The 57,671-nt window shown below is 44.8% G+C and carries 57 protein-coding genes and 1 riboswitch (1 of these 58 running past the window's edge); of the genes, 36 read left to right on the top strand and 21 right to left on the bottom strand.

Features of this window, described 5'->3' with window-relative positions; genetic code table 11:
- Window positions 1-51: 51 nt before the first annotated feature.
- Window positions 52-1,416 carry a lysine-sensitive aspartokinase 3 gene (lysC, locus tag ACKLNH_RS12460; RefSeq protein ID WP_413112587.1) on the bottom strand — a complete coding sequence of 455 codons (1,365 nt, stop codon included), beginning with the start codon at window positions 1,414-1,416 and terminating at the stop codon, window positions 52-54.
- A gap of 68 nt (window positions 1,417-1,484) precedes the next feature.
- Window positions 1,485-1,658, bottom strand: a riboswitch (Lysine riboswitch).
- 202 nt (window positions 1,659-1,860) lie between these two features.
- On the opposite strand from lysC, the gene ACKLNH_RS12465 reads away from it, so the two are divergent.
- Window positions 1,861-2,979 (top strand): pyridoxal-phosphate-dependent aminotransferase family protein, encoded by a 1,119-nt coding sequence (locus tag ACKLNH_RS12465; protein ID WP_413112588.1) that lies wholly within the window; start codon window positions 1,861-1,863, stop codon window positions 2,977-2,979.
- A gap of 59 nt (window positions 2,980-3,038) precedes the next feature.
- Here the strand turns inward: ACKLNH_RS12465 and ACKLNH_RS12470 are convergent, their stop codons facing one another.
- Both ACKLNH_RS12470 and uvrA read right to left on the bottom strand, forming a co-directional pair.
- Window positions 3,039-4,808 carry a PglL family O-oligosaccharyltransferase gene (locus tag ACKLNH_RS12470; RefSeq protein ID WP_413112589.1) on the bottom strand — a complete coding sequence of 590 codons (1,770 nt, stop codon included), beginning with the start codon at window positions 4,806-4,808 and terminating at the stop codon, window positions 3,039-3,041.
- 40 nt (window positions 4,809-4,848) lie between these two features.
- A complete protein-coding gene (gene uvrA, locus ACKLNH_RS12475) occupies window positions 4,849-7,677 on the bottom strand; it encodes an excinuclease ABC subunit UvrA (RefSeq protein WP_413112590.1) in 2,829 nt (942 codons plus the stop codon).
- 238 nt (window positions 7,678-7,915) lie between these two features.
- Between uvrA and ACKLNH_RS12480 the strand changes: the two genes are divergently transcribed.
- From ACKLNH_RS12480 to ACKLNH_RS12525, 10 genes are all read left to right on the top strand, one after another.
- Window positions 7,916-8,488, top strand: a complete 573-nt coding sequence (locus ACKLNH_RS12480; protein WP_413112591.1) for a single-stranded DNA-binding protein — start codon at window positions 7,916-7,918, stop codon at window positions 8,486-8,488.
- A gap of 161 nt (window positions 8,489-8,649) precedes the next feature.
- Window positions 8,650-9,855 carry a tyrosine-type recombinase/integrase gene (locus ACKLNH_RS12485; protein ID WP_413112592.1) on the top strand — a complete coding sequence of 402 codons (1,206 nt, stop codon included), beginning with the start codon at window positions 8,650-8,652 and terminating at the stop codon, window positions 9,853-9,855.
- An 18-nt stretch (window positions 9,856-9,873) separates the two neighbouring features.
- On the top strand, window positions 9,874-11,340 hold the full coding sequence (locus ACKLNH_RS12490) for a tyrosine-type recombinase/integrase (protein WP_413112593.1): 1,467 nt from the start codon (window positions 9,874-9,876) through the stop codon (window positions 11,338-11,340).
- On the top strand, window positions 11,333-13,396 hold the full coding sequence (locus tag ACKLNH_RS12495) for a hypothetical protein (RefSeq protein WP_413112594.1): 2,064 nt from the start codon (window positions 11,333-11,335) through the stop codon (window positions 13,394-13,396). Before ACKLNH_RS12490 ends, ACKLNH_RS12495 begins: the two co-directional genes overlap by 8 nt.
- Window positions 13,389-13,796 (top strand): hypothetical protein, encoded by a 408-nt coding sequence (locus tag ACKLNH_RS12500; protein ID WP_413112595.1) that lies wholly within the window; start codon window positions 13,389-13,391, stop codon window positions 13,794-13,796. The genes ACKLNH_RS12495 and ACKLNH_RS12500 overlap by 8 nt, the downstream gene beginning before the upstream one ends.
- A gap of 15 nt (window positions 13,797-13,811) precedes the next feature.
- Window positions 13,812-14,246 carry a hypothetical protein gene (locus ACKLNH_RS12505; protein WP_413112596.1) on the top strand — a complete coding sequence of 145 codons (435 nt, stop codon included), beginning with the start codon at window positions 13,812-13,814 and terminating at the stop codon, window positions 14,244-14,246.
- A complete protein-coding gene (locus ACKLNH_RS12510; RefSeq protein WP_413112597.1) occupies window positions 14,243-16,549 on the top strand; it encodes an AAA family ATPase in 2,307 nt (768 codons plus the stop codon). Before ACKLNH_RS12505 ends, ACKLNH_RS12510 begins: the two co-directional genes overlap by 4 nt.
- Before the next feature lie 77 nt (window positions 16,550-16,626).
- Complete coding sequence (locus tag ACKLNH_RS12515; protein ID WP_413112598.1) at window positions 16,627-17,559, top strand: IS1595 family transposase; 933 nt, start codon at window positions 16,627-16,629, stop codon at window positions 17,557-17,559.
- Between the two features lie 23 nt (window positions 17,560-17,582).
- Complete coding sequence (locus ACKLNH_RS12520; protein ID WP_413112599.1) at window positions 17,583-17,930, top strand: SH3 domain-containing protein; 348 nt, start codon at window positions 17,583-17,585, stop codon at window positions 17,928-17,930.
- A gap of 213 nt (window positions 17,931-18,143) precedes the next feature.
- On the top strand, window positions 18,144-18,371 hold the full coding sequence (locus ACKLNH_RS12525; protein ID WP_148636178.1) for a DUF2188 domain-containing protein: 228 nt from the start codon (window positions 18,144-18,146) through the stop codon (window positions 18,369-18,371).
- A 121-nt stretch (window positions 18,372-18,492) separates the two neighbouring features.
- Here ACKLNH_RS12525 and ACKLNH_RS12530 read toward each other — a convergent pair whose 3' ends face one another.
- The 5 genes from ACKLNH_RS12530 to ACKLNH_RS12550 form a co-directional block, all read right to left on the bottom strand.
- Window positions 18,493-18,963 carry a hypothetical protein gene (locus ACKLNH_RS12530; RefSeq protein ID WP_413112600.1) on the bottom strand — a complete coding sequence of 157 codons (471 nt, stop codon included), beginning with the start codon at window positions 18,961-18,963 and terminating at the stop codon, window positions 18,493-18,495.
- Between the two features lie 5 nt (window positions 18,964-18,968).
- Window positions 18,969-19,634 carry a hypothetical protein gene (locus ACKLNH_RS12535; RefSeq protein ID WP_413112601.1) on the bottom strand — a complete coding sequence of 222 codons (666 nt, stop codon included), beginning with the start codon at window positions 19,632-19,634 and terminating at the stop codon, window positions 18,969-18,971.
- Between the two features lies 1 nt (window position 19,635).
- Window positions 19,636-20,760: a hypothetical protein gene (locus ACKLNH_RS12540; RefSeq protein WP_413112602.1), complete on the bottom strand. Its 1,125-nt coding sequence runs from the start codon at window positions 20,758-20,760 to the stop codon at window positions 19,636-19,638.
- Complete coding sequence (locus ACKLNH_RS12545) at window positions 20,760-21,758, bottom strand: PD-(D/E)XK nuclease domain-containing protein (RefSeq protein WP_413112603.1); 999 nt, start codon at window positions 21,756-21,758, stop codon at window positions 20,760-20,762. The genes ACKLNH_RS12540 and ACKLNH_RS12545 overlap by 1 nt, the downstream gene beginning before the upstream one ends.
- A 398-nt stretch (window positions 21,759-22,156) precedes the next feature.
- The gene (locus ACKLNH_RS12550; protein ID WP_413112604.1) at window positions 22,157-22,360 is read right to left on the bottom strand and encodes an antitoxin Xre/MbcA/ParS toxin-binding domain-containing protein; all 204 of its coding nucleotides are present in this window, start codon (window positions 22,358-22,360) and stop codon (window positions 22,157-22,159) included.
- Window positions 22,361-22,584: 224 nt separating this feature from the next.
- Between ACKLNH_RS12550 and ACKLNH_RS12555 the strand changes: the two genes are divergently transcribed.
- From ACKLNH_RS12555 to kwaB, 6 genes are all read left to right on the top strand, one after another.
- The gene (locus tag ACKLNH_RS12555; RefSeq protein ID WP_372234181.1) at window positions 22,585-23,166 is read left to right on the top strand and encodes a recombinase family protein; all 582 of its coding nucleotides are present in this window, start codon (window positions 22,585-22,587) and stop codon (window positions 23,164-23,166) included.
- Between the two features lie 80 nt (window positions 23,167-23,246).
- A complete protein-coding gene (locus ACKLNH_RS12560; RefSeq protein WP_413112605.1) occupies window positions 23,247-24,695 on the top strand; it encodes a class I SAM-dependent DNA methyltransferase in 1,449 nt (482 codons plus the stop codon).
- Window positions 24,695-25,915, top strand: coding sequence for a restriction endonuclease subunit S (locus tag ACKLNH_RS12565; RefSeq protein WP_413112606.1), 1,221 nt, complete (start codon window positions 24,695-24,697; stop codon window positions 25,913-25,915). The genes ACKLNH_RS12560 and ACKLNH_RS12565 overlap by 1 nt, the downstream gene beginning before the upstream one ends.
- Window positions 25,916-25,940: 25 nt before the next feature.
- Window positions 25,941-28,343: an EcoAI/FtnUII family type I restriction enzme subunit R gene (gene hsdR / locus ACKLNH_RS12570; protein WP_413112607.1), complete on the top strand. Its 2,403-nt coding sequence runs from the start codon at window positions 25,941-25,943 to the stop codon at window positions 28,341-28,343.
- 58 nt (window positions 28,344-28,401) lie between these two features.
- Window positions 28,402-28,998 (top strand): anti-phage protein KwaA, encoded by a 597-nt coding sequence (gene kwaA, locus ACKLNH_RS12575; RefSeq protein WP_148636169.1) that lies wholly within the window; start codon window positions 28,402-28,404, stop codon window positions 28,996-28,998.
- Window positions 28,995-29,954 carry an anti-phage protein KwaB gene (kwaB, locus tag ACKLNH_RS12580; protein ID WP_413112608.1) on the top strand — a complete coding sequence of 320 codons (960 nt, stop codon included), beginning with the start codon at window positions 28,995-28,997 and terminating at the stop codon, window positions 29,952-29,954. The genes kwaA and kwaB overlap by 4 nt, the downstream gene beginning before the upstream one ends.
- Window positions 29,955-30,026: 72 nt before the next feature.
- Here kwaB and ACKLNH_RS12585 read toward each other — a convergent pair whose 3' ends face one another.
- Window positions 30,027-30,569, bottom strand: coding sequence for a hypothetical protein (locus tag ACKLNH_RS12585; protein WP_413112609.1), 543 nt, complete (start codon window positions 30,567-30,569; stop codon window positions 30,027-30,029).
- A gap of 163 nt (window positions 30,570-30,732) precedes the next feature.
- On the opposite strand from ACKLNH_RS12585, the gene ACKLNH_RS12590 reads away from it, so the two are divergent.
- The gene (locus ACKLNH_RS12590) at window positions 30,733-30,963 is read left to right on the top strand and encodes a helix-turn-helix domain-containing protein (RefSeq protein ID WP_148636166.1); all 231 of its coding nucleotides are present in this window, start codon (window positions 30,733-30,735) and stop codon (window positions 30,961-30,963) included.
- 371 nt (window positions 30,964-31,334) lie between these two features.
- Here ACKLNH_RS12590 and ACKLNH_RS12595 read toward each other — a convergent pair whose 3' ends face one another.
- From ACKLNH_RS12595 to ACKLNH_RS12635, 9 genes are all read right to left on the bottom strand, one after another.
- Window positions 31,335-32,366: a TRM11 family SAM-dependent methyltransferase gene (locus ACKLNH_RS12595; protein WP_413112610.1), complete on the bottom strand. Its 1,032-nt coding sequence runs from the start codon at window positions 32,364-32,366 to the stop codon at window positions 31,335-31,337.
- A 149-nt stretch (window positions 32,367-32,515) separates the two neighbouring features.
- Window positions 32,516-34,609, bottom strand: coding sequence for a flagellar biosynthesis protein FlhA (flhA, locus tag ACKLNH_RS12600; protein WP_413112611.1), 2,094 nt, complete (start codon window positions 34,607-34,609; stop codon window positions 32,516-32,518).
- An 8-nt stretch (window positions 34,610-34,617) separates the two neighbouring features.
- Window positions 34,618-35,091 (bottom strand): hypothetical protein, encoded by a 474-nt coding sequence (locus tag ACKLNH_RS12605; protein ID WP_413112612.1) that lies wholly within the window; start codon window positions 35,089-35,091, stop codon window positions 34,618-34,620.
- A 10-nt stretch (window positions 35,092-35,101) separates the two neighbouring features.
- The gene (gene flhB, locus ACKLNH_RS12610; RefSeq protein ID WP_413112613.1) at window positions 35,102-36,238 is read right to left on the bottom strand and encodes a flagellar biosynthesis protein FlhB; all 1,137 of its coding nucleotides are present in this window, start codon (window positions 36,236-36,238) and stop codon (window positions 35,102-35,104) included.
- A complete protein-coding gene (gene fliR, locus ACKLNH_RS12615; protein ID WP_413112614.1) occupies window positions 36,238-37,011 on the bottom strand; it encodes a flagellar biosynthetic protein FliR in 774 nt (257 codons plus the stop codon). The genes flhB and fliR overlap by 1 nt, the downstream gene beginning before the upstream one ends.
- Before the next feature lie 2 nt (window positions 37,012-37,013).
- Complete coding sequence (locus ACKLNH_RS12620; protein WP_413112615.1) at window positions 37,014-37,283, bottom strand: flagellar biosynthetic protein FliQ; 270 nt, start codon at window positions 37,281-37,283, stop codon at window positions 37,014-37,016.
- On the bottom strand, window positions 37,283-38,050 hold the full coding sequence (gene fliP, locus ACKLNH_RS12625) for a flagellar type III secretion system pore protein FliP (protein ID WP_413112616.1): 768 nt from the start codon (window positions 38,048-38,050) through the stop codon (window positions 37,283-37,285). The genes ACKLNH_RS12620 and fliP overlap by 1 nt, the downstream gene beginning before the upstream one ends.
- Complete coding sequence (gene fliN / locus ACKLNH_RS12630; RefSeq protein WP_413112617.1) at window positions 38,034-38,408, bottom strand: flagellar motor switch protein FliN; 375 nt, start codon at window positions 38,406-38,408, stop codon at window positions 38,034-38,036. Before fliN ends, fliP begins: the two co-directional genes overlap by 17 nt.
- A 4-nt stretch (window positions 38,409-38,412) precedes the next feature.
- Window positions 38,413-39,300 (bottom strand): FliM/FliN family flagellar motor switch protein, encoded by an 888-nt coding sequence (locus ACKLNH_RS12635; RefSeq protein WP_413112618.1) that lies wholly within the window; start codon window positions 39,298-39,300, stop codon window positions 38,413-38,415.
- A gap of 623 nt (window positions 39,301-39,923) precedes the next feature.
- On the opposite strand from ACKLNH_RS12635, the gene ACKLNH_RS12640 reads away from it, so the two are divergent.
- Genes ACKLNH_RS12640 through ACKLNH_RS12675 form a run of 8 tightly spaced genes read left to right on the top strand, consistent with a single transcriptional unit; the run spans window position 39,924 to window position 48,068 of the window.
- Window positions 39,924-40,793: an OmpA family protein gene (locus ACKLNH_RS12640; protein WP_413112619.1), complete on the top strand. Its 870-nt coding sequence runs from the start codon at window positions 39,924-39,926 to the stop codon at window positions 40,791-40,793.
- Complete coding sequence (locus ACKLNH_RS12645) at window positions 40,790-42,127, top strand: sigma 54-interacting transcriptional regulator (protein WP_413112620.1); 1,338 nt, start codon at window positions 40,790-40,792, stop codon at window positions 42,125-42,127. Before ACKLNH_RS12640 ends, ACKLNH_RS12645 begins: the two co-directional genes overlap by 4 nt.
- 10 nt (window positions 42,128-42,137) lie before the next feature.
- Window positions 42,138-42,476 carry a flagellar hook-basal body complex protein FliE gene (gene fliE, locus ACKLNH_RS12650; protein ID WP_413112621.1) on the top strand — a complete coding sequence of 113 codons (339 nt, stop codon included), beginning with the start codon at window positions 42,138-42,140 and terminating at the stop codon, window positions 42,474-42,476.
- A 10-nt stretch (window positions 42,477-42,486) separates the two neighbouring features.
- Window positions 42,487-44,277 (top strand): flagellar basal-body MS-ring/collar protein FliF, encoded by a 1,791-nt coding sequence (gene fliF / locus ACKLNH_RS12655; RefSeq protein ID WP_413112622.1) that lies wholly within the window; start codon window positions 42,487-42,489, stop codon window positions 44,275-44,277.
- Window positions 44,270-45,295, top strand: coding sequence for a FliG C-terminal domain-containing protein (locus ACKLNH_RS12660; protein WP_413112623.1), 1,026 nt, complete (start codon window positions 44,270-44,272; stop codon window positions 45,293-45,295). Before fliF ends, ACKLNH_RS12660 begins: the two co-directional genes overlap by 8 nt.
- A gap of 5 nt (window positions 45,296-45,300) precedes the next feature.
- Window positions 45,301-46,272 carry a flagellar assembly protein FliH gene (fliH, locus tag ACKLNH_RS12665; RefSeq protein ID WP_413112624.1) on the top strand — a complete coding sequence of 324 codons (972 nt, stop codon included), beginning with the start codon at window positions 45,301-45,303 and terminating at the stop codon, window positions 46,270-46,272.
- The gene (gene fliI, locus ACKLNH_RS12670; RefSeq protein ID WP_413112625.1) at window positions 46,232-47,602 is read left to right on the top strand and encodes a flagellar protein export ATPase FliI; all 1,371 of its coding nucleotides are present in this window, start codon (window positions 46,232-46,234) and stop codon (window positions 47,600-47,602) included. The genes fliH and fliI overlap by 41 nt, the downstream gene beginning before the upstream one ends.
- Window positions 47,603-47,624: 22 nt before the next feature.
- Window positions 47,625-48,068: a flagellar export protein FliJ gene (locus ACKLNH_RS12675; RefSeq protein ID WP_413112626.1), complete on the top strand. Its 444-nt coding sequence runs from the start codon at window positions 47,625-47,627 to the stop codon at window positions 48,066-48,068.
- A gap of 74 nt (window positions 48,069-48,142) precedes the next feature.
- Here the strand turns inward: ACKLNH_RS12675 and flgN are convergent, their stop codons facing one another.
- The 3 genes from flgN to flgA all read right to left on the bottom strand — a co-directional run bounded on the left by flgN (window position 48,143) and on the right by flgA (window position 49,823).
- Window positions 48,143-48,577 (bottom strand): flagellar export chaperone FlgN, encoded by a 435-nt coding sequence (flgN, locus tag ACKLNH_RS12680; protein WP_413112627.1) that lies wholly within the window; start codon window positions 48,575-48,577, stop codon window positions 48,143-48,145.
- 54 nt (window positions 48,578-48,631) lie between these two features.
- The gene (flgM, locus tag ACKLNH_RS12685) at window positions 48,632-48,937 is read right to left on the bottom strand and encodes a flagellar biosynthesis anti-sigma factor FlgM (protein ID WP_413112628.1); all 306 of its coding nucleotides are present in this window, start codon (window positions 48,935-48,937) and stop codon (window positions 48,632-48,634) included.
- A 103-nt stretch (window positions 48,938-49,040) separates the two neighbouring features.
- On the bottom strand, window positions 49,041-49,823 hold the full coding sequence (gene flgA, locus ACKLNH_RS12690; RefSeq protein WP_413112629.1) for a flagellar basal body P-ring formation chaperone FlgA: 783 nt from the start codon (window positions 49,821-49,823) through the stop codon (window positions 49,041-49,043).
- Between the two features lie 84 nt (window positions 49,824-49,907).
- On the opposite strand from flgA, the gene flgB reads away from it, so the two are divergent.
- The 10 genes in view from flgB to flgK are tightly spaced (at most 34 nt apart) and all read left to right on the top strand, a layout consistent with a single transcriptional unit that may run on beyond the window.
- Entirely contained in the window at window positions 49,908-50,276 is a 369-nt protein-coding gene (gene flgB / locus ACKLNH_RS12695; RefSeq protein WP_413112630.1) for a flagellar basal body rod protein FlgB, read from the top strand.
- Between the two features lies 1 nt (window position 50,277).
- A complete protein-coding gene (flgC, locus tag ACKLNH_RS12700; protein WP_413112631.1) occupies window positions 50,278-50,712 on the top strand; it encodes a flagellar basal body rod protein FlgC in 435 nt (144 codons plus the stop codon).
- 9 nt (window positions 50,713-50,721) lie between these two features.
- A complete protein-coding gene (locus tag ACKLNH_RS12705) occupies window positions 50,722-51,450 on the top strand; it encodes a flagellar hook capping FlgD N-terminal domain-containing protein (RefSeq protein ID WP_413112632.1) in 729 nt (242 codons plus the stop codon).
- 34 nt (window positions 51,451-51,484) lie between these two features.
- A complete protein-coding gene (flgE, locus tag ACKLNH_RS12710; RefSeq protein WP_413112633.1) occupies window positions 51,485-52,684 on the top strand; it encodes a flagellar hook protein FlgE in 1,200 nt (399 codons plus the stop codon).
- A gap of 9 nt (window positions 52,685-52,693) precedes the next feature.
- Complete coding sequence (locus tag ACKLNH_RS12715; RefSeq protein ID WP_413112634.1) at window positions 52,694-53,425, top strand: flagellar basal body rod protein FlgF; 732 nt, start codon at window positions 52,694-52,696, stop codon at window positions 53,423-53,425.
- Between the two features lie 11 nt (window positions 53,426-53,436).
- Complete coding sequence (gene flgG, locus ACKLNH_RS12720; protein WP_413112635.1) at window positions 53,437-54,222, top strand: flagellar basal-body rod protein FlgG; 786 nt, start codon at window positions 53,437-53,439, stop codon at window positions 54,220-54,222.
- A 2-nt stretch (window positions 54,223-54,224) separates the two neighbouring features.
- The gene (gene flgH, locus ACKLNH_RS12725; protein ID WP_413112636.1) at window positions 54,225-54,926 is read left to right on the top strand and encodes a flagellar basal body L-ring protein FlgH; all 702 of its coding nucleotides are present in this window, start codon (window positions 54,225-54,227) and stop codon (window positions 54,924-54,926) included.
- A 12-nt stretch (window positions 54,927-54,938) separates the two neighbouring features.
- Window positions 54,939-56,060 carry a flagellar basal body P-ring protein FlgI gene (locus tag ACKLNH_RS12730; protein ID WP_413112699.1) on the top strand — a complete coding sequence of 374 codons (1,122 nt, stop codon included), beginning with the start codon at window positions 54,939-54,941 and terminating at the stop codon, window positions 56,058-56,060.
- Window positions 56,060-56,593 carry a rod-binding protein gene (locus tag ACKLNH_RS12735; protein ID WP_413112637.1) on the top strand — a complete coding sequence of 178 codons (534 nt, stop codon included), beginning with the start codon at window positions 56,060-56,062 and terminating at the stop codon, window positions 56,591-56,593. The genes ACKLNH_RS12730 and ACKLNH_RS12735 overlap by 1 nt, the downstream gene beginning before the upstream one ends.
- A protein-coding gene (gene flgK, locus ACKLNH_RS12740; protein WP_413112638.1) for a flagellar hook-associated protein FlgK crosses the window boundary here: on the top strand, window positions 56,590-57,671 show its 5' portion. 295 nt of this gene lie beyond the right edge of the window; the window shows 1,082 of its 1,377 coding nt (coding positions 1-1,082); it begins with the start codon at window positions 56,590-56,592; its stop codon lies beyond the right edge, outside the window. The genes ACKLNH_RS12735 and flgK overlap by 4 nt, the downstream gene beginning before the upstream one ends.

Raw genomic sequence — 57,671 nt, forward strand, 5'->3', positions numbered from 1 at the left:
CTAAGCCGAAAGTAGCAAAAGAACACGGTATCCGTGTTCTTTCGTTGTTGATCAGTAATCCGGTTCAAGCAGGTCTCGATGCAGATCTTTGATTACCTGCTGCGCATCCTCTTGCCGGATGAGGAAGCAGAGATTGTGTTGACTAGCGCCGTAACAGATCATGCGTAAGTTATAATCTTCTAAAGTATTAAAGATATGTCTGCTCGCGCCTTTGGTGTATCCCATCTTGTTGCCGATAACCGCAACCAAAGATAAGCCTTTTTCTACCGTAACACGGCACAGCTGGCTTAACTCTTGATGGGCAAGTTCTGGAAGACAAGGCGCGCCACCACTGGTATTGGTGCTATCCAGTGTTAATGACACACTCACTTCTGATGTTGTAATCAAATCAACAGAGACTTTGTGCTTAGCAAGAATAGCGAACACCTCAGCGAGGAAGCCATAGGCATGATACATATTAAGGCTTTGCAGGGTGATCATGGTTTGATTGTTGCGCAGGGTTAATGCACGGAATAGCGGTGTACTCTCTACCTTCTCTTTTACCCAAGTTCCACCGGCTTGCGGATCTTTAGATGAACCGACAAAAACTGGAATCTGTCGGCGTATCGCTGGGATCAGCGTATCTGGATGTAAAATTTTCGCGCCAAAATTTGCCATTTCTGAAGCTTCACTAAAGCTAATTTCTGGAATTGGTTGAGCGCGGGTAGCAATGCGAGGATCGGTCGTGTAAATGCCCGGTACATCGGTCCATATCTCTAAACTATGCGCATGTACCGCTTCCGCGATCAGCGCGGCACTATAATCGCTACCACCGCGACCCAGCGTGGTGGTATTTCCTGCGTTGTCACTGCCAATAAAACCTTGTGTAACGATAATGCTTGCTTGGCACTCTTTTAGTAGATGTTGCTGTGCTTGAGCATACAGGGCATCAACATCAGGAATGGCTTTGCCATATTGATCGTCGGTTTTCATGATGGGGCGAATGTCAAAGCGACGGCAAGGGTAGCCCATATCATCAATTACTTGGGCAAAAAGGTGGGTTGACATCAATTCACCACAAGAGACGAGTTGATCAGTCACTTTAGCAGAAGGAGAGATGATAGCCTGCTCTGCCAGTGTGGCCACGCTATCAAGCAATTGATTAATCTGCTTAGTTAGTACTTGCTGATTACTGACATGCTTAATAATGCCGTAATGAATTTCACGCAACGCAGTCAGAATTTCGCTTTTACGTGAAGGCTCAGCAACACCATTGGCGAGTTCAACCAATAAGTTAGTGACCCCCGAACAGGCGCTGATCACAACGAGTTTGGTATTGGGGTTGTTAACCACAATTTTGGCACTGTTCGACATTGCGTCATAATTAGCGACGCTGGTTCCGCCAAATTTGGCGACAGTGAAAGATGAAACACTCACAACTGCATCTCCCTATTGCAGAATAAATTCAAAATCAGTGAGGGAGAGCTGGAAGGGCGCGACAAACGACGACCAGAAGCTCTCCACTATGAAATAGTGACAGCCTGTGGGATTCAACCCTTTCAGGCCGATAGCCTGATTCCCAGCTCAGGACTACCTCGGCATTGCGCCCCCTCATAAGGTTGAATTGGAGCTGGGGCCCCTCAACCATACTACCTGAACAATGCACCTCTTCTGACTTTTGCTGGATGGATCACAAAAGTTTTCTTATTGATAAAGTTTTAACCACTTCTTGTCAATGATTATCTCTTTTTATTTAAATTTGTGTAGTTTAGACAGTCATTGCAGTGCTAATGTCGACTAAAATGAGATGACTGAAATCTGCGTACTTATAACGTTGATAACCTAAATACCTTACCGGCAATATTATCATTGGAGATCTCAATGGCCATTACTAGTTTTAATCCACCTCGCCGTACATTGATGGGGCCAGGACCGTCAGATATTTATCCGCAAGTGTTACAAGCAATGAGCCGTCCGACGGTAGGGCATCTCGATCCGTTGTTTATTCAAATGATGGACGAGCTTAAAGCGCTGTTACAGTATGCCTTCCAAACTAGCAATGATTTTACAATCGCACTTTCTGCGCCGGGTAGTGCAGGCATGGAAGCGTGTTTTGTCAATTTGGTTGAAGCCGGCGATAAGGTGATTGTTTGTCGTAATGGCGTGTTTGGTGAGCGCATGCGTGAAAACGTTATTCGTTGTGGCGGTGAAGCCATTTTAGTTGATGATGAATGGGGCAAGCCTGTTGATATCGACAAAGTAGCAGCGGCACTAGAAGCACACCCAGATGCAATCGCGGTGGCTTTTGTGCATGCAGAAACATCAACAGGGGCATTAAGTGATGCACAAGCGATTGCACAATTGGCACAAAGTCGCGGTTGTTTAACGATAGTTGATGCTGTGACCTCGCTCGGTGGTGTTGAACTTCGAGTTGATGATTGGGGGTTGGACGCGGTTTATTCTGGTAGTCAAAAGTGCCTCTCTTGCCCACCTGGCTTGTCGCCTCTTACGTTTTCAGCCAAAGCGATAGAAAAGATTCAGCAACGTAAAACGCCGGTACAAAGCTGGTTTTTAGATCAAAGCCTAGTATTAGGTTATTGGAGTGGTGAAGGTAAACGGAGTTATCACCATACCGCGCCAGTAAACAGCTTATATGCTCTGCATGAAGCATTATTGTTGCTTAAACAAGAGGGCCTAGAAAATGCTTGGCAGCGTCACCAACAAATGCATGAAGCGCTAAAACATGGCTTGGAGGCAATGGAGATCACATTTGTGGTGGAAGAAGCTTACCGTTTGCCGCAGTTAAATGCGGTGTATATCCCAGAAGGCGTTGATGACGCAGCAGTGCGTCAAACACTTCTGAATGAGTATAACCTTGAAATTGGCGCTGGGTTAGGCGCATTGGCTGGTAAAGCATGGCGCATTGGCTTGATGGGCTATGGGGCGCGTCAAGAGAACGTGGCGCTCTGCTTGCAAGCCCTGCAGCGTGTATTGGCTTAATTTAATCCTTCTAAATAAAAGAGAGCCGTGACTGACATCGCGGCTTTTTGCTATGCCCTTTATTCCCGTGCCAGTGGTGGCAATGATTTATGTTGATATGCGACATCGTCTTCACTTTCAATATCGGTCAATAGGGAAAACGAATGATTAGGAAAGAGAAAGGTCGCTTCTTCGTAGAGCTGCAGGCGTTTATCATTTTCCTCAGTTAATGCATACGCAAGGATTAAGTTTTGATATAACGACGGTCGTGGCCATTGCTTGGCTTGTTGGGTTGCCCAGTCGATATAGCTTTCGATGAGTTTAAACTCTGCCGTAGCGGCGCCGACTTGCAATTCGGTGGTGTGTAAGTTCCAGTCAAAACGTTGTTGCCACAGATAGGGATTAGAGACGTTGGTCAAGTACACTGGGTTGACGGGACGTTGACGCTCAAATTGGGTTAACCAATAGCCAGACTGTAAACCAGATAACATAACAAGAGTAACAGAGAGTGGTAGTGAGCAGGCTGCGAGTCGAATATTCAGCGTATGGTTTACTGTTTTCTTATAATATTTTGCCGTCAGGTTATCGATCCAGTAGATGAGCACGATAAAGACAACGAAGTGAGCGATGGAGTGATAGAACGGATACTCGAGCTGTGTGTGTAAGATGATCGGCCAGCAAATTGCCACCAGTGCCAGATGCGTCCCCGCTTTAGCGCGTTTGACACGAAGATAGACCGCGAGTGCTGCAAGGAGAAGGCCTAAAAGGGGAAGGATACCTCCCTCTACGGCCCAAAAAAGCAATTCATTGTGCGCATGCTCCAACCCCGGCAAGGAGGGCGTATTAATTACTCCCTGTTGATACCAATGCGCTGTTTCCATTATGTAGCTGGACTCAAAGTTGCCATAGCCATAACCCATTAGCGGTTTTGTTTGTAGCATTTTCAGATTTTGCGGTATATGAACGGTTCGCCCACCATCAAAGGTTAGCGCCATCTCGCGAAAGGCCGTGTCGGGCGAAGATAGCCAATTAAAGGCCATCGCGCCGCCCAGTAAACACATCAGTAGCCATAGACGGTACTGAGTTTTGGCAGCAAAGCGAATCAAAAATGGCAGGATCATCAGGCCGCCGATCAGCCCACCCCACAAGCCAGTTCTAGAGCCTAACACCAGTAATAACGGAATCGTCATGACCGGGGTGAGAAGTAACGGAAGGTGGCGATAGTGCCATCGACCACGATATAGAGGCTCACGCGCCATTAAATAGGCAGATAAAACCAAGCCTGTTGCCATAAAGCTAGCCATAACATTGGGTTGCTGAAATATCCCGTAGGGGCGATTTGCCGCGGTATTGTAGCCGATGGGGTTATCAGTGGTTAAGAGTAGAAATTGTACCCAGCCCAATGCGGCTTCAATTAGCACGGCCAGAAGAATAAACCACAGCAAGCGTTGTCGTTGACGATGGGAAAAAACAAACTGTTGAGTAGCCACAAACAGCAGCCATCCAGCCCATACTGTTAACAAACGCGGCAATGCGTGCTCAGGTGTTGAGTGAGGATAAAAGAGGGGCAGAGTCAGCAGCACGGCACAAACAAACAGTAATAGCGTGAGGTGCGTATAGCGGCAGTGCTGCTGGCGGCAGATTTCTAATAACCCGACGCCAATAGCGAAGCTTAACGGGATCCAAGTTGCCTGATTGAAAGGTAACGCCAAACCTGAGCCACCAGGGTTATGCATAAACGTATGCATGGTAACAAGAAACAAGCCCCCCATCGCCCCTAAGAACCATTGGGTTAGGGGTTTTCTTTTGATGGGCTGAAGGCTTAAACGTGTTCCTTTTGTTTGTAGCACACTATGTCCTTATCGTTATTCGTCTTAGCACATTCGCTTCCTAGCGTTTTAGCATCGGCGCGAGAAAGCGTGCCGTATGCGAGCCACTGACCATGGCGACTTGTTCTGGTGTGCCATAGGCAATAATGTTACCACCACCACTGCCACCTTCAGGCCCTAGATCGATAATCCAATCAGCAGTTTTGATCACGTCGAGATTATGCTCAATCACTACAATGGTATTGCCGTGATCCCGCAAGCGATGCAGAACATTTAAGAGTTGTTGAATATCGTGAAAATGCAGCCCAGTTGTCGGCTCATCCAGAATATACAAGGTTTTTCCTGTATCGCGTTTAGAGAGCTCTTTTGCCAGCTTAACGCGCTGTGCTTCTCCGCCTGACAACGTCGTGGCAGCTTGCCCGAGACGTACGTAGGATAACCCAACATCCATTAAGGTTTGTAGTTTTCTGGCAATTGCCGGAACGGGTTCAAAAAACTTTCGTGCATCCTCTACTGTCATTTCAAGCACTTCATGAACAGATTTGCCTTTATACTTCACCTCTAATGTTTCGCGGTTGTAGCGTTTACCTTTGCAGGTGTCACACGGTACATAGACATCAGGCAAGAAATGCATCTCAACTTTTATCACACCATCGCCCTGGCAGGCTTCACAACGTCCGCCTCGAACATTGAAGCTAAAACGCCCCGGTTTATAACCGCGAGAGCGGGCTTCTTGTGTGCCAGCGAATAACTCCCGGATCGGGGTGAAAATACCGGTATATGTGGCGGGATTTGAACGGGGCGTGCGCCCGATTGGGCTTTGATCAATATCGATCACTTTATCGCAGTGCTGCAGATTATCGATCTTGGTATAAGGGGCGGGTTCTCCGGTGGTTGCCCCGTTCAGTTGTTGATGGGCAATTTTGTAAAAGGTATCGTTGATCAGGGTTGATTTCCCGGAGCCGGATACGCCGGTGATACACGTAAATAAACCGACTGGAATGTCGACATCGACATTGTTGAGGTTATTGCCACTCGCTCCTTGCAATGAAATAACATTGTCAGGATCGAAAGCGATACGTTGCTCTGGCACTGAGATCTGTTTCCGACCACTGAGATAATCAGCAGTGACAGAGTGCTTGGCATTGAGGATGGTTTGATAATCGCCCTCAGCGACCACTTCGCCGCCATGCACGCCAGCTCCAGGGCCAATATCAATAATATGATCAGCGGCACGTATTGCGTCTTCATCGTGCTCAACAACCAGTACGGTATTGCCTAAGTCGCGCAAATGCTCAAGGGTCTTTAAGAGACGTTCATTGTCGCGTTGGTGTAAACCAATCGACGGCTCATCGAGCACATACATGACCCCGACTAGGCCAGCGCCAATCTGGCTGGCAAGGCGAATTCGCTGTGCTTCGCCACCTGAAAGGGTTTCAGCACTGCGTGATAAATTAAGATAATTGAGGCCCACATTGACCAAAAACTGTAAGCGATCGTGGATCTCTTTTAAGATCTTGTCGGCGATTTGTGCCCGTTGTCCTTCGAGTTGCAAGGAAGAGAAGAAATCAAGCGTCTCTTTAATGCTCATTTCACAGATGTCAGGCAGGCGTGTGTTAGCGACGAAAACATGACGTGCCTCTTCACGCAGGCGGCTACCTTGGCAGCTACTGCAAGATTTTGTCGCAATAAATTTGGCAAGCTCTTCGCGTACCGCATTCGATTCTGTATCGCGGTAACGGCGCTCCATATTGTTAAGGATCCCTTCAAAAGGGTGGCGGCGCAGTGTGATATCACCGCGGTCGTTAATGTATTTAAAGTCAATTTCCGTACGCCCAGAGCCGGTTAGCACGACTTTCTTAACCTTGTTACTTAAGGTATTGAAAGGGGCATCAACATCAAATTCATAAAATTCCGCCAGTGACTTTAACATTTGAAAATAGTAAAAGTTGCGCTGATCCCAGCCACGAATCGCACCACCAGCCAAACTGAGTTCGTCATTTTGAACAATACGATCAGCATCAAAATACTGTTGCACGCCTAATCCATCACAGGTTGGACAGGCACCAGCAGGATTGTTGAATGAGAATAGACGCGGCTCAAGCTCTTGCATGCTATAGCCGCAATAAGGGCAAGCAAAGTTGGCCGAAAAGATCAGCTCCTCAGTAAAGCTGTCATCCATGCCGCTAATTACAGCAGTGCCACCGGTCATTTCGAGCGCCGTCTCAAACGACTCAGCCAGGCGTAACTGGAGATCATCACGTACTTTAAAGCGATCTATAACCACCTCAATAGTATGCTTTTTATGTAGTTCCAATGTTGGTGGATCTGACAGATCACAGACTTCACCATTTACTCTGGCGCGAATAAAACCTTGTGCTGCAAGGTTTTCAAAGGTTTTAACGTGCTCGCCCTTTCGTGCTTTTATCACCGGTGCCAGTAGCATTAACTTGGTGCCTACTTCCAGTTCAAGCACCTTATCGACCATTTGACTGATGGTTTGTGCTGCCAGTGGCACATCGTGGGTAGGACAGCGAGGCTCACCCACGCGTGCATAGAGCAGACGCAAATAGTCATACACTTCAGTAATGGTGCCGACAGTTGAGCGTGGATTATGTGAGGTTGATTTTTGCTCAATAGAGATGGCGGGTGAAAGCCCTTCAATATGGTCTACATCCGGTTTCTCCATTAATGAGAGAAATTGACGTGCGTAGGCGGATAACGATTCAACGTAACGGCGCTGCCCTTCAGCGTAAAGGGTATCGAAGGCGAGCGATGACTTGCCCGAGCCGGATAACCCGGTAATGACAGTGAGCTTGTCACGAGGGATAGAGAGACTAATATTTTTTAAATTATGGGTGCGCGCCCCACGTATATCGATGTTATCCATGTTGAGCATTCTATAATTTTTGTATGAATTAGCATTATTGCATAGCCAATCCGATCCGGAAAGGTTACGCTGTATATAAACACAGTTACTCAGCAACGTGAAAGCGTATTAATGTGAGTAAATTCCAGTCGACAACACAGTTTGAACAGTAGGCGCTCAAACTGTGGCGTGTTACACTGGCGGATTATTGATTTGAGTATGGCAGTCTTTTGGACTGACACAACAACCGGAGCTTACTATGGCCAGTCGTGGTATTAATAAAGTTATCCTGGTCGGGAACCTAGGTAACGACCCTGAAATTCGCTATATGCCAAGTGGCGGTGCTGTTGCAAACATTACGATTGCAACTTCTGAGTCATGGCGCGATAAAAACACCGGCGAGCAACGTGAAAAAACGGAATGGCACCGTGTTGCACTGTTCGGAAAGCTAGCTGAAGTTGCTGGTGAGTACTTGCGTAAAGGCTCTCAGGTTTACATCGAAGGCCAGCTTCAGACCCGTAAGTGGCAAGATCAAAGCGGTCAAGATCGCTATACAACAGAAGTTGTCGTGCAGGGCTTTAACGGTGTAATGCAGATGCTGGGTGGACGTCAAGGTGGCGGTCAAGGCGCACCAATGGGTGGCCAACAGCAGCAACAGCAAGGTGGTTGGGGACAACCTCAGCAACCGCAACAACAGATGGGACAGCAACCACAAAACCAAGGGTTTGCTCCTCAACAACAGGCGCCACAGCAAGCGGCTCCTCAACAACCTCAACAGCAGCCTCAGTTTAATGAGCCACCTGTTGATTTTGATGATGACATTCCGTTTTAGTCCGCCAAAAATTTAAGTGTATAGTCACTTAATATTGGATTGTATCTAAGCCCCTATTTTTAGGGGCTTTTTGTTTTTTGTGGCGTGTAAACTTGTCATTGGGTAAGATCTGTGTTTGTATATAACTTGTACTTTTAAAACTGTATAGACAGGTTGGGTGTATGAGAGTAGTAAGAGTCGCATTAGATAACTCTAATGAACGCGTATCAATCATAGTTGATGACGATGATTGTCCGATTGATGATTTGAATTATTACATTATCACTGAATTAAGAGGGAAGGCTGATAATACACTTAGAAATGCAGTGTATGCACTGCTTCACATTCATCGTTTTGCTCTAAAAAAAGACATTTCACTATTGGATGAAATGAGCACAAAGTGTTTTGAAAGCTCGACACTTTTCACTTCTTTCATTAATCACTTACAGCAAAAGTCGCCGAAAAGCGATGATGTTGTTACCGACATAAAACCTGAATTAGTACAACCTGATCATTTCGACTCCCGAATTGATGCGGCAAAAAAGTATCTTAGTTACCTTTTTGAATACGGGATATCGAAGAGGCGGATGGATGACCCACTAAGAGTAAGTCTAAACGATAGCTTCAACCGTTTAATGGCAAAGTTGGAATCTAGAAAGCTCAAAGATAGCTCCAAACCAAGTACAGAAGGCTTGTCTATATTTCAGCAAGCATCGTTATTTAAGGCTTTGGAACATCGGGAGTTCTGTGATTGGAATGAGTTAACCCTGAAGCGAAATAAGTTAATTGTGTACCTATTCTACGCAACAGGGATTCGAAAAGGAGAACTAGCAAGCTTAACTATTCCTAACTGTCATACAAACGTCCCTGCTCCTTACATATTTACAACTGAAAATGTCAAACACATTGATCCTCGAATGGATGTCCCACATGAAAAAACTCGTGAAAGGATCATTCCTATCTCTACCCAACTTGCTCAAATGATTGAAGACTATAAAGCAGAAAGGAGCAAAAGCGACGAAGCAAAAAAACAACCTCCATTTCTTTTATTATCAACACACACACCTCATCCACCTATGTCTATGTCGAGTATCGGGAAGATTTTTAGTTCCATTGTTAAGGCGATCCCCGATATTGATAGGTTAGGTGCGCATAAGATTAGACATACATTTTTTGAGAATCTTGACCGTCACCTTGCTAATAATAGCTATACGGATGAAGAGAAGAAGAGGATTAAAAATAATATAGGCGGTTGGTCTATAAGATCAAATACGAGTGAAACATATGAAATATTATCTACTCGTGAGCAGTGCGTAGAGGTTTTGAGTAAGTTACAAAAAGATCAAGATGAATCATATGGAAATGAACAAGATTTGTTACCGTTCTAATTATTAAGGTTGATATCAATGGAAGATAGAGTAATCACGGTTACATTTGATGGGGAAGCAGATAATGACGTTGCTTACCCAAGGTTTGTAACATCAAAACATGAAGAGTTACACGATCTGTCAAACGAACGCATATACTTAGGTGATCACAGAGGTAGTATCAATTTTAGACTTTTCCCTGAAGCAATTTATCATCATATAATTTCATTTATTGCATATAGTTTGCCTCGTTGTTCTGATGTTACTGTATATAATCGAGCTAATATAATAAGAAAACACTTGGATGTTAAATTTACTGATGATATTGAAGGTGAAATAAAGAGTTTATATAAGGGGATAGTGTTTTCAAAGGTAATAACACCTGAAGATAAATCAGTTCTTCGTACATTTTATGAATTTTGTGTGACTGAAGGTCATCCGTACTTTGATGATGTTTTTTATGACTTTTTTTTGGATGAAGCTTCTTTTGGAACTAACAAGGGGAAAGGGCGAGATGTTTTAATTCCCATGAAAAATAGGGGGTGTTTAACCGCAAAAGAGAACCCTGTGTTTATTAAAGCGATAAACAATATAGATTACACTCAACTATCTCTCACAGAACTCCATGGTTTTATTAGCTTAAGAATTGCTCAGTTGTTGGGGGCGAGAGATGTTCAAGTGAGAAATATGAAAGTGAAGCACTTTCATATTAAGGATAAACAATACTTATTGGATATACCCAGAGCTAAACAAAGAGGAAGAAATAGTAGAAAGTCATTTAAGCGTAGAATGATTACTACACGATTAGGTAGACAGATTGAACATTTAATTGAAAGAATGAATAGCTATGGTTTGGGTGATATTTCAGACTATCCATTACTTTGCACATTATCAAGAAGAAAAGTCTTATCTATTACAAAGAAAAAGCTATCAACAAGTGTGTTTCATTCAAGATTATCAGATATTCAAAGTAAGTTGAATTTAGGTTTTACGGTTAATAATCGTCGCCTAAGGAAAACATTCTGTTCAACACTAGTTTCACAAGGTACATCATTAAAAGTTATTGCAGAATTAATGGATCATAGTGATCTTCAGCAGCTTGAAATATACTATAGGCAAACATACAGAGTATCACAAAAAATAGATGAAATTCTAATTCGTGAATTTGGTTATGTATTAGATGTTTTTCATGGTCGAATCATAAAGGAGGGTGAGGAAACACAAAATGGGCAAGATATATTTGTTCAAACTAAGTCTCGCTCACTATATAAAATAGGTTCTTGTGGTAGTAACAAACTTTGTACATTGAGTCCTCCTCTGAGTTGTTATGGATGTCCTTCCGTCGAGCTGTTTGAAGATGCTGAGCACGGTGAGGTACTAGAAAGCTTAACAGAAGAAGCTAGGCATATTTTTGGGGATCAACATATGTCTAAACTTCTGGAAAATGATAGCTTTCTGGCTATAAGCTCCGTTATAAATAAAATCAAGGAGGGAGATTATGAGTGATGTTGTAGCTCTTCCTAAAATAGGATTTGACCCAGAGGCTAACTTGAGGGAGATGGTATCATTAACCAAGTCAAACTTTCCGTTTGAAGGTGCGGACTGGGATGATATGAGTTGGAATGTAACTGGAAATCTCAAGGTTGCAGCAAGACAAGCAAATAAAAAAGTATGTTTGCACTTTACTAAAGATAATGGTCTAGATAATAAAGTTAAAACTGCTGTATCTGATATGAAACCATTTAACTCTAAAGAGTTAAGTGATGTGGTTAAGTGTCACGTCTGTTCCTTGGTAAATAATTCACCATCTAATAATCAACTGTCAGCAGGGGCTGTTCAGATTTTAATTAATGCATATAGATACTTAGATATAGAACTATCATCTAACTCATTACCATTAAGACTGATTTCAGACCGTAATTTTGAGCAAGCATTAAATATTGCACTTTCTAAATTGCAACCGTCAACAGCATATCGAGTCGGTGTTCAACTTAATAAAGTTTCCAAGTTCTTTAATAAATTTAAGTTGTCACAAAGAAAGCTCAATTTTAAATCTCCTTTGAAAAGAAGTGGTACTCAAACATCATCTGATACAAAGATTGATACAAAATCAATTACAAACAGAGAAAGTAAACTACCGAAAGATAATTTGTTATTTGCTATTGGTGAATTGTCCTCTAGGAATTTAGATGGTAGCGATGGAATACATCAAGCGATTACTGACATCATGTTTGCCTCTGGACTACGATTCGATGAGGTTGCGTCTTTATCTACAGATTGTTTTTATGAAGTAGAAACAGAAGAATATAATCAAATTCTTGGCGTTACAGAAAAAATAACGTATTGGGAGTTAAAGTATCATGGTAGGAAAGGTGGTGGCTTTCGAACGAAAGCGATCGCAGATTCACTCGTTCCAATTATGCAGAGAGGTGTATCACAAGCAAGTTATTACTTTATGTTAGTGAGAGAGTCTATTGAATTGATAGAGAAGGGTGAAGAGTATGACTTTTTCCCTAAGTTATCTAATGAAAAGCATATTGTTAAGGATTCATGGCCACTTTTTTCTTCAAGCAACTCAAATGCTCAGGGACTTTTGAAGAAGTTAGACGTTGATATCTTCAAGTCAGACAAAAAAGTTCAAGGCAGAAAGCTTAATGCCTTTGATGCAAAGCAGTTAAAAGAAACAGCTCAAGTTAGGGCTATAGAGTCAATTGAAAGTATATGGAATGCAGTCAAGGATCAAACCACTGCAAATAAATGCTCTGAATTGCTCTTTATACAGTGCTATCAAGGGAATCACGATGTTAAATCTACAACTTTGTGGGAGTTTTCACCTATTACATTGACTCAGTATGAAGACTTTATGATTGGAAGAGAAGATGGCAGCATGACTTCAATTTTCATTCGCGAGTCTCTAATGACTGATGAAGATGATTTTCATATTACCTCACATCAATTTAGGCATTTCTTAAATACAGTTTGCCAACTGTCAGACAGCATTTCAGAGTTAGAAATAGCAAGGTATTTTGGGCGTAAATACATTGGTGACAATAGTGCTTACGATCACACTAACAAAGCCGCGCACGCAATGAAAAATGCACAATCGATTATTGACTCTACAGGATTAAGCAGAGAAGGGCTTAAAGATGTCATGAACCAATTTGTTATAGTAGATCGAGATGAAGCCCTTGAAACAATTGAGGACTTGGCGAGTTCTTTAAAAACCTCAATTGGATTGTGCAAGCATAACTATTCTGATTCACCATGTGGTAAACATTACGCTTGTTTAAGAGGGTGCATAAACTATCAAAGAGAAAAAGGAAATGCTTCGGAAGTTGAGTTCATTACAGGTATTCACAATGAAACCTTCGAACGAGTTCAGGACGCAAAATTGGTCGTCGAGAAAGAGTTCTGGGGTGCAAATAATTGGCTGATATCGCAGAGTACGCTGTTAGATGGGTGTATTGCAGCTCTTGCCATAGAATCTGACGAGTCGATTCCTGTTGGCTCTTTGGTGCAAGTTTTCCCTGATGGTACTGATGGATGTGAAGCATATGAGTAATGAACGATACATAACTGAACATGTGAAGAATAAGATTATCAAGATAATTGATCTCATGGTAGCGAGAAACGAAAAAGTTACTTGGGACAAAATAGCTCAAGCCGCAGGCTATACTCGTGCTGCTCTATCTAGAGATGAAGAAATCAAAGAGGCGTATCAAAAAGCCAAGAAAGGCTCCCGAATCTTAAGAACAGATGCTCAGAAGATAGCTGATTTGACGAATGAAGTGTCTAAACTTGAAGATAAAGTTAAGAAGCTTAATTTACTTAAAAAGAACTATGAAAATAAGTATATAAGATGGCTTTATAATGCATCTAATTCAGGCGTTTCAGAAGAGATTTTAAATCGCCCCTTGCCTGATACGATGAAAATAACTAAGCGAAAAAAAGGGATGAATTGATAAATGGCGAATAGGATGAGTCCCAAGGCAAAAGAAAGCTTAGATAAATTGAAGGCTTTTATCGCAATAGCGAATGACCAAGGATGGGAAGACTATATTGAACAGGGAAGTTTGAACTTAACGCTGATTGCATCCAGTTGTGGGATTAGTCGAAGTGTCATATATCAAAATGTTCATGTCATGGCCGAAGTTTGCAAGGTTGCCAATGTTCTCTTGGAGAGTGCAGTTATTGAGCGCTTACCCTATTCATCGCCAAAGGAAAAGAAGAAACATAAAGAGCAAGCGAACTCGGTGAACAACAAAGAAATAGATGAGTTAAGAAAAGAAAATCAGTCACTTAATACTAGAGTTGCAGAGTTAAAAGCTAAAGTTGAACATCAGCAAAAACTTTTAGATAAACTGGATATCAACCACGAGTTATTGTACACAAACGGGAGGCTTCCTAGGTGATTTTGACTGATCAGGTAGCTCCTATGTGCTTTAGAGTAACTCGCTCTGCTTACAATAAGAAAGGGCATGTTTCTTTTCTTGCTGTTGAAGTGGATAGTTACTTATATCAGATCACAGATCCTAATGTCTTCTATGTTATTGAAGTAGAAGATAATGATTCAAGTTATTACTTATCAACACTCGTACCAGGTGTTATTTGTCAGTTAGTCCCTAACACAATGCTTGAAAAGAAGATCAAGTATGAGGGAGTGACCGTATCCAAACGTTTTGTCACTACTGATAACTTTATGTTGGTTCGCCCTTCAGGGGATTTAATCATCGATTTACTAAGCAAAGGTCGCTTGTTTAAAGGCGTTGGGAAGTCAAAAGCCCAAGCTTTATGGGCAGCTTTAGGTGAATCGCTCTATGATGCTCTTGAACACAAAGATCAGGGCTTATTGGAGTTGGTATTGACTCCAAACACTGCGAGAAGCTTGATTGATAGTTGGAAGTGCTACACCTATTCAGATGCGTTAGCTTATTGTTGTAAGGAGCTGAAGTTAAAAAGCTCAACCGCATTTAACGTATCTCGATACTATCAGCATGAAACTCAAGCTAAAATACAAAGCGATCCATATCGATTATTGGCTTTCAGTGTGAACTTTGAAGATTGTGACAAGATTGCTAGCAAGTACCATATACAGACTGATGATCCCCGTCGCCTCTCTGCTGCTGTTGAAACTATTTTGTATCAAGCATTGGATCAGGGCGATACGATAGTTATACAAAATGACTTATATGAAGCGCTTAAAAGTATCCTTGGCGTTGATTGTGATTGTGATTGTAGTAAGGAAGATGGTAGCGCGAAGGATTGTAGTTGCTTTCGGAGAAAGCGCTTACGAGCGATCAAAGAAGGCATAGGGAAAAACTATGTTCAATTGACTGATGAGCGGTTTCAGTCACTAGGGGCTTTCGCTATGGAGTCATTTGTAGCGAAGTCTATTACTGAGTTAGCAGGTCGTTATCATCCGTTGCGTCATAAACAAAAAATTGAAGTACAGCAGCTTGTTACACAATATGAAACTAAGAATGAAATCACACTGACAGATGCACAGCAGAAGGCGTTGTTTGGTGCGTTAACGTATGACTTTTTTCTGATAAACGGTGGAGCAGGAGTCGGTAAAACAACCGCTTTGGATGTTATATACCAAGGGTTGGCTCTATTAGGCATTAAGCCCCTACAAATGGCGGTTGCTGGGAAGGCAGCGCAGAGAATGAAAGAAGCAACGGGGGTGGAAGCTTATACCATTGCCCGTTTCATCCATCAATTCAGTTCCGAACTAAAGCAGCAGAGGAATTTGGCTGTGGTAATTGATGAAAGCTCAATGCTTGATCTTGCTAGCATGTATCGCCTTCTTACTATACTGCCATCAACGGTAAAAATTATATTAGTTGGTGATGTTGCCCAGTTACCTCCTATTGGTTTTGGTCTTGTCTTACACGAGTTAGACAAACTAGGCGCATCAATTCCACGCATTGATCTTACAGAAGTTAAACGACAGTCTGGAACGTCTACTATCCCATTCGTGGCGAATTTTATTCGGCAGGGTCTTTACCCTGAGTTCAATTCAAATGACGTGCAATTTATTCATCAAAAGTTTAAGAAAAAAGCAGAGAAACTGGTACTTGAGGCGTACCAAAACGACCCCAAATTTACACAGATTATCTGCCCTACAAACCGATTAGTTAGCATCTTTAATCAAAAATGCGCTCAGTTGAATACAGCTCGTAAACTGTCTGTTTTTAATCATGACTTTGAAGTATTTTCAGATACTAATTTTAGGTTGGGCGATAGAGTGATTTGTAGCAAAAACCTGTATAAATATGATGTTATGAATGGCTCCATAGGGTGGATTATTGAGTGCTATGCAAAGTCATCCTTAGATGTGTTCGGTGAGACTAGCCACGGAAAGATTGAGTGGCAAGATGGTCAGTTATCAGAGATTACGGATGAGATTTTAGAGCATTTAGCACACGCATACGCAATCACGATACACAAATCACAAGGCTCTCAATTTAAAAATGTGGTGATGCCTATTTTTATGTCCCCGAACTTGGACAGAAGCATGCTCTATACGGCAGTAACTCGCGCGGAAGAAAGAGTAACAATAATTGGTGATGAGGAGCAGCTTAAAGTATCGATATCACAAGTATCGGTTGAGCGTCGGCAGGTGGGTTTGGCTGATAAGCTAAGACAACAGCATGATCTATCAAAAAGCAATGTACAAAAAAGCACCAACCAAGGCTTGAGTTTTACTGGATAAATACGGCTCTGTTGTACTTCTGTGTTGTTAAGCTATACTAGCTAATATGGTTAAAAGTTATGCAGGGGGCATTTTTAATGAAAAACATAGCGTTAGATGCGATTCTACAGGCTATACCCTCTCTTAGCTACACCGATACCAAACGTCTTAACAACACAGTTAAGAAGAAGCTCGATTCTGATGTTGTAGGCAAAGTAATTGCTGATCGTGAAGAGTGTGTTTCTGAGTGTCCTCACTGCAATAGCTTGGAGTTTTGCAAGCATGGTGTAACAGCCAAAGGTATTCAGCGTTATCGCTGTAAAGGGTGCAAAAAAACATTCTGTTCTTTGACTAAAACGCCACTTTGCAGGATGCGTATGGAAGGAAAGTGGTTAGAGTACGTTTCTATGATGTGGGAGGGAGTAGCGCTTCGTAAGATCGCAAAGTCTCTCAACATAAACTTAAGAACCGCATTCTTCTGGCGACATCGTTTTCTACAGATGCCAGATAAAAACAAACCGATAAGCTTCACTGGGATCATCGAAGCAGACGAAGCTTTCTTACCCGAAAGTTTCAAAGGAAAACGCAAAATGCCTCGTGAGTCCCGTAAGCGGGGAGGTGGTAAAGTGCCTTTAGTTCCTATCCTCATATCATATCAGCGTGGTGATAGATTTACCTACGAAGTTATGGATAGAAACACCAAGGAGAATCTATCGAATGCAATAACACCATTGCTATCCGATGGTTGTTGTCTCTGTACTGATGGCAATGTTTCATATAAGAGTATCGTTAAGAACCTAGATATCAATCTCGATCATAAGCGAATAATTGCTAGTGATGGTCGAGTTATAGATGGTGTGTATCACATCCAGCATGTAAATGGATTTATAAGCCTTTGGAAAGAGTGGCTAGATCGTTTTCGTGGAGTTGGTACTGCCTACGTTAGCCGATATCTTGCATGGTATATATGGATGCAGGATAAAAGCTACGGAGAGGAAGATTATTGGCTTAGGGAAGCTTTACAGACATAATTTGAATGGAGTAATAAAGCACTATGAAATATACCGTAGTGAAAGAGTATAACGATGCGCCAGAGTCACCAATACAAGTGGTAAAAGGTGAACAGCTTCAATTTGTTGAAGAGTCTAACCCTAATGGAGATTGGGCTAATTGGGTTTTCTGTAAAGGAGCATCTAAAGAAGGCTGGATTCCCAAACAAATACTAACAATTGAAGATAACCAAGTGTTTGTACTTCAAGATTATTTTGCTAATGAGCATACATTGACGCTTGGTGAAACTTTGATTGCAGAATATGAGCTCAATGGTTGGATTTGGAGTACAAAAACAGGTGCGTCTGGTGATTCGGCATGGGCTCCATTAAATCATCTATCCAAGCTGTAGTAATAAAAAATCGTTTAAAGTGTGGTCAATATAATATTCACTAAAGAACAGCTCGATAATGCTATTCACTCAAGCTGCGCATCTTCGACTATCGTAGATGCGTAATCACATTAACAACACAGAAATACAACAGAGCCATAAATACCCATGTATAAATTGTGTGGTTGCACACACAACGGTGATCCAACTCAATTGTTACATAAGGTGATTTATATGGCTGATGATTATAATGTATATCAAGGTTCAGACGGTGTTTGGAGAGGAAAAAAACAAGATGCTAGCCGCGCTAGCGTGACTGCAAAAACTCAACAAGAAGCGTTTGAAAAAACAAGAGATTTAGCTAAAAAGGCGCAATCAGAAGTTTCTATCCATCGCGGTGATAATGGGAAGATACGCGCTAAGCATAGCTATGGTAACGATCCAAGTAGCACCAAAGGCTAGCAAAAGGCTACTAACAGCGATCTATGTAGGTTACTCAAGTCTGTGGAGCTTCACTTGATTGTTCTGTTGATAAGTGTAGTAACTAAGCCGCTCCAAAAAGTGATTGAATAAATTACCTCAATCACTTTATTAAAGAATCTAGCGGTAAGGTTGACTTATAAAGAGGGGCTTGGCTGTTTTGAAAAATCTCCAAGTAATCTGATCTAGTTTTGAGAATAAATACGACACGGAGATTCTTGATATCTCGCGTAGTTAGCAAAGAGCGTAACCAACCTGCATAATCAGAGTCTTTGAGCGCTTCGGCATCAGTAAACCAAACCCACCTTGCGGCATTATCTTCTCGAAGCACAAGAGAAAGTTGAGCAGAAGTACGATAGCTTGCTTTGAACTCAGCGAGGTTAATACTGAACACATCCACACCGATATGAGCATTGATTTCATCAATGCTCTCTGTGGCTGAGAGTGATAAGTCACTGTTTAAGCAATGAAATCGTTTCATTCCAAGCTCCCATGCCCCGCGAATATTTCTTTCTAACCCCAAAGGATAGGTCTGAAACTTTAAGTCAATCTCACTAAACGATAATTCTTTCATTAACCTTAGCTGTATGAGTCGAGGAATTTTGCTTGAATTATATCAAATAGCTTCGGAGCTAAATCTGTTTGGTAGAGCTTAATATTTCCTTTTTTGGAGATTTCTGCTTTTCCAAAGTCAGTTTCAATGCACAGTCTATTGATTTCAAATGATTTTTCGGAGAAGTGCTCTGCAATCTTTTGCATGATACATTGATTGCTAGCTATAGACATTTTAGATGTGCTTTGTGGGAGCAAATCATAAGTCACAATGTCTACAGAGGTAATGTTAATAGTACTAGGCTCATTCATTGCCTCTTCAGCGATACGTTTAAGATCTAAGTTTAAACTTGAGATAGAGCATCGATACTGCAAGCTCGATGACAAGTCACTACGCAATTTTGATAGGCTTTTTGTCGCATCGTTGATTTTCAATACACCTTTGCTCAGTTCAAACTCGTTTACCAAGTAATCTTTGATAAACGAAACCTCTACCTCACCATATGGACTTGTAACCGAGCGTTCAGTCATGACTTCTGTTACGTGTTTAGCAAAAATACGGTCATTTTGGACTTTTTTTATAATAAATCCTGAGCTTTTTTCAAGGCTATATCTCATTTTAATCAAAGAGTTAGCAATTTCTTTTGTGCTCATGTCAACTTGAAATTTAAATAATGAGATACGACTGGCCATGTTATCCCTTACTAGTAAGTTGTGTGTAGATTTTCACTGCTGTGCTATACAAGCGCTTAGATAGTTTATCTACTTCACTCTTGTCTGGCTTAGCCGTCGTAGAGTTCAGCCGTGATTTACTTTGGTTGTAACGTTGAACAGCCTTAATACTGAAACTAAAGCCTTTAAAGTGCTCTTTATCGTCAAATTTAGCTTCAACAGTAAAACAATCAGACTGTGCGGCACTAGATGTAGATGTTACTGCATCATCGTCTTCAGATTGATTTGATGATTTGATTGTCACCTTTTCTCGTAATTTCCATGAAATACGATAGATATTGTAATTGGTTTTCGCAAGACCTTGATATACGGCTGATTCTAGTAGATTTTTCCCAGATAAGGCTGCATTGCGTAATTCGCCTGTTACATCGTTTTCATCTTCATCTTTACCAGAAGAGTGGGCAACACTAACTTTCTCTACGTCGAAGACCTCGTAGCCAGGTAAAGCTAATAGCGAAGTGAAAAATCTGTTTCGGTTTTCTGGTTTAGTATGCTCCAACTCAATATCTACAGGCACTACAGGCTTAGGTAGTTGATTATTGAGTTCTTTAACTAAGAGGTTCTTAACCTTTTTACCTGTTTCTGTGGAAGGGAAGTCAATTCCAGTATCGTCTTTGGCTGAAAAATCAATAATAATTTTAGCTTTCCTTGGCGTTTTCTGACGCATAGGCGCTTTTGAGTAATCGGTGTCTACGTAGCTAAACTCGATTATCGCTTTCTTACCTGAGATTGTGTGTGTTGCTTCAATTTCTTCTTCAGCCAATGCTTTACGTAAATCATCCGCAGCTTTACTAACTTTTTTTGCTGTAAACTGTGTCGGAAGCTCAGTTTTAGCTTGATTGTCACGCTTATCATAATGTTCTAGTAGCGAAGATAGATACACATAGTCGAAATAATCAAACCTCATTGTTTGGATAACAGCAACAAGGTCATCCTTTGAGCTGTGACGATCGACGAAAATACACTTGTCATGTAGGAACTTTACAAGGTGCTCAGCTTTGACCTTTTGAGCGACTAAGCCATCACGAATATTTTTATCATTCATGAAGTATAGGCGATTGCCATTTTTTAAATGTTCTCTACTCATCAGTCCATTAACCCCACTTCTACTTCAGAAAATTGTGGGATAACTTTGGCGATGGTCTCCCCCGCAAGTCTTTGTTGTAAGTCTTCAATACGTTCGTCTTCGTACCCTAAATTTCGAAAGTACATTCCAACTGCTTCACGCAACTTTAAAACTGCGTGGTTATTTTTCTTCACTAACTTAATACGTACAGAGCCTTTATCGTTAAGGATTTGATAGTAGGAAAGAGCATCTAAAAGGTAAACAAACTCATCTACTTCATTGCCTTCCTGCATATAATATATGACGTATCCTGCGTCATTTTTATCTGTAGCTGCATGCTTAATTATGATCCAAGAAGAAAACAAAATCTCTAGTGTTGCTGGCTCGGAGTAGTCTTGACTAAAGTGATTTTTGTTCAGCATTTCACTTGGGTGAAAAAAGCAAAACTTATCAGGGAATGGAAGGTGTTTTTTCGAAATCATTATTTGGATATCTGAAGCAACACTATTTAGTTCAACTATCTTATATGGAGTCATTACGTAAACTTGTCCATAACCATCGAGATGATTCACATATTTTTTATCACCATCTGGTTCATTGACGTCATTGATAATATCAGTAAACGAGCCATTGTAAGTTCCGCAGTGATTGTACACAAACAGCATGCCTTTAACCGTATGGGAAGGCTCTGGAGTAAACAAGTCTTTCCAGTTTTGATTGTATTGAGCACAATTTGTTGAATAGGTAAGGGAATGCATTGCCTTGCGGATTTGTGCCTTAGTAATTGAACCTTTGGCATAACTTTTTAGGTCGGTGTTGATGTACTTCATTTCGTTATCGTAGGGATCACGATAATAAAATACACAATCAGAAGGGTGATCTACTTTTCCTCCATGATCTTCAGGAGTCACACATTTCCAGCTATGGTCTTGCACGATTTTCCGTTTCCATTTGAATACTTCAAACATATCGTCTGATACACATGAAGCCATCTTTGCGATGTTAGCCGTTTCGCTCATAAATTCTTCCTAACCAGAATGCAGCTTGTATGTTTGATGTGCTACATGAAAAAGGCAGCCACTAAATGATCTTGATTAAAACACTAATTAAGATTCTTTATTAATGAGGAGCTATTAGGGTTACTGATTCCTGTTCAAAAGCACCTACTACCTAGTATGGGGTAGTTAATCGTCTGATACCATAGTCAATTTAGTGCTTATTATCCATAAGTTGATTAGGTTAAAAGGGGTAAGGATCTAGCCTGTGTGAGCGTTGTCAAATTCGGCTGCTATATAGCGTAAATTCAACCTGAACAACCTCAGACTATTGGTGGAAGTTTTGCTAACGCACCTTGCGTTAGGGAGTTTATCCATGACCGTAGTCAGTGGCTATTCAATCAGAGGGCAACATTGTTGTCCTAAGAAAAATCACCAAGCTTGATTCGCTGAATCATATCAAGAACTTTTGCTTTGCCTTGTTCAGTATTTAATACCTCAAACGGACTCAAACCATTGAGTACACGCTTTGGTGTTGTCAGCCATTCTTCAGCCATTTGTTCGTCGTCATTGAAGAGCTTTAGTAGCTCTTCTCTAACCTTGTCATCTACATGTGTGATATTCATCTGCATTACCAGTCTCTGCTTATAAAGAAATTTAAACTCTAGAAGGTCTTTAAGTCCAGCCCTCTCGCCCCCGATATGATCATTTCTGTTGAGTGTAAATTAAACGGTCATTTTCTTTACCATTCAGAATCTACAGTTTACGTTCCGATTTTGTTTGATTATTTGTAAAGAAACTCGTAAAGTTATCTATGTAAATTTAACCTACCTTTTCCTACGGTACTTCGATGAAAATTGGATATGCACGAGTTAGTACGGATGATCAAAACGAAGACTCACAAATCGATTCTTTAGAGTCGGCAGGTTGCGAACGAATCTACATTGAGAAATGTAGCGGTAAATCAAAGCAACGTCCTGAATTAGAACGTATGATTGATGCACTACGAGAAGGTGATATTGTCGTTGTCCAGCGCTTGGATAGACTAGGACGAAGCCTAAAAGATTTGATAGAACTGCTTGATGGCTTTAAAGAACAAGGCATCAAGTTCATTAGCTTGAATGAAAGCATTGATACCACGACCGCTGTAGGTGAATTAGCATTTCATATGATAGGAGCTATAGCTCAATTTGAGCGTAGGCTTATATCTGAGCGCACCAAAGCTGGGTTGAAAGCAGCGAGAGCTAGAGGTCGTAAAGGTGGGCGTAAAGCTAAACTGACGGCTTCTGACATCAAGAAAGCACAAGCGATGCTACTTGATAAGTCGGTGACAAAAACTGAAGTTGCTGAGCACTTTGGTGTTAGCCGACCAACTCTCAACAAAGCGTTGGATGGCATTGAACCTCCTCAAGAACGCTCTTTATTTGAGTAAACGAATCGATATTCCTATGCGATAGCATAGGTCTAAAAGCTATATGGCACTGTGTAGCCTAATGAATAAGAAGAAAATACATGTTTGAAACTACTTTTAAAAACATCGATGACATCCTCCACAAGGATGCAGGTTGCTCTTCAGAGCTTGATTACACAGAGCAAACATCTTGGATGCTGTTCCTTAAGTACCTTGATGACTTAGAGCAAGACAAGAAGATCAATGCCGAGCTGATGTTTGAAGAGTACCAATACATCATTGATGAGGAGTATCGCTGGTCTTCGTGGGCAGTACCTAAGGTTGATGGTGAGTTTGATTATGACAACGCCTTGATCGGTGACGATTTAATGGAGTTTGTCGATAACAAACTTTTCCGTTACTTAAAAGGATTCAAGCAACGAGCAGAAAGCCCAGACACTATCGAGTATAAGATCGGTGAGATCTTTGGTGAGATCAAAAACAAAATCCAAAGTGGTTACGCACTACGTGACTGCTTAGAGAAAGTCGATGAGCTTCGCTTCCGCTCTCAAGAAGAAAAGCATGAGCTATCGCACCTCTATGAAACCAAGATCAAGAACATGGGGAATGCGGGTCGCAATGGTGGCGAATACTATACACCTCGCCCATTAATCCGCGCCATGATTGATGTTGTTCAGCCTAAAATTGGTGAAACCATTTACGATGGCGCAGCAGGCTCGGCTGGCTTCTTATGTGAAGCATTTGATTATCTGAGCAAGAAAGAAGGTTTATCGACTCAGGATCTTGACACGCTACAAAATGATACTTTCTATGCGAAAGAGAAAAAATCATTAGCTTATGTCATCGCAATCATGAACATGATCCTCCATGGTATTGAAGCGCCTAATGTTATTCATACCAACACGTTAGCTGAAAACATCGCTGAAATTCAAGATAGTGAACGTCACGATATCATCCTAGCCAATCCACCTTTCGGTGGAAAAGAACGTGCTGAAGTTCAGCAAAATTTCACGATCAAGACGGGTGAAACTGCTTTCTTGTTCTTACAGCATTTTATCAAAAAGCTAAAAGCTGGCGGTCGTGGCGCTGTCGTTATCAAAAATACCTTCTTATCGAATACAGATAATGCTGCCGTTGCTTTACGTAAAGAGCTTTTGGAAAGTTGTAACCTACATACGGTATTGGATTGTCCAGCAGGTACTTTTATCGGAGCGGGAGTTAAAACCGTTGTCTTGTTCTTTGAAAAAGGCTCTGCGACACAAAATACATGGTTCTATGAGTTAAACCCTGGTCGTAAGATGGGGAAAACTAACCCGTTGAATGATAATGACCTAAAAGAGTTTGTTGAATTACAGAAGACGCTTGCCAACTCAGAGAAGTCTTGGTCAGTTGAAGCTTCGAGCCTTGATGCTAATTTCGATCTGAGCGTAAAAAACCCGAATGTTGAAGAAGAAACTCCACTTCGTGAACCAAATGAAATCATAGATGAAATCATTACCTTAGATAAACAGAGTGAAGCTATTTTGGCGAACCTTAGAGGGCTGCTTTAATGTGGGTTAGTCAAAGGTTGAGTGAGATTACTTCTAAGATAGGGAGTGGTGCTACACCTAGAGGTGGCAAAGCTGCATATAAAGAAGAAGGTATGTCACTTATTCGAAGTATGAATGTGCATGATCGACAGTTTCGCTCTAAAGATCTTGCGCTAATAGATGATCAACAAGCCGAAAAGCTCAAAAATGTAGAGTTGTATTCTGGAGATGTACTTTTGAATATAACTGGTGCATCAGTTGCAAGGTGTTGCGTTGTGCCAGATGATTTTTTGCCAGCTAGGGTAAATCAACACGTATCCATCATACGAGTCGATCAAGATGTAATAGATCCTGATTTTCTCTGCTTGTTGCTGACTTCGAAGGTTTACAAAGATCGTCTGTTGGAAGTTGGCGAGGCTGGAGCAACAAGAGAAGCTATCACAAAGACACAATTACAAAACTTCGAGATCGCCTTTCCAAGTTCTCTTCGTGAGCAAAGAGAAGTTGTAGCTAACTTAGATGCAATGTTTGCTGATATCGATAAAGCTAAGCAGAACGCAGAGCAAAACCTAAAAAATGCTCGTGAGTTGTTTGATAGCTATTTGCAGAATGTATTGAGCCAGAAAGGTGAAGGTTGGCAGGAAACAACTGTTGGTAATGAAATAGAGCTTTTAACGGGTAATGCTTTTAAAAGTAAAGATTATGTTTCAGATGCTGACTCAGTGAAGTTATTGCGTGGTGACAACATCATGCAAGGTTACTTCCGTTGGGATGGAGCGAAATTTTGGCCAAATAGCAGAGTTAATGAATTTGAAAAATTTTTACTTAAGGAGGGTGATATTGTGTTAGCAATGGATCGAACCTGGGTAAAAGCAGGAATGAAATTCGCTCAAATCACTGCTAATGAGCTTCCGTGTTTACTTTTACAACGGGTCGCCAGATTACGGTGCAAACAAGGGATGAATAAAGATTTATTGTATTTCCTTATGGGAAGTAAGCTGTTTGAATCCTATGTTCTTTCCATACAGACAGGTTTAGGAGTTCCTCATATAAGTGGTAAGCAAATACAGTCCTTTACTTTCAACAAACCTAGCTTGGAAGAGCAAGGGGTGATAGCTGATAAACTCAAAACCTTGTCAACAGAGATCGACAAACTTAAATCGATTTATGCTCAGAAAGTTGAAAATCTCAATGAACTTAAACAATCAATCTTACAAAAAGCATTTAATGGCGAGTTGTAACGCCTAGATCAGGAAAAGGATAACCATGACCTCACAAAGAACCGAAGCCGATACTCGTGCCGATTTGATTGATCCTATGTTAGTTAAATGCGGTTGGGGTAGCACAGAGCATAGCTATATTCGCCGTGAGGTCATATGTCCTGGCCGTATCATGAACGGTGGTAAGCGTGGCACTAAAGTCTCGTCAGACTACGTTCTAGAATACAAAGGTAAAAAGCTGGGTGTCGTTGAGGCAAAGAAAGAGTCTTTGTCTTACTCCGAAGGTGTGCGACAAGCTATCGACTATGCGACTCGTCTTCAATGTAGGATTGCTTACGCCACCAATGGTCATGATATCTATGAGATAGACATGGTCACAGGGGTTCAGAAGCTTGTTGATAGATACCTTAGCCCTGATGAGTTATGGGCATTAACCTTTACCGATTCTGGCTGTGCGGCTGAATGGCGACAACGCTTTGCTGATGTGCCTTTTGAAACAAAGGGTGGTAGTTGGACGGCTCGTTACTACCAAGAAAACGCTATCAACAACGCGCTAGAGGCGATTGCGAAAGGTGATGATCGAATTCTGTTAACACTGGCAACGGGAACGGGTAAAACCTTCATAGCATTCCAACTTGCCTGGAAACTATTTTACTCTCGCTGGTCAAAAGCATCTCAAAACGATATTTCAAAAGCGACTCGCCGCCCACGTATCCTATTCCTTGCCGACCGTAACATCCTTGCCGACCAAGCGTTCAACTCATTCTCGCCCTTCTCTGAAGACGCGATCATTCGAATAGAACCAAAAGAAGTAAAAAAGGCAGGTCGAGTCCCGAAGAATGGTTCTATCTTTTTTACTATCTTCCAAACGTTTATGTCAGGCAAAGATGAAAACGGTGAAGATGCACCATACTTTGGTGAGTACCCAGCAGACTTCTTTGATTTCATCATGATTGACGAATGTCACCGAGGTGGTGCAAAAGATGAAAGTTCGTGGCGTGGTGTTCTAGAATATTTTGATTCTGCCGTTCAACTAGGTTTAACGGCAACACCAAAGCGCAAAGACAACACGGATACTTACAAATACTTCGGTGAGCCTGTTTATAGTTATACTTTGAAAGAAGGCATTAATGATGGCTTCTTAACACCTTTCAAGGTGTTACCTATCGTCAGTACTATGGATGAGTACGTCTATACCAAGGGTGATGGAGTCATCATTGATGGAGAGCCTAAAGAGGGGCATGTATACAAGGAAGGTGATTTCAACCGCATCATCACTATCCCTGCTCGTGAGAAAAAGCGAGTGCATTATTGGATGGATAAGTTTAACCCTAAAGAGAAAACCATCGTGTTCTGCGCCACTCAAGAGCACGCTGCTTTGGTACGTGATTTCATCAATGAATATGCAGCATATAAAAAGTGGACAAATAATCCTTCTTATTGTGTTCGAGTTACCGCAGATGACGGTAAAGCGGGAGAAACCGATCTTAAGGTCTTCCAAGATAATGAAAAGACAATTCCCACAATTTTAACTACCTCACGCAAGCTATCGACAGGGGTTGATGCCCGAAATGTTCGTAACATTGTTTTGATGCGTGAATGTAAAAACATGATTGAGTTTAAGCAAATCGTTGGGCGAGGAACTCGTGTTTTTGACGGGAAAGACTATTTCACTATCTATGATTTTGTAAAAGCCTATCATAACTTTGCTGACCCTGAATGGGATGGCGAGCCGTTAGAGCCTGAAGATCCCAAACCTCGTGGTGGAGGCAAACCATGTGATAAATGTGGGCAGCAGCCTTGTGCCTGTGATCCAACTGAACCTAAGCCATGTAAAGAGTGCGGTGCGTTACCATGTATTTGCGAGAAGAAAAAGAAAGTTAAGATTAAGCTCAGTGATGGTAAAGAACGTTCTATCAAGCACATCAGCTCAGTAATGTACTGGCATGGAGATAAACCAATAACAGCTCATGAGTTCATGCAGTTAATGTTTGATGACCTGCCTAAGTTTTTTGAAAACGAAGATAAGCTACGTGAGATTTGGTCAGATGCGACTACGCGAGAACAGTTACTATTGAACTTAGCTGAGCATGGATATGACGCAGAGAAGCTCGGTGCGATGAAAGAGCTAATTGATGCTGAAAATAGTGATGTTTACGATGTGCTTGCTTATGTCGCCTATGCGGCTGAAACCAAATCTCGTGCTACTCGTGTAGCAGACGCTAGAACGACAATTGATACTGCATTCACAGATAATAATCAGCAAGATTTTATCCACTTCATTTTAGGTAAGTATGTTGAAGATGGAGAAGGTGAACTTCTTCCTAAGAAGATGCCAAGTCTACTGACATTGAAGTACAAGACGCCGAAAGACGCAGTGGATTTATTTGGTTCTCCCGCTGTTATACGGGAGACATTCTTAGGGTTTCAGAAGTATTTGTATAGCTGATGAAAAGTGATATCGAAAGCACTATACTGTTTTTAAATACAGTGTTGGAAGTGTGCTTATGAACTTATCCAGAACTATAGATAAAGTCGGGCTGTATGTGCTCTCGTTGGTTTTACTTTTTGTTTTCATCATCATTTTGACTATTAATGTACCTTATTGCTTTGGCTCTGATTGTCACTTTGTTGGTATGGAAGCAATGCCGAAAATTGCTTTTGATAACATTGCAACTTTGGTTGCAGTACTTGGAATCATCATTGGTGGTCTTTTCTATCATCGTTTTGAATATGAATTAAAAGGTGGTAGCCAAGACTCAATGAAGATTGAACAATCCAAGAGCGAGAGTTATGAGCATCTGACGTTTTTAGCTACCTATATCATTCCTTTTTTAGGTTTTTCATTCGATGAACCTAGAAAACTGGTGGCATATATATTGTTATTGATAGTTATTGGGTTCATTTTTGTTCGGACTGATAAGTATTATGCAAATCCAACTCTCGCATTGCTTGGCTATAAGCTATTTAAGGCTGACATTGAGTGTCGTGGAGTTAGATATCACAACATAGTCCTCATAGGAAAAGACTCCGTAGAGGCTAATGATAATGTTAACTATAAATTTTTATCAGACAGCGTCTGTTTTGTAAGGAAAATTGAATGACAGTTGATACGTTTAAGAATAGTGTCGATGCTATTATTGCTGATTGTATTGGCATCAAAATGTTTTTTGTAGACACTAATGCAAACCTTAAAGATTCAGATGTTGATAATCAGGCGTTGACTAGATTAAAGGCAAGTGTTGCAGCAAAACTTAAAACCTCAATTGTTGAAAATGATTCACTGACTCTTCCATTGCTTTCTAACGCTGACGATAGGAAAAATGCATTGTATGAGTTTGATTTTGACGATAAGCCTCTAGAGTTCAACTTATTAGATCAAGCACTAGCACAACGCATTAATGCAACAACAACCTATAACATTGGTGATGGGAGCTTTAATGATATTAGTGCGATTATTATTGTACTAACAGGTCGAAATAACGAGACCATTACCTTATACAAACATCAGTACACAGTGTCTGTGTTGCATGCTCAGCAGGGAGCTTTGAATCTATTTAGTTCCAATAATCGCCTTTCGGAGCTAGATTCAAACATCCTAAAAATCGATCCTAATTACGTTTTTCTTAAGCTATCAGACAAATTTTATGTAGAGAACGTCAAGACACTGGAAACCTACCTTGGATTCCATGATGTCATTAAGCATTCAGCTACCGAGTGTGTTGATACCTTAGCAGACTTAGATTTGATTGAAGACACGCAGCCTATGAAGCTGAGAGTTGATAGTGAAGACATGGCTTTTTCAAGGAAACTAGCTAAAGTTGCACGTAACTCTCCTGTAATGGGACAGGTTGAAAACAGTGACATCATCAGTTTTGCCAGAAAGCACAACTATTTGAGTCAAAACCTTAAACTCAATGATAACGGTGATAAATTTGTGCTAGCAACCAAAAAATCGCAAAACCATTTCATTAAGCTGATGAGTGATGATTACCTTGAATCGGAATTGACTAAAATTCAATATGATAGTCTAGCTAAAGATAAGATTTCACCTGAGTAGAGTGTAAGCTGTGGTAAGCAGTGTGATTTAGTCTGGATAAAGCCGCAGTGGATTTATTTGGTTCTCCCGCTGTTATACGGGAGATGTTCTTAGGGTTCCAGAAGCACCTGTACAGTTAATAGCGCTCATTAGTTCATGGATGGCCTCTAACTCAATCTTCTTATCTAGAAGCGCAGAATCCAATTCGGATAACTTGCGTGTGATGAGTGGCTCGTACATTTTGTAGTTTTCCGTGAGTTGACTGAATACATCTCGTTTTTTGCGCAGTGCGCTACTGTCTTCTTTTAGTTTTTGTGTGTGCAGCTTAAGCTCTTGAAAGTGAGAGGGTATTTCTGTTCTTTCAATATGCTCAGAAGGTGGTTCAATGAGGTCTAAACTTTCAGATTCAAAGCTGAAAAGACGTTTAAATGATGCATTTTGAGTACGCTTCGGGCAAAGGCGCTCAACAAGGTTTTGTTGCTCTAGGCGGTATAAGTGATTATGCATACACTTACGAACTTCATGCAGGGCTAAGTTATCGTTTGATGACTCAAGCAAGACAAGTAAAAGCTGCTCAGTTTTGAAAGTTTCGGGAAGCTTACTAGATAGTAGTTTTATAAAATCGACTTGTTTCATTATGCTTTCATTAGTGTTTTGAAAATATAGAAAACCCACTGACGATTACTCATCAGTGGGGGGGATTCAGCCAAATTAGACAGCGGCAAACTGAACTAGGCTGAGTGATTAGTAAACCACGAGACACACTATAGTGTGTTTTGTGATATTTCACAAGATTAAAATGAAGAATCAGATTGCGATTGAATTCGGAGAAAGACTAGCCTCTCAAAGAAAAAAGAAAGGCTTATTGCAGAAAGAACTATCAGAGCTTTGCGGTTTTAGTTTGAACTATGTGGGAGTCTTAGAGCGTGGTGAAAAAAACATCACATTAGAGAAGGTGTTTGTTCTAGCAGAAAAGCTAGAGTGCTCTCTGTATGATTTGATTCCAGCTCAAGGAACAACAAGCGAGTAGGTTGGGTTGCCTCAAAGAGACGTATCTCCTACATTTGTTGATAGCATAGCTGCCTGCCCGTACTTTCATGCTATGATCTGTTAGGCGGATAGATTTTTAAAAGTGTATAGACAGAGGTGTTTTCTTTAATGGTCTATACAAAAGTATCACATGGGTAGTGCTGTTAATAAAATTCAATGGTGCGGATTTATTGATACCCTTGGTTTTACTGGTTTGGTTGCTTGTAACTCACACACACACATCGTGAGTATACACAAAAATTCCGTATAACCGTTCTAATCCATATGGATTAAACAGAGACAAAAAAGAGCCCATCATGGGCTCTTTTTTTATGTCGCTATTCACCATTGTGAGCGTGAATTTGCGGCTGCTTATGCTTTTACCGCTACAATCAGGTTACGGTTGATCGATTGATCGACGCGATGCAAGTAACCGACGTAGGGGGCTTCGCTAAGAACGTGGAAGCCTGCTTGCTGCAAGGTGTCAGCCAAGTCTGTCCACTTCAGGGTAAACTCGTTGAACGATAGAACAATCGCGCCTTGTGGACGTAACATTTGACGCCATGCCGGCAGTGCCTCTTCGAGTAGCGTGAGCGGGCTACGGTTCATCTTGGTCTCTTTGGCATTTTTACTGCCGTGCTGAACCCCGTAAGGGAGATCAGAGACCATGATGTCACAGCTATTTTTCTTAACCAGTTTATCTGCGATGCGGGTATCTGCCGCCATCACCTTCATGGTTTGTATCTCGCCGCTGTTGTATGCCTGTTTGTCTGCGGCGGTTTCTACCACAAAGCAGTCCGCCAGTTTTTTACCGGCTTCTCCGGTGCGCTTCTCTTTCTTCGCTTTATGCTTGTACTTACCTGTTTTTAGGTATTTGACAATAAAGGTCTGAATTTCTTGTACCCATTTTGCGTTGATCTCAACACCAACCACATCAAGACCAAGAATTAACCCTTCATACAATGTGGTGCCTTTGCCACACATTGGGTCAATCAACGTCTTCTTTGCGGTGTTGGTGCCGCAGGCACTCAGGGCAAGATTTAGCATTAAGCGGGTAAACTGCTCGTTGGTTTTGCCAATATAGCGCAGAATTTGGCTCATGCTTTCTGGGAAGCTGTTATATGGCGCCGGTGTTAGCGGTCGCATAAGACCGTCAGGAAGGAGCTCGAACAGCGCGTAATAGATTGAAGATGCCGACAACAATGTCTGTGCGCGATCATCTAATGGGGTCGACGTCGAAAAGCAGATGGCAGCGGGTAAGCCCACCTCACGTTCTCCAACATCTTTTACAGTAATGTTCTCGGCGCCAAGCATGGCAGTGAGTTCAGCACAAGCTATGTGTAGTGCTGTATCGAAGTAGATTCGATTGTGGCCAGGGTTAGCCAATATTGCGTAATGAAACACCGTAATTTACCTAATAATCGATGAGTGGGTTAGGGCAAAAATAATGCTGCAAACCTAGCATCGAACGGCAAGAGGGTCAATTTCTAGAAGGGAAAGAAAACGGCGCTTGAGTGTAAAGCGCCGCTAGAGGACAAATGGCCTAGAATTACTTAGCCAAGGGTGCCAACGACATTGATATTGCGGTCTTCTGGCACTTCATTGTATGACAACACGGCTAAGCCTTTCGAGAAGGTGCGCGAATAGCGAGCCAGCAGAGGACGCAGTTGCGGCATAACCAACAAGATAGGCTTTAACCCTTGCTGCTTGAGTTGCTCCCTTACCAACGGCATGTTCTGTTGTAGCTGCGCGAGCAAGTTTGGCTCGACTGGGAAGCTATCAAGTGCGGTTTGCCCAGTCTGCTGCGCCTTGTTTAAGGCTGTTAAGAGCATTTTTTCTAGATTGTCATTCAGGGTGTAAACATTGAAATCCAAGCTATCGCCGACCAAGGCATTGGTGATGGTACGCTTTAAGCCGCAGCGCACATCCGAGGCAAGCAGAATTGGATCTTTGGTGGCTTCACTGCTCTCTAGCATGATAGATGCAATGGTATGAATATCACGGATTGGCAGTTGATCTAATAGCAGTTGGCGATAGACACGCATTTGCTGCTGGTGGTTTAGCTGTGTTGTTAATGCTTCCACCAATTTTGGAGCGATTTCACCAAGGCGTTCCATGAGACGCTCGACATCGTCATGACAAAATAGCTCAGCAAGGTGCTCTTTGACCAGTTTACTCATATGCGTCGCAACCACCGTTGCACCGTCAACCACCGAGTAGCCTTGGTTTAATGCTTGCGGTTTATTTTGTGGCTCGATCCAAACCGCATCAAGGTTGTACGCAGGATCCTTACCTAACACGCCATCGAGTTTACCGTATACCTCCCCAACGGCTAGTGCCATTAAACGTTCAGGATCGATCTCCCCGCGGCCAATGATCTCGCCGTGTAAAGCGATGGTGTATTGGGTTGGCTTGAGCTTAAGGTTATCCCGAATGGCCACTTCTGGGATCAGAAAGCCGGCTTGCTCGGTCATGGTTTTACGCACGCCGCGAATGCGTTGGGTTAAAGGTTCGCCCTGATTTTTGTCAACGAGGTTAACCAAACGGTAGCCTAGCTCGAGCGTTAGTGCATTAACGGCAGGTACATCTTGCCAGCCGAGCGATGGTGCATTGTCTTGGGTGACCGCCTCAGCGACGGCTTCAGCGTGCTCTAATGGTTCTGGATCGAGTTGGTGAGCGCGTTGGCGCCATGCCGCGTAAGCGGTAACAGCAGCAAAGCTGAAAAAGGCCATGTGTGGCATGCCAGGCACTAGACCCATGACCACAAGGATGCCCGAGGCTGTCGCTAACGTGACAGGCGACGCCAGCATTTGACGATGTACGTCAACAGAGATATCGCCGCTGTCGTTAACGCGAGTAACAATGATGGCCGCTGCGGTTGCCAATAAGAGTGATGGAATTTGTGCCACCAAGCCATCACCAATGGTGAGCAAGGCAAAACGTTGGAAGGCTTCAGCCGCCGCCAGATCGTGTTGAACCATACCGACCGCGACACCACCAAGGATGTTGATGACGAGGATCAATAGGCCAGCAATCGCATCACCGCGCACAAACTTCGATGCACCATCCATTGAACCGTAGAAGTCGGCCTCACGTGCGACCTCTTCACGACGCTTTCTTGCTTGATTTTGATCGATTAAGCCGGCGTTTAAGTCGGCATCAATCGCCATCTGTTTGCCAGGTAAGGCATCAAGAGTAAAACGCGCGGATACTTCAGAGATCCGCTCTCCACCTTTGGTGATCACCACAAAGTTAATGATCATCAAGATGACAAATACGACGATACCCACAAAGTAGTTACCGCCAACCACCACCTCACCAAAGGCCTGAATCACCTTACCGGCAGCATCACCACCTAGGTGGCCATTTAGCAAGACCACACGTGTCGATGCAACGTTGAGCGTCAAACGCATCAAGGTCGCGATAAGCAATATGGTCGGGAAAACAGAGAAATCGAGTGGACGCTTGCTGGATACTGCGACCAAGAGCACGATCACCGCCAAAACAATATTGAAGGTGAATAAGGTATCTAGCAGTACTGGCGGTAACGGTAGGATCACCATCGCCAGAATTGCTAATAAGATAAGAGGAATACCGAAGTAGCTACCGCTTAAGTTTGGGAATAGGTGTTTTAATCTTGCTTTCATTGCTGTGCTCAGTGCGTCGCGATCATAGGGAATTCATGTTCAGCACATAGCTGATGATGAAGTTTTTCAAGTAACTGATGATCGAGAGGTTGATCGACATCAGTGGTGTAAAAAATGGTTTCAGCCAGTGGTGAAATGATCACGGCATGACTGGCGTGATTCAGGAGCATCTTCACGAACCGACTAGGCTGGTGCCAGCGGTTAGTCACAACGGGGGTAAGGCCGTGCGCTGGTGAGAGATTAATCTGAACAAGGTGCTGATGGTGTTGGATCAACACGAAGTTATCTCGATCGTCTTGAATCGGGGGGATCTGCATCAGCAGTACTGAGATCATTAGCCCCAGTAGCACTAGCACGATGTGACCTGCAAGGCGCGGCAGGGGAAGCAGAGCGAATAGTAACAAGCTGATCGCGATCACTAGCAGAGCAAGTGGCGCAAAGCGGCTAACATGACTTGGCTTTAGTCGAACAGTAGAACTCATACACATACTCCTATCCATCGTGGCGTAGCTGTTTAGGGATAACCATGGTTGGTAATGGCTGCGGTTTTACCGCTCGGCCCTCTTTATACTCTTTTAACTGCATGACATGGGTTAACACATGGGCAATTGCCACATACAACGGCCCAGGGATCTCTTGATCAACCCGTGTATTGAAATAGATGGCGCGCGTTAGCGGCGGCAGACTAACAACTTCGATTTGGTGTTTTTGAGCGATAGTTCGAATACGTAGTGCCAACTCGTCTTTCCCTTTGGCGACCACAAATGGGGCGCCCGCACGACTCAGGTCGTATTTGATCGCCACAGAGTAGTGTGTTGGGTTGGTGATCACCACATCTGCGGTGGGGACGGCACTGTCAATGCGGCGTCGTGACGCTTGTTGTTGTAGCTGACGAATTCGTTGTTTGACCTCTGGTTTACCTTCGCTATTCTTGTGCTCTTCTTTGATCTCTTGCTTGGTCATTTTTAACTGCTTGGTGTGATTCCAGCCTTGATAAGGCATATCGAGCAAACCAATAAATAGCACCGCGCTACCAAAGTAGATCAAACTTTGCGTGATGTGACTTAATGTGATCCCCACCCCCTGCTCAAAGGGGGCGCGTTGTGCGCTAAGCAGGGTCATAAGGTTGGAACGGAGTAGCCAATAGAGGATACTGCCGATCAATACGATTTTGAGGATCGATTTTACCAACTCGACCAGTGACTTTAATGAAAAGAGGCGCTTAACGCCCTCGATCGGACTGATCTTGCTCAGCTTGGGCTGGATCAGTTTGGTCGACATCACCCAGCCACCGGGTATCATCGAACTGAATATCGCAACCAAAATGATCATCACAGCGAGAGGGAGAAAGAAGCCGACCAGTAAGCGCAGGCTTTCTGCCAGTTTGCGCGTCATAATGTCCGGCTCGCGTAATTCGGCAAAGCTGAGCTGGTAGTTGGTTTGAAACAAGGTTAAAGCACTGTCACCAAGAAATTCAGCATACACTTTTAAAAACAGCGCCACAGCGATAAACAGAACTCCGACAGTAAACTCTTTGGAGCGGGCAACTTGGCCTTCACGTTTCGCTTTACGCAGTTTCTGGGGGCTGGGTTTTTCCGACTTGTCTTGACTGGAATTCTGCTCTGCCATTACATCCCCCCCATTAGACGCATTTCAGACAAGATCTGATGCGTCAGTTCAGCGTAAATCGAAGGCAGCCCAGACAGCGACAGCAATACGGCACATAGCCCCAGCATCATCGACATTGGAAAACCGAGGGCGAAAACATTGAGCGAAGGCGCGGCCCGGTTCATCACACCAAACGTTAAGTTGACCGTAAGCATGGCTGCGATGGTTGGCAAAGCGATAGTAACGGCAGCGGTCATCATCCAGCCAAACAAGCCAATAAGCCGTTCGAGTGAGGCATCACTGATCCCACCGCCGACAGGAAAACGTTCAAAGCTCTGCACAAAGATATCGATGGCGACTAAATGACCATCCAGCGCGAGAAAAAGCAGTGTGGTAAACATCAAGAAATAGGAGCCGATCAGTGCCACGGTTACCCCGTTAGCAGGATCGTTCATCATCGCCATGCCAAGGCCCATTTGCATCGACATGATCTGTCCCACCATTGACATGGTAGAGAAGAGAAATTGTAGGCACATCCCTAATAGTGCGCCGATAGCGATCTGTTCGGCCGCTAACGCCACCGCTTTGATCGAGATAGGATCCACTGCAGGCATTGGTGGTAGTAGCGGCGCAACAATGATCGCCATACTTAATGCTAACAAGATACGCATTCGGTTATTAATATGGGCGTTACCAAGAAATGGCATGGTCATAAAGGCAGCTGAAAAGCGGAACATCGGCCACCAGACCTGACCTAAAAGTGCCGTGATCTCAGCAAAGCTCATCGAAACCATGCTTACCTCACCAGCGTTGGGATGATGTTAAACAGTAGATTAAAGAGGTCAGTGATATTGCGTAGCAACCAAGGGCCAGTGATCACCAGCACTGCAAGGGTGGTTAGCAGGCGAGGTAAGAAGCTCATCGTCTGCTCGTTTATCTGTGTTGTAGCCTGAAACACCGCCACCACCAAACCAACGACGAGGCTTGGCGCGATCAACACGACGACCAGTGTAATAACCAGATAGATAGCTTCTGCGTAGAGGTTTACCGTGGTTTCTACGCCCATCACAAGCCTCCAAAGCTGGCGCTAAGGCTACCAACCGTCATGGTCCAGCCATCAACCATAACAAACACCATGAGCTTGAAAGGCAGTGAAATAATCAGAGGTGAGAGCATCATCATACCCATTGCCATCAAAACACTGGCGACGACAATATCGATCACAAGAAAAGGGATAAACAGCATAAAGCCGATCTGAAATGCGGTTTTGAGCTCACTGAGCACAAATGCAGGCATTAGCACGGCAAAACTAACATCTTCAGGGGCCACGGTTAAAGGTTCACCAGCAATACGTAGCATCTGTTCGAGAGAGTTTTCATACGTCTGCGCGAGCATAAATTGACGTATTGGCTTTTCTGCAACACTGACCGCACTTTGCAATGTGATTTCACCTGCTTCATATGGGACGTAGGCGTTGACATGAATGTCTGTCCATACCGGTCTCATTAGCAGCATCGTCATAGTGAGTGCGATACCGATCAAGATACGGTTTGGTGGACTCTGCTGCAGACCTAGCGCCTGTCTTAGGATCGCTAACACTACGATGATGCGTGTAAAGCTGGTCATCATTAATAGCATCGCTGGCAGGAAGCTCAGCGCGGTCATCAGAAGTAAAATCTGTACCTTAACCGAGTATTCCTGATTGTCACCACCATCAATGACAGACAAAAACGGAATACCCTGCTCAGCAGCTGCAAACCCTGAGAAGGTCAGTAGCGAGATGAGCAGGGTAAGTGGAAGCCAGTAGCGTTTCAAATTAACTGGTGACGTCATCTAGCGCATCTTCAACGACATCAGTAAGACGTAGGCCATACTTATCATTCACGACCACAACTTCGGCGTGACCGAGCAAGCGACCATTCACTTTAACGTCTAACGGCTCACCGTTAAGCTTGTCCAGTTCGATAACAGAATCAGGACCAATGTTCATCAGATCGCCAAGAGGAATATCGGTACTCGCGACCTCCAAGGTCAGTGTCACCGGAATTTGACGGAAAAAACTCAGATCGCGTACCGGAGAGGCAGCCGTTGCTTGGGGTACGGTTTCTTTGGCTTCTTCAAAAATGTCAGCCACATCGGAATCAAAGTTCAAATCATCATCAAGCAGCAGGTTTAGGTTATCTTCATTCATGATATTACGTTCGCTCCGAAGGGGTAATATGGTCAGTGACTTTTAATACTAAGTGATTGTTCTTTTCTGCAATTTTTGCTTTATACAACGGTAATGGACCAGCACAAACAGTGAGTTCTTCTTGGATGTCCGCACCAATGATGTCGCCCTCTTTTAGTGTTAGTACTTGAGAGAGAGGCAATACTTGCTTACTCAACGTCGCATGCAGTGACACAGGCGTGCGCTTAAGTTGGCTTGAAAGCAACGGTTTAAAATGTTCGCTATTAAGGGTATGGCTGGCGGCAGGCATGGCGAGGCTAAGCATCAAATTATCATCGATCTGCAAGCTAACTTCGCCGTAAAGCTGACCAATTTGTACCGCATATACGGCATATAGAACGCTACCTTCTATCCCAGAGGCACTGTTGGTGGTGTGCCAATCACTGCATAGTTGGCTAAGTACTGTCGCACCCAGTCGAGCTTGTACACGCAGTTCGCTGGCGTTCATCGGTGCAGCTTCTTGCTCTGTAAAGGACGGAGTGCCACCGTAGTATGCATCTGCAATCTGATTGATCAGATTTTGCTGCGCACTAACGGCTACCGTACCCGCGAAGCGGCCATGCTTGAAATAAACAATGTCGTCGTTATAACTTTCTTGTGCCATAGGTTCGAGCCCAAACCGTAGTAACGACACCATACAGTCATTACGACGAGTCATTGCACATAAGCGTTGTTCTAGCGCTTTAACCCCGTTAGTAAAATACTGACTAAGGTGTAATTTGGCGGCATTTAGCGGTCGACCTAATGAGCGGATATCTAGTGCCACAGCATGTTTAGGCTGGCTCTTTGTACACAGGGGATGCTTTTTCAAATTCGCTTCCATGAGCTCTTCCAGTTTGGTTAATTTATCCATGACAATAAACGACGTGATTAATAAAGTTTTAATCGTTTTATTTTGTTCAGCTTTGTACCAGTACTGGAATAAAAAAACAAATCAGCAAAGGCAGTCGTGGAAATACAATAAATGACATTTCTTAAATATTAGTAAAAAAAAGAAATGAAGCAGTGTCACACTTTGGATTACTGCGTGTATTGAAATGCAGCGGGCAATGAAATCAGTTTTATATTAAAGTGGTTGCTATCAACGTTAAACATATAAAAATATTTGAAACTATGATATCAACTTGTTAAGCGCTTAGTTTTATTAAATATTTGCGCTCATTTTATTAATTGTGATCTTTATCCAAGCCATAAAAATGGCCGTGATTACTGTATGGAAATCCTGTCTTGTGCACCATAGACTGTGCATGCAACTGACATGGCCGTATTATTAATCGAAGAACAAATCACGCTCGAATTCGGGGCGTTTCTTATTGAAATGAGTGCATTGCTCTCTTTTCATGTCGCTAGGCTTAGATTAAATTTAAAGCATGTTTCAATGTCAGTGTCGTGTAAAAAATAACCTAGCCGTATTGGCTTAGATACAATGGTTTTAGGTATTGTCTTCCATAAACAAATAAGAATGAAATAACTGTTATGAGATTTTACTTTCGAGATGGAATTTGTTCAGTATTAGTCCTGATTTCATTCTTTACCAATGCTAATGTTATTCAAGAGTCATTAGACAAAGTGAACTGGGTATTTACGGGCACCCGATTTCAATGTCAAATGGAAACCAGGCTACGATTTGATGGTGAAGTAAAAGTGACAGCCCGCTCGGCGAGCCCGCTTTCATTTGAATTGACGACGCACCAACGTCCTTATGTCGTTGATCACGCAACATTAACCCTTAATGCAGCCCCTTGGGATGAACACAAGCAGTTGCGAGGACTTATTAACGGTGTCGCCGTGGGTGAGAAAACCGTACGATTTGATAATACGCCCTCATTACATTACTTGTTGAATGAAATGGAACGTGGCGCCTGGGGGCAAGTCTCAGTGCAGTATCACCAGTATCAAGATAGTAAACACTGGGATATTCCTTCCGTTAATTTCTCTTCGGCTTATCAGCAAATGAAGCTGTGTATGTCAGAGCTGATGCCGATCGATTTTGCTACGGCACGCGATAACTACTTCCTGTTTGAATTGGGCCAGTCAAGCTTGTCTGCACGGCAGCAGCAACTCATTAGGGATATTGCCGCTTTGATGGCATTTGACCCTGCGATTAGTCGTGTGTTAGTTGACGGGCATACTGATAACAGCGGGGATCGACTAAAGAACTTAACGCTATCTCGCCAACGTGCAGAGATGGTTAAACAAGCATTTGTCGATGCCGGGGTAGCACCGAGTCGTATTCATGTCCGCAGCCACGGCCAGCGTTACCCTAAAAATGACAACGCAACGGAAGCACAGCGCCGTGAGAATCGACGTGTACAAGTGAGATTGCAACGGGAGGCGAGTGCATGACGCGCGTTCTGTTTGCCCATCTTTGTGCCGTCCAATCGTCGATGGCGATAAAACACTTAAGCGATGAAGGCGTGGCAGTGCGTCATATCGCCTCGCTAGCCAGTTTAAAGCAACAATTGTCTCAACATGATGATGCCGTTGTTTTCTTATCGGCACAGCTATCTGAGCGCCCTTTAGCAGAGCTGGTTGCTGAGTTAATTGCCAATTACCCTCGACTCTCAATTGTACCGATTGTCGATTATCAGCAGAGTATTCAAGCCAGTGCCGCCATGCAAGCTGGCGCATCTGACTATCTGCTGCAACCGTATCAGCCTCAGCATTTGAGTAGCGTATTGCATCGCTTACGGGTGGTGAATCAGCCCAACGAGCAGATTATCGCAAGCAGCTGGCAGAGCCAGCAGGTACTGCAATTGGCACACCGTACGGCTCAAACCGATGCCACAGTGTTAATCACGGGCGAATCTGGAACAGGCAAAGAGGTGTTGGCGAGTTATGTTCACCAGCACTCAGTACGTCGCTCTGGCCCTTTTGTTGCGATTAATTGTGCCGCTATCCCAGAGTCGATGTTAGAAGCGGTGTTGTTTGGGCATACCAAGGGCGCGTTTACTGGCGCAACCCAGAGTCAGGCGGGTAAGTTTGAAGAGGCGCAGGGGGGAACCCTGTTCTTAGATGAAATTGGTGAAATGTCCCCAGCGTTGCAAGCAAAGTTATTGCGCGTTCTGCAAGAGCGACAAGTCGAGCGACTAGGAAGTCATCGCTCTATCACACTGGATATCCGCATTATTGCTGCGACCAATGTCGATCTGCAGCAAGCGGTAAATGAACGCCAATTCCGTCAGGATCTCTATTACCGTCTTGACGTATTGCCCCTGCAGTGGCCGCCACTAAGGGAGCGTCGTGATGACATTTTACCGCTAGCACAACATTTTATTCGTAAATATAACCACGGCTGTGAACAGACAGCGGCCTTGAGTGCAGAAGCACAACAGTTGCTTTTGCGTCATGATTGGCCGGGTAATATTCGCGAGCTAGAAAATACCATTCAACGTGCTTTAGTGATGCGTCATGGACAGTGGATTACCGCAACAGACTTAATGTTGATGCGCCATTTTTCTGCACCACAAACGGAAGCCAAGCAGAATTTGAAACAGAGCCGTAAGGATGCTGAGCATCAGTATATTTTAGAGACGCTCGCCAAGTTTCAAGGACGGCGTAATTTAACCGCAGAGGCGTTGGGAATGAGTACCCGAGCCTTGCGTTACAAAATTGCCGCGATGCGTGAACAAGGTATTGATGTTGACGCAATGACGCGTCAACCAATGAGTGCAGCCTAAGGATGAAAGAATGAGTGTTCAATCTTCAGAGATGCAACAGGCCATGCAAGCACGCATGATGCATATGCGTGAACAGGCGCAGATGGGGCGAATATCCCCTCAACCTGAGTCACAACAGCCAGTTGCGCAAGCCTCTTTTAGCCAAGTTATGACGCAGAAATTGCGTCAGGTTGATAACCAGCAAGCTGTGGCTGATCGTATGACAGCCGATGTCGATGCTGGACGTAGTGATGACTTGGTTGGCGCCATGGTCGCCAGCCAGAAAGCCAGTTTATCTTTTTCCGCTTTAACCCAGGTACGCAACAAAATCATCGCCGCGTACGATGATGTGTTGAAGATGCCATTGTAGTGAAGAAACTATGAGTACGATTGTAACTGAGTCCCCAGAGTCTGCACCGAAATGGCAGAGTTGGATAGAAAAGATGAAAGCCCGTGTGACCGCGTTGGATCAACGTATGCTTGGGTTAGGTATTGCCGCCATTGTTGTTAGCGTATTGATTGTTGGCACGATGTGGACACGTACGTCGCCTTATCAGCCGTTATATGGTGTCCAAGAGCGTTATGATAATGCAGAGATTTTGGCAGTATTGGATCAGGAAAAGATCAGCTACCAGATCGATGCAAACAGCGGCCAGATCCTTGTACCAACTAACCGATTAGCTGATACGCGTATCACCTTAGCGGCTCGCGGTGTAAAAGCACAGTTGCCACTGGGCTTGGAACTGCTTGATAGTGCGACGGGCTTTGGTACCAGTCAATTTATTGAATCCGCACGCTACCGCCAGGGGATTGAAGGTGAGTTGGCGCGTACTATTTTGGCCATCAATGCCGTACAGCATGCCCGCGTTCACCTCGCCATTCCTCAGCGAACCCTCTTTGTTGGTATTAATGAAGAAAAGCCATCGGCTGCGGTGATGTTAGAGCTTGCACCAGGACAACAGTTAGATCTTTCTCAGGTCGAAGCGATTGTTAACTTGGTCTCCGGCTCAGTGTCAGGCATGGAGAACGAAGGCGTCTCTGTGATTGACCAATTCGGTAATCTGCTAAGTGCGGAATTGGCGATGAAAAATAGTGGCCGCATGAGTGCACGTTATCATGAAATGCAACAACGCATTGAACGAGACATGGGACGCCGTGCCGCTGATATGATCGCGCCATTAGTTGGCATAGGTAACTTCCGAGTTCAGGTGGCAGCCACACTCAATTTTGATGAAGTCGAAGAGACGCACGAAGCGATCGACACTGAGCCAGTGATAAGAACCGAGTTTACCAAACAAGACAGCACACAAGGGCAACTCGCACTCGGGATCCCGGGCTCGCTTAGCAACCAAGCACCAGCAGACGCGCAGGATACGAATGCCAACGAATCACGTAACGAACGTGCAGAGGTAAGCCGTCAATACGATGTTGGTCGCCGAGTTCGCTATACTCGTCAGGCTCAAGGGGGCCTGGAAACTCTTTCCGTTTCTGTTCTGCTAAATGAGTCAGTGCAGGGTTGGGAACAAGCTCAATTGGAACAAATCGCTCAAATGATCAAAGACGCCGTTGGTTTTACAGAAAGTCGTGGTGACCAGTTTAGTTTACACGCATTTAATTTTGCTCAACCAGTCTCTTCTGCTTCTCAGGAGCCAATGGCCTGGTGGCAAGACCCAAGCATACTTAGCTTAATTCAGTCAGGTGTGTATCTGCTGTTGGGGCTCAGTTTCATCCTGTTTGTATTGCGTCCGCTCGTGAAAGGCTTGCAGCGTGGTAATGAAGTGACAGCAGAAACGATTCCTGCATTAGCTGCAGTCTCTACAGAGCTATCTGCAGAGCAGCAGATGGTGGAAGCGATGCAGCAAGAAGCATTAGAAGAGCAGGAAGCCGAGCAGGCCGCACCAAGCCCGATTGTCAACTTAACCAAGATAGACAATGAACAGGATTTAGCAGATGCACTGTTAGATGCGGTGGGATCTGCTCCGGTAACACCAACAGAAGCCGATGAGCTACTGACACAAATGACCCCACAACAACATGGTTTCGAACTATCGGATCTTCCACCAGCTGGTTCTGAGCTAGAGGTGCAGGTACGCCATTTACAGAAGCTAACCGATGTAGAGTCCGAGCGCGTGGCAGAAGTAATCAGAAAATGGGTAAGCAGTAATGACTAGTAATTTTTCCGCCCTTGGTGGTGATGTCCTCCTCGAGCCGATTGAGCAAACCGCGATCCTATTGTTGAGCATGGGAGAAGAGTCAGCAGCAAAAGTTCTACGCCATATGTCGCGTGATGAGCTGTTGAAAATTAGCCATGCGATGGCGAAGCAGCCAGCCGTGCGTGGTGTTGAAGCCCGATTTGTTTTGCAGTGCTTTTTTGATGAATTCCGTGCCCAGTCGGGGATCAGTGGTGCATCTCGAGCGTTTTTGCAGCGTACCTTAGATAAGGCGCTTGGCGGTCAATTAGCCCGTAACCTACTTGATACGATTTATGGTGATGAGATCCGCACCACCATGCAGCGTTTACAGTGGATTGAACCTGTTCAACTGGCGCATTTCTTACGACATGAGCATATCCAGATGCAAGCGGTGTTTATTGCCTTCTTGCCAGCAGAGATCGCTTCTGCGGTACTGGCTAAGCTTGATGGCACTGCACAAGAAGATATTCTACGTCGCGTTGCCATCTTGACTGAAGTAAGTCGAGAAGTGGCAGATGAACTTAAAGATCTGGTTGATCGTTGTATCGAATTCTTGGCCGACAATTCAGGTGCGGTGGTAGAAGGCGAGCGTCAGGTTGCTGATATCATCAATCGCTTTACTGGCGATCGTGGCAAGCTGATGGAGTCACTCAAAGAACATGATGAAGGACTTGCAGAACGTCTAGAAGGCAAAATGTACGACTTCGTTATTCTTGCGCGTCAAAGTGAAGCAATACGCTCACGCATTGTTGAAGATGTTCCAACCGAGAAACTGGCCTTGGCACTGAAAGGGGCTGAAGCACCGTTGCGTAAATCACTCACTTCAATCTTGCCGCGTCGTATGCTGCAAGCCCTTGAAGCTGAAATGGCCTCGCTAGGTAAAGTCAGCCTAACTCAGGTAGAAGAAGCACGTAAAGAGATCATGGATTATGTACGTGAACTCGCCGATGCGAAAGAGATCCAATTGCAGCTTTATCAAGAAACGACGGTGGAGTAATCGGGATGATTAATCGCAATAAAGTCATGCAGCTAAGGCCGCATCAATATCGAAGCCATCGCTTTCCGCCATTGATTGAAGCGGTGCCACAGCCCGTCGCCCCACCTCGTGTCGAGCCCAAAGTGGATACGAACGCTGATGAGTTCGACTTCGATGGTTTTGATACCTCGTTTGACGATAATGATTTTGCGATTGATGGCCTAGGGCTGGATGACTTTTCGCAAGACGATGCGTTGGATCTTAATGACCTCGGCCTTGATGAGTTTGAACAAGCTGAAGAGCAAGAAGAGAGCAGCGACGCTGCGCCGACGCCATCGGTAGAAGATTACCAAACGCAGTTTAACCAAGGCTTTCAAGATGGCGTCGCTAGAGGTCATGAAGAAGGTATAAAGCAAGGCCTTATTCAGGGCAAAGAGCAAGGCTACGAAGAAGGTCTAACATTAGGCCAAGAGCACGGCTTTGCCAAAGCCCAACAAGAAGGGCTGGCGCAATTTAAAAAAGCCAGCCAACCATTTGAAGTGATGACTCAGCGTCTTCAAGCTCTGTTTCAGGTGCATGAGCGTCGTCAACGCGAGCAAGTGTGTGAGCTTGTGCAAAAAGTGGCACAGCAGGTTATTCGTGGAGAACTTGCCCTGCAACCACAACAGATTTTAGCCTTGGTGGAAGAGACACTGACCACCATGCCAGGTGAGCCAGACGGATTAAAAGTCGCCATGGCGCCAGATGAGTATCAACACATTAAACAGATCGCTCCTGAGAAAATTCAGGAGTGGAACATCGTTTGTGATGACTCGTTGCGTCAAGGTGATTGCAAAGTAGTGACTAAAAACGCGGAAGCCGATGCTGGTTGCCATCAACGTTTAGAAGTGTGCATGGAGAATGTTCGCACCAATCTACTCGATGATGAGCTAGTCGATGATGCGAGCCTGTTGCTAGATGATCTTGCGATGGACGAAGGGATCAGCAGTGATCGATAAACGTCTGCAACAAGCCATGGCATCGATAGATGCCATTCCCGTCGCGAAAGTTACCGGACGCTTAGTTAAAGTGACCGGTTTAATGTTAGAGGCCGTTGGTTGTCGCCTGTTAACAGGACAACGTTGTCTGGTTGAGACTGGTCATGGCGCACGCATCGAAGCGCAGACGGTTGGATTTAATCGAGATGTTGCCTATTTAATGCCGGTAAGACCGGCCTCTGGATTATTCTCGGGCGCAAAGGTGTGGCCATTAGACGGTGACACCCAGCTGAAAATTGGTGATGAGTGGCTTGGCCGTGTCATTAACGGCTTAGGTGAGCCCCTCGATGCCCTCGGCCCTTTACGTGGCCAAGACGAAATAACCCTCCAGTCTGAAAACATTAACCCCTTAACTCGCCGCCCCATTGATAGCCCACTTGATGTTGGTATTCGCGCCATTAATAGCTTGCTGACCTTGGGTAAAGGGCAGCGTGTTGGCTTGTTTGCAGGAAGTGGTGTCGGTAAGAGTGTTTTATTGGGAATGATGACCCGCCAAACCCGCGCCGATGTGGTGGTGGTGGGACTGATTGGCGAGCGTGGACGAGAAGTTAGAGAATTTATTGAACACAGCTTAGGTAAAGAAGGGTTAGCTAGAGCCGTGGTGGTGGCAGCCCCTGCCGATGAGTCACCACTGATGCGTCTTCGCGCCTCACAGTTGTGTCATCGTATCGCCGAGTATTATCGTGACCAAGGTAAAGATGTGCTGCTGCTGATGGATTCTCTGACCCGTTTTGCGATGGCACAACGTGAAATTGCCCTCGCTTTAGGTGAGCCACCCGCCACCAAAGGGTATCCGCCGTCGGTATTCAGTATGTTGCCGCAGCTGGTGGAGCGGGCCGGAAACAGTGCATCGCTAGAAGGCAGTTTAAGTGCCATTTATACCGTTTTGGCAGAAGGGGATGATCAGCAAGATCCGATTGCTGACTCTGCGCGTGCGATTTTAGATGGTCACGTTGTGTTAAGTCGCCAGCTGGCTGAATCTGGCCACTATCCTGCTATAGATATAGCTCAGTCGATCTCACGAACCATGCCACAAGTGGTGGCAGAACAACAACTGCAAGCGAGTATGGTGTTCAAACAGATTTATAGTCGCTATCAAGACGTAAGGGAGTTAATCCCATTAGGTGGCTATCAGCCTGGCAACGATCCAATCATGGATAATGCCGTGCAAGCTTACCCCCATCTAATGCAGTTCTTGCAACAAGGAATGCAAGAGAAAGCAGATTTTGAGATGACCGAGCAGAAACTCACTCAGTTGATCCAGCAGGTAACCCCTGCGCAGCCAGCATAAATCGAGCGGATGAAGCACTAGCATGAGTCAGATGAATCAACGTGGCATGAAAGGGTTAAATCAAGTGCGCCGTATGCGGCAAGATAAGCTAGAAGAGATGGGGCAATCCTATCAACGCCAGCAAGCGCATACTCATAAGCAGGGCGAGCAGTTACAAATGCTCGGTGAGCTGTATGATACTTGTCAGGTGGTAAACGGTGAATCAGCACTTGCTTGGCAAAATCGCTCGACCATTCGCGATAGCTTGCAACATTTAGCCAAAGTGCAAGCGCAACAGTTGGCGCTTGCCCAATCAGAACAACGACGTTTACAGCAAGATGTTGTTAAGCAACATGTGAGTGTCAAAACATTGGAAACCGTGATAGGGCGGCGCGAGAAGCAGCAGTTACGTGTCGAAGCACGCCAAGAGCAAAAGTTAAGTGATGAGATGGCGATGCAGTCCTATTTACGTAACGTACAGCGCTAAACCGTAGTAGGACTCGTAGACAATAAAAAAGGCCACAGTTGTGGCCTTTTTTGATCGCAGTGTACCGTGTCCAGTTAGGCTGGCTCGTACGTTTGCGGTTGCTCCGGTTGAGTCACCTGAGTCATGATTTGGTGTTGCATATTAAGCAGTTTACTGTTGCGCTCGTTGTTGCGCATACACGCGTGCACTAACGTCTGCAGCTCATTCCAGAGTGTCAGAACTTTATTGGCATATTCATCAGGCAATGCATTGATCAGCTTGCTGACTCCCATCGCATTGTCGGGTAATCCAAAGACTTTCAAGAGTTCAGAGCGATGTAGTGCTCGAGCGTTAAGTTGAGACAGTAATACGTTGTGATGCTTAGATAATGACTGTAATGAGCGGCTATCACGCTTTATCATCGCCTTGTGTTGAGAATCAAGAAGCTGTTGAAGTTGGGTATACCCTTGAATATCTTCACGCAGCTCAGAGATGAATGTTTTTATTGCGATGACTTTTTTACTGCTCATGATTTACTGCTCATTAGGATCTTACCGCAATGTATCGAATACGGTAGGATCGGGTTAGTCTCTGTCGTGTGTCTCTTTGATGGCTTGTGCTAACTCAGGTAAATCGAGTTCAAATTCACCGTTTTCTAGCTGTTCACGGATAGCTTCAACCTTATCCAGATCAACGTCAGGCATTTCATGCAGCTCGTTACGAATTGATTCGAGAATTTTTGCCTGTTCACTAACATTGCGTACGACCTGTTGAGGAATCGAGAGATTGATCTCTTGCTCTTCTTTGTTATCAATGCTGTTATCAAGGCGTTGAGATGTGCTGCTATTAATATTCAGTGTGCTATGTGCGCTAGGATTAAAATCAATCATATTATTTCTCCGACAAAAGTTCTGACACTGAATATCAACGACGTTTTTTCGCCACTCATTAAATCTTTTTTGGATTAACATCACACTTTTGGTGGCAAACTCCCTAGAAATGGGTAGTTACAGTGGTTGAATTGACAACTGTGGCCTTAATTCGTTTGCCTGACCGATCATTTCGAACCTGAATTCTGTCATTGATATAACCGTTTTGCTCTGCTGTTCCGTGCATTGTGGCACTGAAATCACCTTTTTCCGCCACAATGGTGACCGTTGCCCCGCGGCGAATCGCATAGGCGGGGGCAAGGCGATCGGCGGCTAACCCACTGCCTTGTCTTACTTGCCGTTCAAGGCGTCGTCCAACCGCTTGGGTTGACGTGTGAACATGGGGGCGGTTGAGTTGCCCCACACTGCGATGCTCAACGACCAGATCGTCTGCAATAAGAATATGATCTTTGCCTAGGGTGCGCGCCGCATAAATCACGGGTATCGAGTAATCAACCACAGCGCTTGCGCTGATTGTCCACACTTCTCCACAATCGATCTGATAGCGTAAACGCCCACCAGGATAGTGGCGTCGATCTCGGCGTTGAGTAGTGAGTGGCTGCTCACAAACAGAGAGTCGTTGGCTCCCCGCAGGGAGTTGAATAGATACTGCTGGCGAAATATCAGGCCAGCCATTTTTTTTTCCAAACTGAGCAATTTCCGCGCTGATCTGCGTGGTTAGCGCCGCTTCAATATGGGCCGTAGGCATTGCAGTTTCGTCGCTGGCGGTGCTGTTGAGGCTGATAAGCATCCCCCCACACCACAAAAGCGGAAGTAGGCGGTTTTTTCCCCATATATTGTTTCCGCTTGGCGGAAGTGCCACTTCCGCTACTGGCGTATTAGTCATGTTTTTCCTTTTGTATCAGTGTCTTAAAACTTGGCACGCTATTTGTATGTAATGGGCATCTTCGGTTAATTAAACAGGACATCCATGGGAATCAGTTTTGACAAAGCGCTTGGCGTCCACACCCACACTCTAAACCTTCGCGCTGAGCGTGCCAAGGTCTTAGCGGGAAACCTCGCCAATGTTGATACACCGGGATACCAAGCTCGGGATATCGATTTCTCTGCGGCGATGGCAGAGGTGGAATCACGTCTGCAGCAGGGGCAACGCACCCCAAGTGCACAGAGCCACGATCTGATGTATCGCATGCCGTATAACCACAATCTTGATGGCAATACGGTTGAGCTTGGGGTGGAGCAGGCGCAATTTGCGCAAAACGCCATGGATTTTGAAACCAGCCTGACCTTTTTGAACATGAAGTTCAAAGGCTTGGCCACTGCAATTCAGGGACAGTGATATGTCATTTAGTGATATCTACACGATAGCCGGCTCTGCGATGACAGCGCAGACGCTGCGACTTAACACCATTGCCAGCAACATGGCCAATGCCGATTCAGGCTCAACCACAGAAGCGGGTGCATACCGTTCACGTCAGCCAGTTTTTGCTACGGTTTACCAGCAATCTCAAGGGCAATTGATCGGCCAAGATAGCGCCCATCGCACCGCAAAAGTTCAGGTGCTTGACGTCGTCGAAGCTGGTGGCGATGCACAACGTCGTTACGAGCCGGGTAACCCGATTGCCGATGAAGAGGGCTACGTTTGGTACCCGAATGTTGACGTTGTCTCTGAAATGGCAGACATGATGTCAGCTTCGCGTAGCTTTGAAACCAGCGTCGAAGTGCTCAGCCGGGCGCGCAGTATGCAGCAAGGCATTCTCAAGTTGGGTCAATAAGGAAGAACAATGAGCACTCCATTTGCAACCACCAACAGCACCTCAACCACGTCGACCACATCGGGACAAGACCCGATAGCATCGAATGGTCAGGCAGACAACACCTTCTTAACCCTGATGGTGGCACAGATCCAGAACCAAACCCCATTGGATCCGCTTGATACGACGCAGTTCATGACCCAATTGGCGCAGATGACGCAAGTTGAGACCATGCAGACTATGAACGGCACTGTGACCAATCAAATGGTATTACTTGATAATATTCAAGTGCTTACCACTGCTGGCATGGTCGGGCAAGACGTCATGGTCAGCACCAATGAGGTTGAACTAGAGGGCGAAGCGCTCGATGGTATTGTGCAGCTAACCAGCAGTGTTGAAGAGTTGAAGATCGAAGTTCGCAACGAAGATGGCGAACTGGTTGAGACCATTGATCTTGGTGGGAACAGTGAAGGCGCCATCGCCTTTACCCTCGATCCTAAAGCGCTCGATTTGGCTGATGGTGACTATGAGTTGAAAGTCGTGACTGACGACAGCAGCTATACCCCCGAAATTATGATTTCTGGCACGATTGAAAAAATGCGTATTCCACCAGGCGGCGGCTCTCCAGAGTTCCTGATTGCTGGTCTAGGTTATGTACCATTCTTCAATGTGACCGAGTATGGCGACAGGCCGACAAGTGACAGCGATAACCCCGGTGTCACCCCGTTCCAAAATCTATTTGCTAATCACAACCGCTAGCGGTGAGTTTTCGAATTTAAGTTGAGTTAAAGACATGAGTTTTAATATTGCAATGAGTGGTCTAAATACCACTTCTCAAGAACTGAACACTATTTCAAACAACATCGCTAACGTATCTACCGTTGGCTTTAAGTCTTCACGTGCTGAATTCTCAGCCATTATGAATGGCGGTATGGGCGGCGGTGTTGAAATTGCGAGTCTATCGCAAACTTTCACCGACGGTGGTCAAGCGATGACCGGTCGTAGTACTGACTTAGCGATCGGTGGTAATGGCTTCTTCGTATTACGTGGTGAAGATGGGCAGAACGTTTACTCACGCGCGGGCATGTTCCAGCAAGACAAAGATAACTTCTTAGTAAACAGTGCAGGGTTGCGTGTACAGGGTTACACCACCGATGCTAACGGCAACTTGCAAACCGGTAGCGTGGGCGATATTCACGTTAATACCGCATCAGTTGGCGCACAAGCGACCACTCGCGTTGACTTCACCGCCAACTTCGATGCTGGCTCAAAGATCATCGAAGATGAAGACGGTAACCGTATTGCCTTCGATCCAGAAGACAGCGATAGCTTCAACTCATCGTACACCACCACTGTGTATGACTCGCTAGGGAACGAGCACACTCTAACGCAGTACTTTGTTAAAACCGGTGAAAACGAGTGGGAAGTGAACTACGCCATGAACGGCGAGGTGATGGATGGTGCTGTTACCAATGTAGAGTTCGATGAAAACGGTAAGATCACTGCGCCAGCAGATAACGTCGATCTTGTCTTCAACCCTCCGGGCGCAGCAGAGATGAACATTGCGCTCTCTATGTCTGGTTCAACCCAGTATGGCAGTGAGTTTGCTGTATCGACGAACCGCAGTAATGGTCACACCTCAGGTGAGCTAACCGGCATTAGCATCGACGACAGCGGTATGGTGTTTGCAAACTACAGCAACGGTGAATCTGTCACCCAAGGACAGATTGTTCTTGCTGATTTCCCGAATGCGGGTGGTTTAAGCCAAGTGGGTGATACCGCATGGGCTGCAACACAGGCATCAGGTCAGCCTCTGATGGGCGAGCCGGGCAGCGGTACTTTGGGTTCATTGAGTGCGGGTTATATCGAACAGTCAAACGTCGACCTAACTGGTGAGTTGGTTGGTTTGATGACCTCACAGCGCAACTACCAAGCCAATGCACAGTCGTTGTCAACGCAGCAGCAGTTGACTCAAGTTCTGTTTAACATCTAAGGCTAAGGCATGGATCGTCTTATTTTTACAGCGGCCAGCGGTGCTGGTCGCGCATTTACCGCTCAGCAGGTACGTGCCAATAACCTGGCAAATGTGAATACACAAGGCTTTCGCGCTGATATGGAACGCGCTCAAGCCTTCGCTCTGCAGGGCACGGGATACGACTCGCGTGCCTTGGTACAGGCGCAGAGCTCTGGCACCAACTTTACCCCTGCGGCATTGCAGCAGACTGGGCGTGATTTAGATGTCGGCATTAAAGGCGACGGCTTCTTTGTGGTCGAAATGGAAGATGGCCAGCAAGCGATGACGCGAGCGGGTCACCTAGAGCGCAACGAAGATGGCGATGTCACCTTAAACGGTTTGGCTTTGATTGGTGCGGGAGAAGAAGAAGTGAATATCCCGTTGTATAGCCAGATCGCCTTTGGCCAGGACGGCACCATCAGCATCGTTCCTGACGGTGAAGATCTTTCGGTTCAGATTGGTCAGCTGAAATTGGTCAATCCTGAACCACAAGATCTCATCAAGCTCGACAACGGCTTGTTCATGCGTCGCGATCAGGAGATGGAGCCTGCCGCGGAAGACGTTGCCATGGTGTCAGGCTTCTTAGAGCAGAGCAACGTGGTCGCAGTAGAAGAGATGATCGCCTCAATGCAGCTGAGCCGTCACTTCGAAGTACAACTAAAAATGATGCAGACGGCAGAAACCTTGGCAGAAGCCGGTAACCGTCTGATCCGCGCTTAAGGAATATTGGAATGAACGCAGCGTTATGGATAAGTAAAACGGGTCTTGCCGCGCAAGACACAAAAATGGCGACCATCTCGAACAACCTTGCCAACGTTAACACCGTTGGCTACAAGCGCGACCGCGTGGCGTTTGAAGATTTGTTCTATCAAATTCAACGCCAACCGGGTGCGATGGCAGATGAAGTGAATGAGCTACCGAGCGGTATTCAACTCGGTAGTGGTGTGCGCGTAATGGGCACGCAAAAAGTCTTCACTGAAGGTGCTTACATGACCACCAACCAGAGCTTGGATCTGGCTGTAGATGGGCAAGGCTTTTTCGAAATCGAAACCCCAGATGGTGAATTGGCTTATACCCGTAATGGTCAGTTCCACCTTAACTCCGAAGGTCTGATGGTAACGGCGCAAGGCTTACCATTGGCACAAAACATCCAGATTCCTGAAGATGCAGAGACGATCACTGTCGGTCGTGACGGTATCGTGACGGCAAAAGTGGCCAATGATGATTTCCCACAGGAAATTGGCCAAATCACCTTGGCTAACTTCATCAACCCGGCCGGCTTAGAAGCGCTTGGCGGAAACTTGTTCCGTCAAACCGCGTCAAGTGGTGAAGCGATTGAAGGTATCGGTGGTGAAGGGGCATTCGGTCAGCTCAAGCAAGGTGTACTCGAAGGCTCTAACGTCCAGGTTGTAGAAGAGATGGTCGATATGATCACTACTCAGCGCGGTTATGAAATGAATGCCAAAGCCCTTTCTTCTTCGGATGAAATGCTGAAGTACGTCACGCAGGTACTATAACAATGAATGATAAACGAACCCTATTAGGCTGGCTGAAATCGGCATTGATGGTCTCAATGTTAGTTTTAACTGGGTGTGCCTCACCGACAGCACTCATCGATGAGCGTCCTGAGCAGGATGACGAAGCGTATGCTCCGCCAGTGCTGGACTACTCTCTGCCTGACGCAGAGCACGGTTCGCTTTATCGTGATGGTTATATGTTTACCCTGTTTCAAGATCGCCGTGCCTATCGTGTCGGCGATATGCTAACCGTTAGTCTGGATGAAGACACACGCTCCAGTAAAACGGCAAACACCAACTTTGGCAAGACCTCTGGCGCCAACGCGGGGGGGGCATTCTCTACCGGTGGCGGGGCGGGTGGCAGCTTTGATGGCAATTTATCTGGAGGCCGTGATTTTCGCGGTAACTCCGCCAGTTCGCAACGTAACTCGCTCAGTGGCTCGATTACCGTGGTGGTGCACGAAGTCTTACCCAACGGCGTGCTGCGTATCCGCGGCGAAAAGTGGATTCGTCTTAACCAAGGAGATGAGTTTATCCGCTTAAATGGCCTAGTACGGGTCGATGATATTACCAACGGCAACTCTATCTCATCCCAACGTATTGGTGATGCGCGAATTACTTACTCACAAAGTGGTGTGTTGGCGGATGCCAACGAAGCAGGTTGGTTAACCAAGCTGTTTGCAAATCCGCTATTCCCGATTTAAGAGGTTGTGATGATTAAACAACTGCTGATTCTATTTGGCGCGTTAATCGCGCCCTTCCTGTTCATTGATTCCGCATTCGCCGATCAGCACAATGAACGTCACCTGATTGATCTCGTGGATATTCAAGGGCTACGTGATAACCAACTGGTTGGTTACGGCTTGGTGGTCGGCTTGGATGGCACCGGTGACCGCAACCAAGTGAAATTCACCAGCCAATCTGTTACTAACATGCTGCGTCAATTTGGCTTGCAACTGCCCGACAATATCGACCCTAAGCTGCGTAACGTGGCTGCAGTGAGTGTGCATGCGTCGATTCCGCCATTAGCTGGGGTCGGACAGACTATCGACATCACTGTTGCATCGATTGGTGATGCGAAAAGCTTGCGTGGCGGTACACTGGTGATGACCCCGCTGCGTGCCATCGATGGTGATGTTTATGCTGTCGCACAAGGCAACCTCGTGGTTGGCGGAATTAAGGCGGAAGGTCGCTCAGGGTCGAGCATTACCATTAACGTGCCAACTACCGGGCGCATTCCCGCTGGCGGTATTATTGAACGTGAAATCCCGTCAACGTTCACCACTCAGCAAAGCGTCGTGCTTAACCTGCAACGTCCCAACTTCACTACCGCCAGAAACATCTCCCGTACTATCGATGACATCTTTGGCCCTGATACCGCAAGAGCGGTGAGCAATGCTCGCGTAGAGGTGGCTGCACCGCAAGATTTTGAACAGCGTGTGGTGTTCATGTCGATGCTGGAAGAGATGACTGTCGATATCGGCCGTCAACGTGCTCGGGTAGTGTTTAATACGCGTACCGGTACAGTTGTGGTGGGCAATGGTGTGCGCGTCGGTCGCGCTGCTGTCAGCCACGGCAATCTTACTGTGACGATTCGCGAAGCCTTTAATATTAGTCAACCTAATGCGTTTTCAGGTGGGCAGACCGTGGTTACCCCAGAGTCTGATTTAGAGATAGATCAAGAGCGTAATCCGATGTTTATTTGGCCGGAAGGGGTAGAGCTAGAGACCATAGTTGCTGCCGTTAACAGCTTAGGCGCCTCGCCAGACGATCTTATGGCAATTTTACAAGCGCTACATACCTCAGGCGCGTTAGATGCAGAGCTGGTGGTGATTTAATGACAGTTGTAACAATGCCAATCAACCCGATGGCGATTCAAGCGGAGTCGATGGGGCGCATTGCGGCCAACGGACACAGCTTACCGGTAGGCACCATCACCACCTTTGATAGCCGTGAGCTAGAAAATCTCAAAATTGCCGATGATCAGCAACACGCGTTGGAGAAGGTCGCCGAGCAGTTTGAATCGATGTTCTTGCAGATGGTGCTCAAGCAGATGCGCAAGGCCAGCGAAGCCATGGGCGATGACGAGAGCATGCTCCGCAGCCGCGAAAGCAAAACCTACCAAGAGTTCTTCGATGGGCAGATCTCGATGGAGATGGCCAAGCGTAACACGGGGTTGGCCGATGTTATTGTTCGCCAGCTTGGGCCGCAGTTAGGCTTAGACAATTCTGCTAACGAATCAGGCTTAGCACTTAAGTCTGAGATCGCACAGGTCGATTTACAACAACAGAAGCCAGCAGAAACGGCGCACCATAGTGCCGCATTCGCACAGCCATTGCTGTCCACACTGCGCAAGGAAAATGACGTATGAGCATGATGAATATTGGTTTGTCGGGGATTCAGGCAAGCCAGATTGGTCTTAATGTGACCTCACAGAACGTAGCCAATATCAACACCCCAGGATACAGCCGCCAGCAGGTTCAGCTGGGTGCGATTGGTGCCAAAGGTATCGGCATGAACGATGCCGGCAATGGTGTGTCAGTACAGGCGATTCGCCGTGTCACCGATCAATATCAAACCAATCAGCTATTTCGTAGTACCTCACAGTTGGGCGCAGCCTCAACTAGCGCGCAGCAATTAAAGCGTTTAGAGACCTTGCTGGGTAGTGATGGCATTAACTTGAGTGCGGGTTTTGATAACTTTTTCACTTCACTGAATGGCTCAAGTATTTCACCGTATTCGTCGGCACATCGCCAACAGATTGTCAGTGAAGCCGAAGCCTTGTCGAACCGCTTTAATCAGCTTAACAGCTCGATGAATGGCCAATACGATGACTTAAACCAGCAACGTAGCAGTGCGGCAGCGCATGCCAATAGTTTGCTGGGCAACTTGGCGAGCCTTAACGATAGCATTCGAGATGGGCAAGCACGTGGTGCCAATACCTCGGCACTAGAAGATGAACGTGATGTGTTGATTGCCGAGCTGTCTGAGCTGATGGATGTGCGCATTACCGATGCGGGTGATGGCACCTTAGATATCGCCTTGCCGAATGGTCAGCCACTGTTAACCGGCAGCAATGCGGCGACATTTGACGTACAACCTGATCCGAATAACCCACGCAGCACACTGGTGAGCCTGAGCCTGAATGGACAGAACTTCCCATTGGATGACGACATGGGCGGCAAGATGGGCGCACTATCAAAGTACGAGCGTGATGTGCTCGAACCGGCACTGGATGCCATCAATGATATCGCGCAAGAGTTTGCCGATGCGTTTAATGCTCAACTGGCCGAAGGGTTTGACCTTAACGGTGAGCCGGGTAAGCCCCTATTTACTTACGATCCAGCTAACCCAGCGGGAAGCTTGTCAATTGCAGAAGGCTTCCGTCCGGAAGACTTGGCGTTATCTGGTGACGGTACACCGGGTGATAACAGCAACCTATTAAAGCT

This window comes from Thaumasiovibrio clandestinus (genome assembly GCF_047250365.1).
Classification (GTDB): Bacteria; Pseudomonadota; Gammaproteobacteria; order Enterobacterales; family Vibrionaceae; genus Thaumasiovibrio.

Coding starts and splice junctions, on each gene's coding strand:
- hsdR (WP_413112607.1), top strand. CDS start 25,941: ATGACCTCACAAAGAACCGAAGCCGATACTCGTGCCGATTTGATTGAT.
- flgM (WP_413112628.1), bottom strand. CDS start 48,937: ATGATTGATTTTAATCCTAGCGCACATAGCACACTGAATATTAATAGC.
- flgH (WP_413112636.1), top strand. CDS start 54,225: ATGAATGATAAACGAACCCTATTAGGCTGGCTGAAATCGGCATTGATG.
- kwaA (WP_148636169.1), top strand. CDS start 28,402: ATGAACTTATCCAGAACTATAGATAAAGTCGGGCTGTATGTGCTCTCG.
- ACKLNH_RS12675 (WP_413112626.1), top strand. CDS start 47,625: ATGAGTCAGATGAATCAACGTGGCATGAAAGGGTTAAATCAAGTGCGC.
- ACKLNH_RS12530 (WP_413112600.1), bottom strand. CDS start 18,963: ATGAAAGAATTATCGTTTAGTGAGATTGACTTAAAGTTTCAGACCTAT.
- flgN (WP_413112627.1), bottom strand. CDS start 48,577: ATGAGCAGTAAAAAAGTCATCGCAATAAAAACATTCATCTCTGAGCTG.
- ACKLNH_RS12620 (WP_413112615.1), bottom strand. CDS start 37,283: ATGGGCGTAGAAACCACGGTAAACCTCTACGCAGAAGCTATCTATCTG.
- ACKLNH_RS12545 (WP_413112603.1), bottom strand. CDS start 21,758: ATGAGCGAAACGGCTAACATCGCAAAGATGGCTTCATGTGTATCAGAC.
- ACKLNH_RS12555 (WP_372234181.1), top strand. CDS start 22,585: ATGAAAATTGGATATGCACGAGTTAGTACGGATGATCAAAACGAAGAC.
- fliE (WP_413112621.1), top strand. CDS start 42,138: ATGAGTGTTCAATCTTCAGAGATGCAACAGGCCATGCAAGCACGCATG.
- ACKLNH_RS12560 (WP_413112605.1), top strand. CDS start 23,247: ATGTTTGAAACTACTTTTAAAAACATCGATGACATCCTCCACAAGGAT.
- fliH (WP_413112624.1), top strand. CDS start 45,301: ATGATTAATCGCAATAAAGTCATGCAGCTAAGGCCGCATCAATATCGA.
- ACKLNH_RS12605 (WP_413112612.1), bottom strand. CDS start 35,091: ATGAGTTCTACTGTTCGACTAAAGCCAAGTCATGTTAGCCGCTTTGCG.
- ACKLNH_RS12705 (WP_413112632.1), top strand. CDS start 50,722: ATGAGCACTCCATTTGCAACCACCAACAGCACCTCAACCACGTCGACC.
- ACKLNH_RS12505 (WP_413112596.1), top strand. CDS start 13,812: ATGAGTCCCAAGGCAAAAGAAAGCTTAGATAAATTGAAGGCTTTTATC.
- flhA (WP_413112611.1), bottom strand. CDS start 34,609: ATGAAAGCAAGATTAAAACACCTATTCCCAAACTTAAGCGGTAGCTAC.
- ACKLNH_RS12550 (WP_413112604.1), bottom strand. CDS start 22,360: ATGAATATCACACATGTAGATGACAAGGTTAGAGAAGAGCTACTAAAG.
- ACKLNH_RS12465 (WP_413112588.1), top strand. CDS start 1,861: ATGGCCATTACTAGTTTTAATCCACCTCGCCGTACATTGATGGGGCCA.
- fliR (WP_413112614.1), bottom strand. CDS start 37,011: ATGGTTTCGATGAGCTTTGCTGAGATCACGGCACTTTTAGGTCAGGTC.
- flgA (WP_413112629.1), bottom strand. CDS start 49,823: ATGACTAATACGCCAGTAGCGGAAGTGGCACTTCCGCCAAGCGGAAAC.
- ACKLNH_RS12660 (WP_413112623.1), top strand. CDS start 44,270: ATGACTAGTAATTTTTCCGCCCTTGGTGGTGATGTCCTCCTCGAGCCG.
- flgB (WP_413112630.1), top strand. CDS start 49,908: ATGGGAATCAGTTTTGACAAAGCGCTTGGCGTCCACACCCACACTCTA.
- flgE (WP_413112633.1), top strand. CDS start 51,485: ATGAGTTTTAATATTGCAATGAGTGGTCTAAATACCACTTCTCAAGAA.
- ACKLNH_RS12525 (WP_148636178.1), top strand. CDS start 18,144: ATGGCTGATGATTATAATGTATATCAAGGTTCAGACGGTGTTTGGAGA.
- ACKLNH_RS12540 (WP_413112602.1), bottom strand. CDS start 20,760: ATGAGTAGAGAACATTTAAAAAATGGCAATCGCCTATACTTCATGAAT.
- ACKLNH_RS12565 (WP_413112606.1), top strand. CDS start 24,695: ATGTGGGTTAGTCAAAGGTTGAGTGAGATTACTTCTAAGATAGGGAGT.
- ACKLNH_RS12485 (WP_413112592.1), top strand. CDS start 8,650: ATGAGAGTAGTAAGAGTCGCATTAGATAACTCTAATGAACGCGTATCA.
- ACKLNH_RS12735 (WP_413112637.1), top strand. CDS start 56,060: ATGACAGTTGTAACAATGCCAATCAACCCGATGGCGATTCAAGCGGAG.
- ACKLNH_RS12590 (WP_148636166.1), top strand. CDS start 30,733: ATGAAGAATCAGATTGCGATTGAATTCGGAGAAAGACTAGCCTCTCAA.
- fliI (WP_413112625.1), top strand. CDS start 46,232: ATGATCTTGCGATGGACGAAGGGATCAGCAGTGATCGATAAACGTCTG.
- ACKLNH_RS12515 (WP_413112598.1), top strand. CDS start 16,627: ATGAAAAACATAGCGTTAGATGCGATTCTACAGGCTATACCCTCTCTT.
- ACKLNH_RS12520 (WP_413112599.1), top strand. CDS start 17,583: ATGAAATATACCGTAGTGAAAGAGTATAACGATGCGCCAGAGTCACCA.
- ACKLNH_RS12490 (WP_413112593.1), top strand. CDS start 9,874: ATGGAAGATAGAGTAATCACGGTTACATTTGATGGGGAAGCAGATAAT.
- ACKLNH_RS12645 (WP_413112620.1), top strand. CDS start 40,790: ATGACGCGCGTTCTGTTTGCCCATCTTTGTGCCGTCCAATCGTCGATG.
- flgG (WP_413112635.1), top strand. CDS start 53,437: ATGAACGCAGCGTTATGGATAAGTAAAACGGGTCTTGCCGCGCAAGAC.
- flgC (WP_413112631.1), top strand. CDS start 50,278: ATGTCATTTAGTGATATCTACACGATAGCCGGCTCTGCGATGACAGCG.
- flhB (WP_413112613.1), bottom strand. CDS start 36,238: ATGGCAGAGCAGAATTCCAGTCAAGACAAGTCGGAAAAACCCAGCCCC.
- ACKLNH_RS12715 (WP_413112634.1), top strand. CDS start 52,694: ATGGATCGTCTTATTTTTACAGCGGCCAGCGGTGCTGGTCGCGCATTT.
- uvrA (WP_413112590.1), bottom strand. CDS start 7,677: ATGGATAACATCGATATACGTGGGGCGCGCACCCATAATTTAAAAAAT.
- fliP (WP_413112616.1), bottom strand. CDS start 38,050: ATGACGTCACCAGTTAATTTGAAACGCTACTGGCTTCCACTTACCCTG.
- ACKLNH_RS12635 (WP_413112618.1), bottom strand. CDS start 39,300: ATGGATAAATTAACCAAACTGGAAGAGCTCATGGAAGCGAATTTGAAA.
- fliN (WP_413112617.1), bottom strand. CDS start 38,408: ATGAATGAAGATAACCTAAACCTGCTGCTTGATGATGATTTGAACTTT.
- ACKLNH_RS12480 (WP_413112591.1), top strand. CDS start 7,916: ATGGCCAGTCGTGGTATTAATAAAGTTATCCTGGTCGGGAACCTAGGT.
- ACKLNH_RS12535 (WP_413112601.1), bottom strand. CDS start 19,634: ATGGCCAGTCGTATCTCATTATTTAAATTTCAAGTTGACATGAGCACA.
- kwaB (WP_413112608.1), top strand. CDS start 28,995: ATGACAGTTGATACGTTTAAGAATAGTGTCGATGCTATTATTGCTGAT.
- ACKLNH_RS12585 (WP_413112609.1), bottom strand. CDS start 30,569: ATGAAACAAGTCGATTTTATAAAACTACTATCTAGTAAGCTTCCCGAA.
- ACKLNH_RS12495 (WP_413112594.1), top strand. CDS start 11,333: ATGAGTGATGTTGTAGCTCTTCCTAAAATAGGATTTGACCCAGAGGCT.
- fliF (WP_413112622.1), top strand. CDS start 42,487: ATGAGTACGATTGTAACTGAGTCCCCAGAGTCTGCACCGAAATGGCAG.
- ACKLNH_RS12640 (WP_413112619.1), top strand. CDS start 39,924: ATGAGATTTTACTTTCGAGATGGAATTTGTTCAGTATTAGTCCTGATT.
- ACKLNH_RS12500 (WP_413112595.1), top strand. CDS start 13,389: ATGAGTAATGAACGATACATAACTGAACATGTGAAGAATAAGATTATC.